34 protein-coding genes, 1 tRNA gene and 18 pseudogenes are annotated in these 49,750 nt (G+C 53.0%); 43 read left to right on the top strand and 10 right to left on the bottom strand.

Going from position 1 to position 49,750, the window contains the following annotated elements; all coding sequences use genetic code 11:
- The 9 genes and pseudogenes from JCM12539_RS14070 to JCM12539_RS14060 form a co-directional block, all read left to right on the top strand.
- On the top strand, positions 1-199 hold a 199-nt coding region (locus JCM12539_RS14070; protein WP_225350282.1), incomplete at its 5' end, for a hypothetical protein.
- A gap of 106 nt (positions 200-305) precedes the next feature.
- Positions 306-1,351 (top strand): annotated as a pseudogene (locus tag JCM12539_RS07015) (phenylalanine--tRNA ligase subunit alpha).
- 3 nt (positions 1,352-1,354) lie between these two features.
- Positions 1,355-3,768 (top strand): annotated as a pseudogene (pheT, locus tag JCM12539_RS07010) (phenylalanine--tRNA ligase subunit beta).
- Between the two features lie 116 nt (positions 3,769-3,884).
- Positions 3,885-4,994, top strand: a complete 1,110-nt coding sequence (gene mltG / locus JCM12539_RS07005; protein ID WP_225350280.1) for an endolytic transglycosylase MltG — start codon at positions 3,885-3,887, stop codon at positions 4,992-4,994.
- A 28-nt stretch (positions 4,995-5,022) separates the two neighbouring features.
- Positions 5,023-5,661, top strand: coding sequence for a uridine kinase (gene udk / locus JCM12539_RS07000; protein ID WP_054650307.1), 639 nt, complete (start codon positions 5,023-5,025; stop codon positions 5,659-5,661).
- 27 nt (positions 5,662-5,688) lie between these two features.
- Positions 5,689-6,162, top strand: a complete 474-nt coding sequence (gene greA / locus JCM12539_RS06995; RefSeq protein WP_054650305.1) for a transcription elongation factor GreA — start codon at positions 5,689-5,691, stop codon at positions 6,160-6,162.
- 150 nt (positions 6,163-6,312) lie between these two features.
- Complete coding sequence (gene liaF / locus JCM12539_RS06990) at positions 6,313-7,017, top strand: cell wall-active antibiotics response protein LiaF (RefSeq protein ID WP_439645127.1); 705 nt, start codon at positions 6,313-6,315, stop codon at positions 7,015-7,017.
- Positions 7,014-8,090, top strand: a complete 1,077-nt coding sequence (locus JCM12539_RS06985; protein ID WP_054650301.1) for a sensor histidine kinase — start codon at positions 7,014-7,016, stop codon at positions 8,088-8,090. The genes liaF and JCM12539_RS06985 overlap by 4 nt, the downstream gene beginning before the upstream one ends.
- A pseudogene (locus JCM12539_RS14060) lies at positions 8,083-8,738 on the top strand (response regulator transcription factor). The gene JCM12539_RS06985 and the pseudogene JCM12539_RS14060 overlap by 8 nt, the downstream one beginning before the upstream one ends.
- Before the next feature lie 98 nt (positions 8,739-8,836).
- On the opposite strand, the gene JCM12539_RS06975 reads toward JCM12539_RS14060, so the two are convergent.
- A complete protein-coding gene (locus JCM12539_RS06975) occupies positions 8,837-11,026 on the bottom strand; it encodes a YfhO family protein (protein ID WP_054650299.1) in 2,190 nt (729 codons plus the stop codon).
- Positions 10,992-11,406, bottom strand: a pseudogene (locus tag JCM12539_RS14700) (YfhO family protein). Before JCM12539_RS14700 ends, JCM12539_RS06975 begins: the two are co-directional and overlap by 35 nt.
- Positions 11,407-11,641: 235 nt before the next feature.
- On the opposite strand from JCM12539_RS14700, the pseudogene JCM12539_RS06965 reads away from it, so the two are divergent.
- The 5 genes and pseudogenes from JCM12539_RS06965 (at position 11,642) to JCM12539_RS06950 (ending at position 17,225) form a co-directional block, all read left to right on the top strand.
- Positions 11,642-13,765: pseudogene (locus JCM12539_RS06965) on the top strand (peptidoglycan D,D-transpeptidase FtsI family protein).
- A gap of 1,115 nt (positions 13,766-14,880) precedes the next feature.
- A complete protein-coding gene (locus tag JCM12539_RS06960) occupies positions 14,881-15,573 on the top strand; it encodes a rhomboid family intramembrane serine protease (protein WP_054650295.1) in 693 nt (230 codons plus the stop codon).
- Positions 15,573-15,740 (top strand): annotated as a pseudogene (locus JCM12539_RS14055) (YqgQ family protein); the annotation flags it as partial. The gene JCM12539_RS06960 and the pseudogene JCM12539_RS14055, both read left to right, overlap by 1 nt.
- Positions 15,741-15,812: 72 nt before the next feature.
- Positions 15,813-16,772 carry an ROK family glucokinase gene (locus JCM12539_RS06955; RefSeq protein WP_054650313.1) on the top strand — a complete coding sequence of 320 codons (960 nt, stop codon included), beginning with the start codon at positions 15,813-15,815 and terminating at the stop codon, positions 16,770-16,772.
- Positions 16,773-16,823: 51 nt separating this feature from the next.
- Positions 16,824-17,225 carry a rhodanese-like domain-containing protein gene (locus JCM12539_RS06950; RefSeq protein WP_054650311.1) on the top strand — a complete coding sequence of 134 codons (402 nt, stop codon included), beginning with the start codon at positions 16,824-16,826 and terminating at the stop codon, positions 17,223-17,225.
- A 188-nt stretch (positions 17,226-17,413) separates the two neighbouring features.
- Here JCM12539_RS06950 and JCM12539_RS06945 read toward each other — a convergent pair whose 3' ends face one another.
- Positions 17,414-17,593 (bottom strand): DUF3042 family protein, encoded by a 180-nt coding sequence (locus tag JCM12539_RS06945; RefSeq protein ID WP_054650293.1) that lies wholly within the window; start codon positions 17,591-17,593, stop codon positions 17,414-17,416.
- A gap of 69 nt (positions 17,594-17,662) precedes the next feature.
- Here JCM12539_RS06945 and miaA point away from each other — a divergent pair.
- From miaA to glnA, 3 genes and pseudogenes are all read left to right on the top strand, one after another.
- A pseudogene (gene miaA, locus JCM12539_RS15155) lies at positions 17,663-18,596 on the top strand (tRNA (adenosine(37)-N6)-dimethylallyltransferase MiaA).
- 104 nt (positions 18,597-18,700) lie between these two features.
- On the top strand, positions 18,701-19,054 hold the full coding sequence (locus tag JCM12539_RS06935) for a MerR family transcriptional regulator (RefSeq protein WP_054650291.1): 354 nt from the start codon (positions 18,701-18,703) through the stop codon (positions 19,052-19,054).
- Between the two features lie 18 nt (positions 19,055-19,072).
- Positions 19,073-20,411 (top strand): annotated as a pseudogene (gene glnA, locus JCM12539_RS06930) (type I glutamate--ammonia ligase).
- 125 nt (positions 20,412-20,536) lie between these two features.
- Here the strand turns inward: glnA and JCM12539_RS14050 are convergent.
- Together JCM12539_RS14050 and JCM12539_RS14045 are read right to left on the bottom strand one after the other, a co-directional pair.
- Positions 20,537-21,325 (bottom strand): CocE/NonD family hydrolase C-terminal non-catalytic domain-containing protein, encoded by a 789-nt coding sequence (locus JCM12539_RS14050; RefSeq protein WP_225350283.1) that lies wholly within the window; start codon positions 21,323-21,325, stop codon positions 20,537-20,539.
- A gap of 96 nt (positions 21,326-21,421) precedes the next feature.
- Positions 21,422-22,946, bottom strand: a pseudogene (locus JCM12539_RS14045) (Xaa-Pro dipeptidyl-peptidase); the annotation flags it as partial.
- A gap of 592 nt (positions 22,947-23,538) precedes the next feature.
- Between JCM12539_RS14045 and JCM12539_RS06920 the strand changes: the two are divergent.
- A tRNA-Arg gene (locus JCM12539_RS06920) sits at positions 23,539-23,612 on the top strand.
- Between the two features lie 274 nt (positions 23,613-23,886).
- On the opposite strand, the gene JCM12539_RS14685 is transcribed toward JCM12539_RS06920, so the two are convergent.
- The gene (locus JCM12539_RS14685) at positions 23,887-24,093 is read right to left on the bottom strand and encodes a DUF3862 domain-containing protein (protein ID WP_054650289.1); all 207 of its coding nucleotides are present in this window, start codon (positions 24,091-24,093) and stop codon (positions 23,887-23,889) included.
- A 113-nt stretch (positions 24,094-24,206) separates the two neighbouring features.
- Positions 24,207-24,488, bottom strand: a complete 282-nt coding sequence (locus JCM12539_RS14680) for a DUF3862 domain-containing protein (RefSeq protein WP_054650287.1) — start codon at positions 24,486-24,488, stop codon at positions 24,207-24,209.
- 400 nt (positions 24,489-24,888) lie between these two features.
- Between JCM12539_RS14680 and rplU the strand changes: the two genes are divergently transcribed.
- The 12 genes and pseudogenes from rplU (at position 24,889) to recN (ending at position 34,428) form a co-directional block, all read left to right on the top strand.
- Positions 24,889-25,200, top strand: a complete 312-nt coding sequence (gene rplU / locus JCM12539_RS06905) for a 50S ribosomal protein L21 (protein WP_054650285.1) — start codon at positions 24,889-24,891, stop codon at positions 25,198-25,200.
- 33 nt (positions 25,201-25,233) lie between these two features.
- Positions 25,234-25,526 (top strand): annotated as a pseudogene (gene rpmA, locus JCM12539_RS06900) (50S ribosomal protein L27).
- A 484-nt stretch (positions 25,527-26,010) separates the two neighbouring features.
- The gene (locus tag JCM12539_RS06895) at positions 26,011-27,084 is read left to right on the top strand and encodes a M24 family metallopeptidase (RefSeq protein ID WP_054650283.1); all 1,074 of its coding nucleotides are present in this window, start codon (positions 26,011-26,013) and stop codon (positions 27,082-27,084) included.
- Between the two features lie 207 nt (positions 27,085-27,291).
- Positions 27,292-27,850 (top strand): annotated as a pseudogene (gene efp / locus JCM12539_RS06890) (elongation factor P).
- Positions 27,851-27,875: 25 nt separating this feature from the next.
- Positions 27,876-28,319: an Asp23/Gls24 family envelope stress response protein gene (locus JCM12539_RS06885; RefSeq protein WP_054650281.1), complete on the top strand. Its 444-nt coding sequence runs from the start codon at positions 27,876-27,878 to the stop codon at positions 28,317-28,319.
- On the top strand, positions 28,319-28,714 hold the full coding sequence (gene nusB, locus JCM12539_RS06880; protein WP_054650279.1) for a transcription antitermination factor NusB: 396 nt from the start codon (positions 28,319-28,321) through the stop codon (positions 28,712-28,714). The genes JCM12539_RS06885 and nusB overlap by 1 nt, the downstream gene beginning before the upstream one ends.
- Before the next feature lie 113 nt (positions 28,715-28,827).
- The gene (gene xseA / locus JCM12539_RS06875) at positions 28,828-30,195 is read left to right on the top strand and encodes an exodeoxyribonuclease VII large subunit (RefSeq protein WP_054650277.1); all 1,368 of its coding nucleotides are present in this window, start codon (positions 28,828-28,830) and stop codon (positions 30,193-30,195) included.
- On the top strand, positions 30,188-30,421 hold the full coding sequence (locus JCM12539_RS06870) for an exodeoxyribonuclease VII small subunit (protein WP_054650275.1): 234 nt from the start codon (positions 30,188-30,190) through the stop codon (positions 30,419-30,421). Before xseA ends, JCM12539_RS06870 begins: the two co-directional genes overlap by 8 nt.
- The gene (locus tag JCM12539_RS06865) at positions 30,399-31,277 is read left to right on the top strand and encodes a polyprenyl synthetase family protein (protein WP_054650273.1); all 879 of its coding nucleotides are present in this window, start codon (positions 30,399-30,401) and stop codon (positions 31,275-31,277) included. Before JCM12539_RS06870 ends, JCM12539_RS06865 begins: the two co-directional genes overlap by 23 nt.
- Before the next feature lie 9 nt (positions 31,278-31,286).
- Positions 31,287-32,105 (top strand): TlyA family RNA methyltransferase, encoded by an 819-nt coding sequence (locus JCM12539_RS06860; protein WP_420835958.1) that lies wholly within the window; start codon positions 31,287-31,289, stop codon positions 32,103-32,105.
- 160 nt (positions 32,106-32,265) lie between these two features.
- Positions 32,266-32,592, top strand: coding sequence for an arginine repressor (locus tag JCM12539_RS06855; RefSeq protein WP_054650269.1), 327 nt, complete (start codon positions 32,266-32,268; stop codon positions 32,590-32,592).
- A 129-nt stretch (positions 32,593-32,721) separates the two neighbouring features.
- A pseudogene (gene recN, locus JCM12539_RS06850) lies at positions 32,722-34,428 on the top strand (DNA repair protein RecN).
- Between the two features lie 135 nt (positions 34,429-34,563).
- Here recN and JCM12539_RS06845 read toward each other — a convergent pair.
- Positions 34,564-34,878 (bottom strand): hypothetical protein, encoded by a 315-nt coding sequence (locus JCM12539_RS06845; protein WP_054650267.1) that lies wholly within the window; start codon positions 34,876-34,878, stop codon positions 34,564-34,566.
- A gap of 804 nt (positions 34,879-35,682) precedes the next feature.
- On the opposite strand from JCM12539_RS06845, the gene gmk reads away from it, so the two are divergent.
- The 8 genes and pseudogenes from gmk to JCM12539_RS15150 all read left to right on the top strand — a co-directional run.
- Positions 35,683-36,309 carry a guanylate kinase gene (gene gmk, locus JCM12539_RS06840; RefSeq protein WP_054650265.1) on the top strand — a complete coding sequence of 209 codons (627 nt, stop codon included), beginning with the start codon at positions 35,683-35,685 and terminating at the stop codon, positions 36,307-36,309.
- Between the two features lie 14 nt (positions 36,310-36,323).
- On the top strand, positions 36,324-36,611 hold the full coding sequence (gene rpoZ, locus JCM12539_RS06835; protein WP_054650263.1) for a DNA-directed RNA polymerase subunit omega: 288 nt from the start codon (positions 36,324-36,326) through the stop codon (positions 36,609-36,611).
- A gap of 236 nt (positions 36,612-36,847) precedes the next feature.
- A pseudogene (gene priA, locus JCM12539_RS06830) lies at positions 36,848-39,098 on the top strand (replication restart helicase PriA).
- A 22-nt stretch (positions 39,099-39,120) separates the two neighbouring features.
- A pseudogene (gene fmt, locus JCM12539_RS06825) lies at positions 39,121-40,078 on the top strand (methionyl-tRNA formyltransferase).
- Positions 40,065-41,403, top strand: a pseudogene (rsmB, locus tag JCM12539_RS06820) (16S rRNA (cytosine(967)-C(5))-methyltransferase RsmB). The pseudogenes fmt and rsmB overlap by 14 nt, the downstream one beginning before the upstream one ends.
- 10 nt (positions 41,404-41,413) lie before the next feature.
- Positions 41,414-42,162 (top strand): annotated as a pseudogene (locus tag JCM12539_RS06815) (Stp1/IreP family PP2C-type Ser/Thr phosphatase).
- Complete coding sequence (gene pknB, locus JCM12539_RS06810) at positions 42,155-43,642, top strand: Stk1 family PASTA domain-containing Ser/Thr kinase (RefSeq protein ID WP_054650261.1); 1,488 nt, start codon at positions 42,155-42,157, stop codon at positions 43,640-43,642. Before JCM12539_RS06815 ends, pknB begins: the two are co-directional and overlap by 8 nt.
- Positions 43,639-43,791, top strand: a pseudogene (locus tag JCM12539_RS15150) (PASTA domain-containing protein); the annotation flags it as partial. The gene pknB and the pseudogene JCM12539_RS15150, both read left to right, overlap by 4 nt.
- 68 nt (positions 43,792-43,859) lie before the next feature.
- Here JCM12539_RS15150 and JCM12539_RS14675 read toward each other — a convergent pair.
- Positions 43,860-43,985 (bottom strand): hypothetical protein, encoded by a 126-nt coding sequence (locus tag JCM12539_RS14675; protein ID WP_263849760.1) that lies wholly within the window; start codon positions 43,983-43,985, stop codon positions 43,860-43,862.
- Positions 43,986-44,084: 99 nt separating this feature from the next.
- Between JCM12539_RS14675 and rsgA the strand changes: the two are divergent.
- The 3 genes and pseudogenes from rsgA to JCM12539_RS06795 all read left to right on the top strand — a co-directional run bounded on the left by rsgA (position 44,085) and on the right by JCM12539_RS06795 (position 46,572).
- A pseudogene (gene rsgA, locus JCM12539_RS06805) lies at positions 44,085-44,985 on the top strand (ribosome small subunit-dependent GTPase A).
- A gap of 256 nt (positions 44,986-45,241) precedes the next feature.
- Complete coding sequence (gene rpe / locus JCM12539_RS06800; protein ID WP_054650259.1) at positions 45,242-45,904, top strand: ribulose-phosphate 3-epimerase; 663 nt, start codon at positions 45,242-45,244, stop codon at positions 45,902-45,904.
- Entirely contained in the window at positions 45,904-46,572 is a 669-nt protein-coding gene (locus JCM12539_RS06795; RefSeq protein WP_054650257.1) for a thiamine diphosphokinase, read from the top strand. Before rpe ends, JCM12539_RS06795 begins: the two co-directional genes overlap by 1 nt.
- A gap of 385 nt (positions 46,573-46,957) precedes the next feature.
- Here the strand turns inward: JCM12539_RS06795 and rpmB are convergent, their stop codons facing one another.
- Positions 46,958-47,143, bottom strand: coding sequence for a 50S ribosomal protein L28 (gene rpmB / locus JCM12539_RS06790; protein ID WP_054650255.1), 186 nt, complete (start codon positions 47,141-47,143; stop codon positions 46,958-46,960).
- A gap of 230 nt (positions 47,144-47,373) precedes the next feature.
- On the opposite strand from rpmB, the gene JCM12539_RS06785 reads away from it, so the two are divergent.
- On the top strand, positions 47,374-47,739 hold the full coding sequence (locus tag JCM12539_RS06785) for an Asp23/Gls24 family envelope stress response protein (RefSeq protein WP_054650253.1): 366 nt from the start codon (positions 47,374-47,376) through the stop codon (positions 47,737-47,739).
- 100 nt (positions 47,740-47,839) lie between these two features.
- Positions 47,840-49,498, top strand: a complete 1,659-nt coding sequence (locus JCM12539_RS06780) for a DAK2 domain-containing protein (protein ID WP_054650251.1) — start codon at positions 47,840-47,842, stop codon at positions 49,496-49,498.
- The last annotated feature ends 252 nt before the right edge of the window (positions 49,499-49,750 follow it).

Genomic DNA, 49,750 nt, shown 5'->3' with positions numbered 1-49,750 from the left:
CCGCGGTGATACCGGTTTTGGCCGTTTAGTCAGAGTTGCTTATACGTCGCTTTCTGGCCTGCGCAGCTCGTCTCAATATGCACGAGTAGCGCGGGAGCATAGTAGCATTCTCGGTCTTAGCCGCGGTGATACCGGTTTTGGCCTTTTGGTCAGAGTTGCTTATGCGGCGTCTTCTGGCCTGCGCAGCTCGTTTCAGTAAGCCGGGATAGTGAGGAATCCATGCAGTCATTCCCCGCCACCACCCCTCCGTCCAATACGGTTCATCGAGTGTCGAAACATTGAGAGTAACAGAAGGGAGCAGCGTCATGAGTTTACGGGATAAGTTAGAGCAGCTGGCTGATGAAAATCGCGGCCGCATTATGAAGACATCCGATTTGGAGGAATTGAACCAAATCAGGGTGAAGTTATTGGGTAAAAAGGGACCGATTACGGAAGTGTTGCGTGGGATGCGGGACCTCGCACCGGAAGAGCGGCCTCAAGTGGGCGAGTTTGCCAACAAGGTGCGTGACGAGTTAAAGACAGCCATTGAAAATCAGCGTCACGACATCGAGCAGGAAATGACTGCTCACAAAATTGCAATGGAAACGGTTGACGTCACTCTGCCTGGCACACCAGTTCGTCGGGGTACGGCCCACGTGATTGAACAGATCATCGACGACCTGGAGGACCTGTTCATGGGGATGGGTTATCAGGTAGTTGACGGTTACGAAGTGGAAGAGGACAAGTACAACTTTGAGAAGTTGAACATTCCGCCCGATCACCCCGCTCGTGACATGCAGGACACTTTCTATTTAGGGCACGACCTACTGATGCGGACACAGACCAGTGCCGTACAGGCCCGGACGCTGGAGAGTCATGATTTCAGCAAAGGCCCGCTCAAGGAAATCAGTCCAGGCCGCGTCTACCGTCGCGACACGGATGACGCTACGCACAGCCACCAGTTCCACCAGATGGAGGGCTGGTAGTCGATAAGCACATCACGATGGCCGACCTCAAAGGCACGCTGCTGGCGATGGCACGCCACGTCTTTGGCGCCGAGCGTGAAATTCGGTTGCGTCCCAGCTACTTCCCGTTTACGGAACCAAGTGTCGAAGTTGATATTTCTTGCTTCCGCTGTGGTGGTAAGGGCTGTGCCGTCTGCAAGTACAGCGGCTGGATCGAAGTGCTAGGCGCTGGTATGGTGCACCCGAACGTGTTGCGGTCAGCGGGTGTTGACAGCGATGTCTACGGCGGCTTTGCCTTTGGTGTGGGCCCAGACCGTTTGGCCATGCTGAAGTACGGTGTTGATGACATTCGTAGCTTCTACACTGATGATTTACGGTTCCTGCACCAGTTCAAGACGGAGGGTTAATTCATGGATGTTTCATACGATTGGTTAACAGAATTAGTTGATGTGCCCGTTGGCCCTGAAGAGTTAGCGGATAAGGTTTCGCGCACGGGTATCGAGGTGCCGAGCGTAACGCGTCGCGACGAGGGTAAGAAGAAGATTGTCATCGGCCACATCGAAAGCATGAAGATGCACCCGAACTCCGATCACATGCACGTTTGCATGGTGGATACTGGCGAAGACGAGTTACGGCAAATTGTCTGTGGTGCACCTAACGTTGCTGCGGGGCAGACCGTCATTGTGGCGTTGCCTGGCGCCCGGATTGCTAACAACGAAAAAAAATTAAGCGTGGCAAGCTCCGTGGCGAGATTAGTGATGGCATGATTTGTGCGCTCCAGGAAATTGGCTTTAGCGATAGCGTCTCCCCTAAGAAGTACGCTGATGGAATCTACGTGTTTAACGAAGCCATCAAGCCGGGCACTGACGCCATGGCGGTGCTGGGCATGCACGATGCCATCCTCGACTTTGACATTACGCCTAACCGTGCGGATGCCTTGGGGATGCGGGGAGTTGCCTGGGAAGTTGGCGCTACCTACGGAAACAAGCCACACTTTGATGATCAGCCCGTTGTTGAGACGGGCAAGCCGGTGGGTGACTTCCTGCAGGTGAGCGTCGACGACCCTGACGATGCGCCGAGTTACAACTTACGGGTAGTAACTGGTGTGCACGTGCAGGAAAGCCCACTGTGGTTGCAGCGGCGCTTGTGGAACGCTGGCATCCGTCCTCTGAACAACATTGTGGACATTACGAACTACATCATGTTGTACTTCGGCCAGCCAATGCACGCCTTTGATTACGACAAAGTCGGTGATGGTACCGTCCACGTACGGCGGGCCGCAGCTGGTGAAGGGCTCACGACCCTCGACGGAACTGAGCGTACCTTAACGACCGACGATATTGTGATTAGTAACGGCACTGTGCCCATTGCGCTCGCAGGTGTGATGGGGGGATTGAACTCGGAGATTACCGATAGCACTACCAGCATCGTTTTCGAATCCGCCGTGTTCAACCGGACCAGCATTCGTAAGACCGCCCAACGTTATGATTTGCGTAGTCAGGCCAGCTCCCGCTTTGAAAAGGGGATTGATGAATCGAACATCATTACCGCCCTTGATACGGCTGCACGCATGGCGGCAGAACTCGGTGGTGGGACGGTTGCTAGCGGAATTGCAACCGCTACTAGCGTGAGTGGCGCGCCAACAGTGATTGACATCACAACTGACCAAATTAACCACGTTCTGGGCACTGACCTAGATGCGGTGACTGTTCGCGGGATTTTTGACCGCCTCGGCTTTGGTGTAACCGGCGATGGCGACCAGATGACGGTCTCGGTTCCGGCGCGACGCTGGGATATCTTCATCGTACCGGACCTCATTGAGGAAGTTGCCCGCATTTACGGCTACGACAACCTGCCAGCAACGCTACCAACTGCCACAATGACGGTTGGCACGCTGACACCAGTGCAGCGGCGGCTCCGGCGTAACCGGACGTTGCTTCAGGGGGCGGGGATGGACCAGGCCATTACGTACTCGTTGCGTGGCGAGGATCAGGCCAACGAATTTGCTTTGGAAAACAACGCAACGACCAAGCTAGCTTGGCCCATGACCGTTGACCACCAGGAATTGCGTGCCAACATGCTGACGGGGCTGCTGGATGCCGTCCGTTATAACGCCGCACGTAAGGAAAATGACATCGCTCTGTATGAACAGGGCCGTGTATTTATCCGTGCCAATGGTCAACACCGTCCCGATGAGCACAATTACGTTGCCGGCGTTCTGTCAGGCAACTTTGCAAACAAAGAGTGGAACCAAAAGGCTCAGCCAGTCGACTTCTATACCACTAAGGGTATTGTTGCCATGCTACTGGATGACTACAACCTTGATACGCCGGTCGAGTACACAACTGATGAACTACCTAGCAGCATGCACCCCGGGCAGTCAGCATACATCATGCTGGCGGACCAGCGTGTTGGTTTACTAGGTCGGCTACACCCGCAGTACGAGGCTGATAACAACCTGCCCGAGACGTTCGTCTTTGAACTTAACCTGGAGCCACTATTGGCAGCCGGTCGCGCAGACAAGATCGTCGCACCCGCTCCAAAGTTCCCATCCATGACGCGGGACGTTGCGCTGCTTGTTGACATCACGACTACTAGTGCCGCGGTGGAAGACGTTATTCGTGCGCATGCGGGTCAGTATTTGCGCGACGTGCACCTGTTCGATGTTTACGCCGGACCCAAGTTGCCACCAGCAACTCGGAGTCTTGCATACACACTGACCTTCCGGCGGGACGATGACACGCTGACCGAGGACACGGTTGAAAAGGCCATGGCCGCGGTGGTCGACGCCCTTGAAACCGAAGTAAACGCTAAAATTCGGTAGTGACTATCGCTTTTTAGGCCCGTTTCTAATATAATGGCCTAGATAATTATCGTTGACGGAGGTTTCATTGTGGCTGGTTCGCAACAAGATCATGAAAAAAAATCCCCGGAACGTCGTTGGATAAACGGTCGTTTCGGGACGCTCAAAACCACCTCGTTCACCATATTGTTTGGTGGGTAATTGGCATTGTAGTGGCTTTGGTTGCCGTTACCGGATTTATGGGCTACCGGTACGTCACGACTTCGCTGGAGGCGGTGGATCCGCATTCAAGTAAAGCGGTGAGCGTCAAAATTAACAGCGGTGCTAGCACCAAACAAATTGGTGAAGCCTTAGCCAACAAGGGTGTTATTAAGAGTGCCACGGTTTTCGCGCTGTACGCCAAGATTAACAGTTACAGCGAGTTTCAGGCCGGGACGTTCCAAGTGGCCAAGTCCATGGACCTGAAGCACGTGGTTACCACCCTCATGGGTAAGGGCAGTAATGACGGTACGCAGGTACTGGTTCGTGAAGGTGAAACTGTCGAGACGATTGCTAGCTCGATGGACAAGTACACCAAGAAGAATGGTAACTTGTCGAAAAAGAGCTTCATGGCCTTAATGAAGGATGATACTTTCTTCAATCAATTGGCAAAGAAGTACCCAGAGCTGCTCGGTTCCGCCGCAAAGTCCAAGAACGTCCGTTACCACCTGGAAGGCTACTTGTTCCCGGCGACGTATTCGGTTAGTTCTGGCGAAACCATGAAAGAGCTGGTCACGCAGATGGTTGCTAAAACCAACTCGGTGCTGCAGCCGTACTACAGTAACATTAAGAAGCAGGACTTGACTGTCCAACACGTGTTGACCCTAGCATCCATTGTTGAGCGGGAGGGTGTGACCGAAGCCAGTCGCCGCAAGATTGCTGGTGTCTTCTTTAACCGGATTGACGCTGACATGCCACTGCAGTCCGACATCACGGTGATGTACGCCCTTAACACGCACAAGACCCACTTAACCAACAAGGATACGGCGGTTAAATCGCCGTACAACTTGTATAAGAACGCGGGCTTTGGCCCTGGACCGTTCAACCAACCGAGTCTACAATCAGTGCAGGCGGTGTTGAATCCGTCCGACCGGAGCGCGGGTTACCTCTACTTTGTGGCTAACCTCAAGACCGGTAAGATTCTGTATGCCCGGACTTTGGCAGAACAGGACGCCAACATTGCGGCCATTGGTAGCGACAACCAGTAGTAGTAACTTTTAGTGGGGATGGAAAGTAATGGAACAACAGAAGCCCATTGTTATTGGCATCACCGGGGGGTCGGCCTCCGGTAAAACAAGTGTTGCCCACGAGATTTTTGATCATTTTGAGGCAACCCGTTCAGTCACGTTAATCGCGCAGGACTCGTACTACAAGCACAGCGATTTACCCTTTGCTCAGCGGAAACTGATTAACTATGATCACCCGCTCGCCTTTGATAACGACCTGCTGGTAGCCGACATTGAGCGGTTGTTGCACCGCCAGGCGATTGAAAAGCCGGTGTACGACTATACTGACCATAACCGCACCAGTGACACGATTCACGTGGAGCCTACGGACGTTATTATTCTGGAGGGAATTCTGATTCTCGCGGAAAAAGAGTTACGCGAGTTGATGGATATTAAAATCTTCGTGGATACGGATGATGATATTCGGGTGTTACGACGGATCAAACGTGATACGGTTGAACGGGGCCGCTCGCTGGATGATATTATCAACCAGTACCAAAGCACGGTGAAGCCAATGTACCATGAATTTGTGGAACCCACTAAGCGGTATGCGGACCTCATTGTGCCTGAGGGTGGGCAAAACAAAGTAGCAATTGATTTACTGGTCACAAAGGTCCAGGCGATACTGGATCAGCGTGGCTTGATTTAAGCGAAAATAAGGAAGAGGTTGTATAGCATGGCAGACAAGACGTACCCGATGACGGCTGACGGTAAGGTTAAGCTGGAAAAGGAATTGGAACAGCTCAAGACGGTTAAGCGCCCAGAGGTAATTGACCGGATTAAGATTGCACGTAGTTTTGGAGATTTATCCGAAAATTCTGAGTATGAAAGTGCCAAGGACGAGCAGTCATCTTTGGAAACGCGCATCGCCCAAGTGGAGCAGATGTTGCGTTACGCCGAAATTATCGATAGCGACTCCGTGGCGAAGGACGAAGTGTCCGTGGGCAAATCAGTCACGTTCGTTGAAGTGGGCGAGACTGATGAGGAAACCTACCAGATTGTGGGTGCTGCTGAAGCGGACCCGATGGCGGGCAAAATCAGTAATGAGTCACCAATTGGCGAATCCCTGATTGGACACAAACTGGGTGAAACCGTAGCGGTACAAACACCTGGTGGCGACATGCAGGTTAAAATTACTGCGGTTGAATAAGTAGCACCGTAGTTAGAACAAAGGCGTACCCGTGTGGGTGCGCCTTTGTTGTTGGCAAATTTTTGGGCACAAAATCGGTCTGTGGACCCACGCAAATATGCCTGGTTACGGTATGATGTATGCAGGAGGTAGCCGCATGTCTTCACGGATATACTTTTTTTTGCAATTGTAGAATTCATATTAGCGCTGTTCCTCGGGTACAGCTTATTTGCCGACCTGCCCACGCTCATTTTCCTGATTGCGGGTGGGGTCTCATTGGCTATGGCCCGGGGGTTGCAAAGTGGTTTCTGGCACACGTTCCTGTTGGTCTTTGGTGCTGTTTCCGTGATCGTGAGTGTGGCCGTTCATGGTGCGTTCTGGTGGATGGTTGCCTTTGGCGGAATCATGCTACTACTGAGCTTACGGCGCCGTGCCCGCAACGGTAAGTGGACACCATGGACCCACAAACAGTTTGTGTCCGTTCACGGCTTTGGTGCTAACGCCGGTCGTCCGCGGCGACAGCCCTGGTTCGGTGATAGTACGATTGGTAGCTCGGTTTTCGAATGGGAGGACACTAACATCACCGTTCTTGCCGGTGACACCATCGTGGACTTAGGTAATACCATTCTGCCGCAACGCGACAACGTTGTGGTTATCCGCAAGGGCTTTGGCCGCACCCGCGTATTGGTGCCGCTGGGGGTGGGCATTGAGCTCAATCACTCGGCGTTAACGGGTAAAGTCAGTTTCGCTGGGGAAGATTTCCACCTTGCCAACGAAACTATTCACTTAGCTACTCCTGGGTATGATGATGCTTCGCGCCGTCTACGCATCGTTACGAGCACACTGATTGGCGACCTGGAGGTGGTGACCGTATGACCAAGAAGGGTTACGCCTGCATTTTAGGCGCTATTACGTTATTAATGTTTCTGCTGGAAGTCATTCTGATCTGGATGGTGGTGGTTGGCCACAAACTGACGTATGTTTGGCGGCTCTTAACCTACTCCATTGGCGGCATACCCGTAGCGGTTTTTGTTGTGCTAGCCGCATTCTCTGTGGGCCTGGTTGTGACCGGTAGCGTTTGGCTGGTGGTCCGATTGACGCAGCGCCGTATGTCGAATGAGCTCGGCCGGTTAGTACGAAACTTTTTGGATCAGGACACCGATCAGGCCCTGACTGTGAACGCGAAGATATTTGGTGCGGATAATGCCCGCCTGCTCCAAGCGCTACAGGAACAAATTGTCCGGTTACAGGGCGAGATTGCCCGGTACAGCAAGAAACCGGACTTGGTTGAGGGTGAAAGCAAAGAGGCCGTGGTGGTGGCCGAGCGTCAGCGCATTGCGCGCGAGTTACATGATTCGGTTTCGCAGCAACTCTTTGCGGCGATGATGCTATTGTCGACGATGCGTGCCGTGGTTGATGGGCAGCCTGAATTGGCGGATAGCGGTTTAACCAAGCAACTGGACACGATTGAACGTGTTATTAACGCCGCCCAATCGGAAATGCGTGCGCTTCTGCTGCACCTGCGTCCGACTTCGCTAGCTGGGAAGCCACTACGTGAAGGTATTATTGGGTTGTTGAAAGAACTACAAACCAAGATTAATATTGACATCAAGTGGGATATTGCCGACGTGCACCTGGCGACGACGACGGAGGACCATTTATTCCGTATTGTGCAGGAGCTACTGAGCAACACGTTACGACACGCTGAGGCCAATCAGCTGGAAGTGTATTTGAATACGGTCGGTAGTAACGTCGTCCTGCGTATGATTGATGATGGCGTCGGCTTTGATACGTCGGCCGCTGAAAATGCCGGTAGCTACGGTTTGAACAACATTGAGGAACGTGCCCGTAGCTTGGGCGGGACGGTGAAGTTAATTAGTTTCCCCGGCCAAGGTACGAGCGTCGAGGTGCGGGTGCCAGTGACTGTTAAGGAGGACAGCAATGATTAAAGTATTGATTGTCGATGATCACGAAATGGTGCGGTTAGGGATTTCGTCCTACCTGGGTATTCAGCAGGATATCGAGGTCATTGGCGAGGCGGAAAACGGTGCGGATGGTCGCGATCAGGCCTTGGCCGACCGACCAGATGTCATTCTCATGGACCTCAAAATGCCCAAAATGGACGGGGTGACGGCCACCAAAGAAATTTTGGCATCCTGGCCGCAAGCTCGTGTCATCATTTTGACTAGTTTTATTGATGATGAGCTAGTTTACCCGGCGATGGCCGCAGGGGCAGCGGGTACATACTCAAGACCAGTACGGCGGCGGAAATTGCGGACGCAATCCGCAACACGATGCGGGGACAGAGCACGATTGCCCCCGAAGTGAACGATAAGTTGCAGAATAAGGACCAGGCGATGGCCGATATGGCGCTCTACGATGATTTAACGAGTCGTGAACGTGAGGTCCTGGACTTAATTGCTCAGGGGAAAAGTAACCAGCAAATCGCTGATGAACTGTTCATCACCCTTAAGACCGTGAAAACGCACGTGTCGAATATTTTGGCCAAGTTGGAGGTGGATGATCGCACCAAAGCGGCCCTGTATGCCGTTAAGCACGGTAAGGTCAGTTCACAGTCCAACGATATCGGTGAATAAATTGTTGGTCACTAAAGCATAATGCGAAGCAACACCCCGCAACTTCGACTCAAACACGGAGTAGAAGTTGTGGGGTGTTGCTTTGTCTATCTGTTTGGTTAGGGCCGCTGACGTAGACGTTTGCTGAAGCGTGGGAGGGCTGCGTGCCGTGGCCGGTTCCGGAAGAACGCGAACCATGTAATTGCCGCTGCGATTTGCGATATGATGATGCCCCAGACGAGGTACGGAGGCACGTAGTACATGCTAATCGTGTGGTGACCCTTAGTTAGAGGAATAGCCATAAATAGGCCGAGTACCTTCTTGGGGGTGACTGTTCGACCGTCGACCCGCACGTGCCACCCGGGTACCTGGGGGATGGTGGTCATCAGCACTTGGTTCTTGCTACGAATGTTGACCGTGCCACGTAGCGAGTTACTACCGTGGTGGGTAACGTGAAGCGGCGATTTCTGTAGTTGGTCAATCGTTTGTTTGAAACCACTTGTATCCAGTTGGTATAACGCAACGTTGCCCAGGAACAGCGATTGTTTGTTGAGCGTAATCGTGATGGTGTTCACTTTATTCACCTGGGCAGGTGTGACGTTGAGCACCGCCGTATTGCGGAAGGAGTCGGCTAGGTGCACCTGCTGGCCGTTCAGGCGGACGGTGGCCGCGTTATCCGTCAGTGAACTGTCAACGGTCAAGTAGTAAGGCTCGGTGGTGTTAGCGATGAACGTGTACGTAATCGTTGCGGCACCACCTTTCTTGACGGTGTAGGTGCTACCGCCAATACCCGCCATGGACTTAATATTGTTGGTCATGGTGATGGATTCAAAGGGGCGTGCGGTAAACATGGTAGTTTTGGCCCCCGTAAGGCCCGTGGCAATACGTTCCTGATTAGTGAGCGGTGATCCCGTTGCTAGTTTAGTCTGGAGGATGTTGGCACTGGCCCCGAAGGCAATGCCTAGGGCGTTATCGTTGCGGTACACGTTCAAGTTTTGTGTGTGCCCGATGCCGGTATAGTTGGCAACGTCCTCGCGGGTACTTTCCGTCGGGAGGAAGGCAGTACTACCAGCACGTTTTGTGAGCCAATACTTGGTATCTAACAGCGCGTCGGTAAATTCGGTACCGTTGGCGTAGGCCACAAAGCCGTCGCCGTCAGCTTGGCCAATCTGTCCGAAAAAGGTGGGTACGTTGGGTTCAAACATAGAGTTGAACTGGTCGGTACCGTTAAACCCTACTTCCATGGCGTCGTTTTTGGTCCGGCCCACCGTTTTACCAATTCGGTACCAGCCGCTGTCACGACTTTGCACGGTATTGACACCGCTGCGCAGGGCCTCAGTGTACGTGTGGTAATCACTGTGGCTGACGTACGCCAACTGGTTCATTGTCAGCGCGGCGTTGCTGGTCATATCGACGATGCTGAGTAATAACATGATAACGTAGGTGCCCCGGTGTGCATTACCGCGGAGGCTCAGAACAATGATGGCCAGGAGGTTAAGGAGGCCAGTTAGCAGTACCTGTTGTTTGGTGAGGTAACTAAAGCTATCGAGGTTAAACCATACATAGAGGTCAGCCCCGACGCACACAAATGCCAGTAGGAGCATCTGTGGCAGGCTAATGCCATCGGGAAGATACTTGAAACCCCGCGCGGCGAGTAATATCAACCAGAAGGTGACTACAAAGGAAAAACGGTAGGGGTACCATACGGGAAATTGCAGGCCGTGCCAAACTAGGTCTAACGGTTCAAACATCATTGAGATGAACAAAAAGACGGTCCATGTTCCCGCAGCCACGCGTTCGCGCCAGTTGATCCGCCGGTTGGTGAAATAGATGATTGCGCCGAGTGTGGCCAGCGACCCCACAAAGATGTTGGGCAACCCGGAAGGCATCTGGTCAAAGTTGAATGAGCCCGCAACCAACTTACTGAGTAGGTGTAGTGGGTTGTACTCAAACTGCCAGTTAACGGTCGTGGCGGTATATGTACCCTTACTTTGCGTTATCTGGAAGAAGGTAGGGACCAACAGACAGGCGGCCAAGGCTGCGCCCAGTAGTCCGGTTAGGGCAAAGCGGCGGCAGGCGCGGATAACTGCCGCTTTGTGCAAACGGTCGCGGACGAGCGCAAACAGGAAGTAACCAATAGTGAATAAGATGACCATGTAGCCAATGTAGTAGTTAACCAGCAACGTGGCCGCCAAGAGCAGGGGAAAGCGGCGGGGCTGACCGGCTACCAATCGGTCTACCGCGTCGGCTACTAGTGGTAACATGATGGCGCCGTCAAACCACATCAGGTTCAGTTGGTTGGCAATCATCCACTGATAGGGCGTATGCCAGGCCGTAAGCTGGTAAAACCCAGCTCCGTAGACCGCGCCGGTGGAGGTAGTATGCCATCGAGAGGCTCGCCGCTCCGTATTTCAGTAGCGTCATGATGAGGATCCCAACATCCAGCATGGACTTAGGCACCAGCACTAACACTAGGTTGAAGGGACTCATTAAGTAGTAAGCCCAGACACCAATCATGTCCCCACCGAGCGCTTTGTTCCAGGCATAAAAAAAATTGTCCGGGGTGACCCAGCAGTGTTTGTCTAAAGTATGCGTAAAAATCAATGTACTGTTGACCCATATCCACGGTTAGTAAGCTACTATTACCAAATGGATACACATGCTGGCACGCACAGAAATAAATACCCATGATAATGATAGGTAGGGCAAAAGCAACTGTTAGTGGGTGCCGTTTAATTGAGTTAATCCAACGCATAGGAACCTCTCCGTTTGCGGTGATGGCATTCGGGTATTTGCCACCCATAATGTGTGGCAGTGACCCAGTTCACCGCGTTTAACCAACAGCATACCAGAAATTGGGCCCGTGGTGTTTGCACGGTTTCTTTGTTACACTAAACTACAGAAAATATGAAGGAGCGCCACTGTTGAAGTACATACGTACACCACGACCAAAACGACCAAAATCACGCATACCGTTTCGCTTGAACCTGCTTTTTTTTCTTTGTGTTTGTCCTCTTTGCCCTCCTAGTGGGTCAATTGGCGTACCTACAAATTATTAACGGCAGTTCCTTTTCCGAAGTGGTTAATAGTAGCAGTAGCACCACGGTTGAGGGTACCGTGCCGCGGGGGATGATTTACGACTCCGAGGGGCGGGTCATGGTCTCCAACAAGGCGAACAAAGCCATTACCTACACGAAGAACGAGTCGGTTACGTCGGCCCAAATGGAGAAGGTTGCCACCGTCCTGGCAACGTACATTAACGCCGACACTAGTTCGTTGACCAAGCGTCAGGAGTTGGACTACTACTTGGCGAACAAGCAGAACCTGAAGCGTGTTAACAAGCAGTTAACCAAAGCCCAGTTGAAATTGGGTGCCACGAAACTGTACAAACTGGAACTGAAGGCCGCCAAGAAAATTATGCCTAGCCTTAGCAGCAAGCAAAAGACGGCCGCCGCAATTTACTACAAAATGAACAGCGCCAGTGAATTCTCAACGGTGTACCTGAAAGAAACCGGAGTAACTTCTACAGAAGTGGCCCAGGTTGGGGAACACCTATCCAGCATGCCGGGCGTTAACTTGGGCACCGACTGGACCAACTCGTACCCGAACGGCAAGAGTATGTTGAGTATCATTGGCTCGGTCAGCACGTCCAAGCAGGGGTTACCAGAAGATTCATTGTCAGCATACCTGACTGAGGGCTACTCCCGAAACGACCGCGTGGGGACGTCTTACCTGCAGAAACAGTATGAGGACGTACTGAAGGGCAGTAAGTCACAGACCAAAGTAACCGTTAATAGTAATAATAGTGTGACGAGCGCGGTTCAGCAGTATGCCGGTTCGGCGGGGGAGAACCTTAACTTGACGCTTGACTCGAAGTTCCAAGGGCAAGTGGCCGACATCGTCAAGAAGTACTACCAGTCAGCCGTTAGTTCTGGTGCTGCGAGTTTGTCTGACGGTGCGTACGCCGTCGTTATGAATCCTAGTACCGGTGCGGTGCTCGCGATGACCGGTTACAAACACAACTTTAAAAAGAACACCATCACCGAAAATGCCCTGGGAACAATTAACCAGACCTTTGTTATGGGGTCGGTAGTGAAGCCCGCGATGGTTCTCGGGGCCTTAGAGGACGGAGTAATCACTACCAGCAACAGTTCACTACCCGATGTGCCAATTTACCTTAAGGGCACACCAGTGAAGAAGTCGTGGTACAACATTGGCGCGTACAGTTCACTAACCGCCGATCACGCCCTCGAAATTTCCAGTAACATCTACATGATGCGGTTGGCGATGCGTGAGGGTAACGCCAAGTACGAGGCTAACAGTTACTTAACGATGGACAACGACATCTTTAGCAAGATGCGCCGCCACTTTGGCGAGTTTGGTCTGGGCATCAAGACGGGGATTGACCTGCCTGGTGAGGTCACTGGCCTTGAGGGTGCCACCCACAACAGTTATGGTGCCCTGGCCGTTGGGTCCGCACTTGACTTGTCCTACGGGAACTACGATGCGTACACAACCATGCAGCTGGCAGATTACGTCAGCACCGTCGCCAATGATGGCTACCGGATGCGTCCGTACCTGGTGCAGTCGATTACTGACAGCAGTAAGAGTAGTAAGAGCAAATCCGTACTGTCCACTACGCAGCCCGAAGTATTGGGCAAAATTGGGGCAACGCAGGCGGACGTTAACCTGGTCAAGCAGGGGATGTGGATGACCGTCCATGGTTCTGATAGCAACCGGACGGTTAGTGCGTTGAACGACCTGAATCCTGGTGTAGCCGCGAAGTCTGGTACTGCACAGACCTTTGCCCACTCAGACCCTACTGATTCGAGTTCACCGCTGGTCGAAACTACTACCATTAGTTTGGTAGCCTTTGCTCCGGCCAAGAACCCACAAATTGCCGTTGCCCTAGTCATACCTAACCTGACCTCACTTCGGGGGCTTGGAACACGTCGATGGCGCACGACATTATTGAGTCGTATTACAAGCTGCACAACGTTAAGGAAGATAGCGGCTATTCGAGCTCACAAGCGACGATTAACGGCTAGACAACTACACAATATCGGTCATGCACGTCAAGACGACGGGTAGGGGCCGATATTTGCGTTTAATCAGGTGACCCTAGTGGCGGTTATGGCCGGTGGGGTGCCGTGGCGTGCTACGACTTTGTGGACTGTTGATATTGGCTGGTCGTACTGGCGTGGTGGCGGAGGTTGAGCGGCTGGTCACCGCGACCGGCTACGTGCCTCACGCTCACGCCCGTTCCGGGCTACCGCGAATTGCCGTAGCCCGAGCAAAACCCGCTCGGTCTAGCCAATTTGATTCTGTAAGTCATAACTGCCAGTAAGTGCTAACGCACCAACTGGCAGTAACTCTAACAGAACTACGGGCCTGCAGCCGTCGCGGGGACCAGCCGCTCAACCTCCGCCACCACGCCAGTACGACCAACGTAGATGTTCACCGTTAAGTTTACGTGCTAGCTCACAGCACCAATTCAAATGGTGGAACAGTAACAAACGCACCCGGAGTGTATATTCGCACTACTAGTTGAGTCTATACCTGTACCAGTTCGGTCGGGTAACTTATCGGCAGTGGATCATAGAATTGGATCATAGTTCTATAAATTAGGTCCACGAAATTTCGCGAACCCGCGGGTGACCTTTGGGACGGAGGCGTCGTGCACGGAGACGTAGTTATCACAGTAGCGTAAGGCCGCGTCGGTCGGACCGATGGGCGTAGGCGTGTGGGGTCGGAATGGTAACCACTGCCAGGGGGCACCGCCGTAGGAACGGAGTGACGTACGGCGCGACGAATTTCGAGACTGACCGGTGGTTTTCCGGGCAGGCTTGAAATCGCGGCGGAAACACGCCCGCACTTGGCGGGTTGGAGCCTTCGCCCTAGCAGTGGCTTACCATGGAGCGCCCCACGAAAGCCGCAGCTCACCGGTTCGGCCAACGCTGCCGTCAGCCACCACCGTAGCAACCTACGGCGTAGGGCACGTAAGCCGGAGCTCACCAACCCGGCCAACGCTGCTGCGACGACCAAATTTTTTTGCGTAAATGCGACGCCATAGATTTTTTTGCCGTGACGTGCTTGGAAAGCGCTCAATAAATTGGTAGAATTGTAAGAGTTGCTTGCACGGCTAGTGCGGAAGGGGGCAGCAATGCGAAATTCCCGTTTTAACGGTGCGTGGCGAAATCAACCGTTCGTAACGTACACCTTATTGGTCATCACGATTGGGATGTTTGTACTGGAGACCACAATGGGTGGCAGCACTTCAACTAAGGTGCTCGTCACTTTGGGTGCCCGGTTCAATCCTTATATCGTCCTCTTTGACCAGTGGTGGCGACTCGTCACCCCTATTTTTCTGCATATCGGCATTGTGCACTTACTGGTGAACATGATGTCGTTATGGTGGCTAGGCCGAATGACGGAAACCGTCTTTGGGCACTGGCGCTTTCTAACAATTTATCTTATTAGTGGCATTGTTGGTAATATTGGTGGCATGATTTTTGATGGGGCCAATACCGTAGGTGCGGGCGCGTCCACATCGCTGTTTGGGTTGTTGGGTGCATTTCTCATGCTGGGAGACAACTTCCGCCACAATCCGGCCATCAACGCGGCCGTGCGGCAGTTTGTCATTATTGTGGTCATTAACTTGGTGTTTGACCTTACCCAACCGACCATTGATATTGCCGGTCACATTGCGGGACTCATTGGTGGTTTCCTGATTGCTGGGGCCGTTGGATCTCCGCGAGTTGGTACGATTGCACCCGCCAAGCGTGTGCTGATGGGCGTACTTTTGGTGGTCGTACCCGTAGCCATGTTCTTAATCGACGGGTCGAGGATATTGTGATGAAGACCTATAATGACGTTCTGAAGTTGCTTAAACAGTTTGGCACCTACATTCACGTCGGCAAGCGCTTGTATGACATGGAGCTGGCGGCAATCGAATTAGACCGGCTGGCAAAGTCGGGGCTGATTGACCGTAAAACCTACGCCACCGCCAAAATAATTTTGAACCACGAGCATGAAGAAGAGCAGCGTCATCCGCTCAAATTACAGCAAAAAAAACACATTCGGAGGAACAAAGTAATGACTGACCAGAAATTGATTGGTGTGGACCTCGGGGGGACCACGACTAAGTTTGCAATCACTACCGCTGACGGTGAGATTCAGCAGCGGTGGAGCATTGACACCAACGTTTTGGACGAAGGGGCCCACATTGTCCCTGACATCATTGACAGTATCAACGAGCACATCTCGCTCTACCAGATGAAGCCTGAAGACTTTGAGGGCATTGGTATGGGTTCACCCGGTTCCGTGGACGTGAAGGCCGGTACCGTTACTGGTGCCTACAACCTCAATTGGAAGACCACGCAGAACGTTAAGGCTGATATTGAAGCGGGCACACACCTGGCCCTCACGATTGATAACGACGCCAATGTCGCTGCTTTGGGCGAACGTTGGCGCGGTGCCGGCGAAAACGAACCGGACGTTGTGTTCGTGACGCTGGGTACCGGTGTCGGTGGTGGTGTGATTGCCGATGGTCGGTTGTTACACGGTGTTGCCGGCTCGGCTGGTGAAATTGGCCACGTTTGTGTCGACCCACATGGGTACCTTTGTACTTGTGGAAACCACGGTTGTCTGGAAACGGTCGCAAGCGCAACTGGTGTCGTACGGGTAGCGCGTGAAATGGCCGAGGAATACTCCGGTAATTCGTCCATCAAGAAGACGTTGGACGATGGCGACGAAATTTCGTCCAAAATCGTCTTTGACGCCGCCAAGAATGGTGACCCGTTGGCAATCAAAGTGGTTGACCGCGTAAGTTACTTCCTGGGCCTAGCGTTGGCTAACGTCGGGAACACGATGAACCCGCGTTACGTTGTCATCGGTGGCGGTGTGAGTGCGGCCGGCGAGTTCCTGCGTAGCCAAGTTGAAAAGTACTTCAAGCAATTTGCGTTCACGAACGTGCGCGAAACGACCGAAGTACGGTTGGCAACGCTTGGCAATGGTGCCGGCGTTCTTGGTGCCGCACGTCTTGCCCTAAATTAACCTCATGGAGTTGTAAAGGAGAGTCTGGCTATGTTTGCCAAAGGATTATCGATTATTAATTCAGTCGTCATTGCTGTTGGAATTGTCCTGATTTTCTGGGCGGCCAACTGGTTTTACAAGTACGTCGTTACGCGGCGCCTACGGAGCGTCGGTGGTGAAATTAACGCCGATGAGTTTGAGCAAAACATGCGTAAGGCACAGATTATTGACCTCCGTGAAACCAACGACTTCAATGGCGGACACATCCTGGGCGCACGTAGCATGCCTCTCACCCAGTTTAAGGACCGGATGACCGGTCTGCGGCAAGACCTACCCGTGTATCTTTACGATACCACCGGGTCCATGTCCATCCGGGCGGCTCAGATGCTTAAGAAGGCCGGCTTTACACAGGTCTACTGGCTGAAGAAGGGTTATGCCGACTGGTCTGGTAAAACTAAAAAGAATAAGTATTAGCAGTTAACGGCGACGGTCAGCGGACCGTTGCGCCATGTGACCGCAAGTAAAAGCACTCACCAAAGATACCGCTAGCGGGTTTGGCGGGTGCTTTTCACGTTGTTGGGTGGTCTGCAGAAAAACGCCGTTGCACCAGCGTGATGGGTTGGTGCAACGGCGTTAGGTTGGTGCGTGATTCATCGCGGCAATTAGCCTTGGTGAGCGCCGCGCGACTTGCGAATTGCACGCCGGCGGTTCGTGTTAATTTCTTCTGCCTTGTCTTCGACAGGGTCAACGTAGGTCTTCTTAAATGCATAGACACTACCGGCAACGGCACCGGCTGCTGCCAGTACCCCAGTCAAGAAGCCTTTTGCGAATTTGTGGGCCATAGTTACTACCTCCTTATAGTGGGGTGCAATATACTTACATTTCTTATTATAATTCATATAGGGGATAATATGAACGCTTTCAAACCAAAAATTATTATGGTGGCTGGTCCAACCGCCGTGGGTAAGACCGCACGGGGATTCGGCTGGCGCAGACACTGGGCGGAGAGATCATCAATGCGGACGCGTTCCAGGTTTACCGGGGGATGGATATCGGTACCGCAAAGCCCACAGCGAAGGAGCTCGCGGCCGTTCCCCACCATTTAATTGATATTCTTGATCCCGGGGAGCCGTATTCCGTGGCACGGTTTATCGAATTAGCGGGAGCGGCTATTCAGGACATTTCGGGGCGTGGATTAGTGCCAATTTTGGTGGGCGGTACCGGCTTTTACCTAAATGCACTGCGATTAGGTCTGCCACTAGGAACTGATGGTGTGAGCCCGGAACGGGTGCGTTGGCAGAAGTTCGCGGACGAATACGGAAATCGTGCCATATGGGACGAGCTGGCAAAGAGGGATTCTGCCGCGGCGGCAAAGATTCCGGTCGCGAACGTGAGACGTACCGTCCGTGCCCTCGAGGTAATTGAACAAACGGGGACCCTTTTTTTTCCGCGCAACCCGCGCCGGTACCGCAGTACGACACCCTGGTTTTGGGGCTAACAACTACCAGGGAGCTGCTCTATCAACGCATTAACGAACGGGTTGAACAGATGGTTGCCTCTGGGCTGGTTGACGAGGTGCAAAGCATTACTAAGCAATTCGGGACACATAATCAGGCCTTGGCGGCGATTGGGTACAAGGAGCTCATACCGTACTTTGCTGGGGAGTACGATTTGTCAACTGCAATCGGACTCATACAACGTAATTCGCGACGGTACGCCAAACGCCAGTTAACGTACTTGCGCAACCAGATGTCACCTTCCTGGTATGACCTGGTCGAACAGCCCGCAACGTACAACCAAATGCTGATGCGCGCACAAAATTTTGTTAATGGTCTGGACCGGTAAAACGTCAATTTGCTAAAAAGCGTTGCATGTTAGGTTTTCTAACAAAAACGGTTGACCCCCGTGGTGAGTGGTTTATACTTAACAACATTGAAGGGGGAATGGTCATGGCCAATTCAGAGATTTTGCGGCGGCGGGCCGTTCTGCCTATTGGTACAGTTATGGATCTAACAACGTTAACCGCACGGCAAATCCGCTATTATGAGACGCAGGGGTTTGTTCATCCGTCTAGAAATGCTGGTAACCACCGGATGTTCTCATTAACGGACGTGGACGTACTGTTGAGTATTGTGCAGCAGCGCAAGTCTGGCTTGAGCCTGGGCGAGATTCGGCGTATGCGTGAAGTGAAGGCCCGGCAGACGAGCGATTCGGACGCGCGGAAGATGTTGCAGGATGACATACTGAACCAATCTGGATTTACGCAGGCGGGCAGGGGCCCGTACGGACAAGGGTTTAACTAGGAAGGAAGAATTTAATCAATGGCACGTAAACAGTACACCGCAGACGAAATTCGCGATATTGTCAAGCAGGAGAACGTTCAATTTTTACGCCTCATGTTTACCGATATTAACGGGATCATCAAGAACGTGGAGGTACCGATTAGCCAGTTAGACAAAGTGTTGAACAACAAGATTACGATGGACGGCTCCAGTATCGATGGGTTTGTGCGGATTGAGGAAAGCGACATGCTGCTGTTCCCCGACCTGGACACCTGGATGATCTTCCCGTGGGGGAGTGAGCATGGCAAAGTCGCGCGGTTAATCTGTTCGGTACATATGACCGACGGGACGCCGTTTGCTGGCGATCCCCGGAATAACCTGGCCCGTGTCATTGAAAAGATGAAGGCGGATGGCTTCAGTTCGTTTAACATTGGACCGGAACCAGAATTCTTCCTGTTTAAACTTGACGACAATGGCCGACCAACGACCACGCTGAACGATAAGGCTCCTACTTTGACCTGGCACCACTCGACCTGGGCGAAAATTGCGTCGGGACATCGTGCTGGAACTCGAAAAGATGGGCTTCGAAGTTGAAGCCTCTCACCACGAGGTCGCACCGGGCCAGCACGAGGTGGACTTTAAGTACGCCAACGCTTTGGAAGCAGCCGACAACATTCAGACCTTTAAGCTGGTTGTGAAGACCATCGCCCGTAAGCACGGGCTGTACGCTACGTTTATGCCTAAGCCACTGCACGGTATTAATGGTAGCGGGATGCACATGAACATGTCGCTATTTAAGGGTAAGGATAATGCCTTCTTTGATGCCGAGGGTGAGGACCAGTTGTCCGCCACGGCTTTGCACTTCCTGGCTGGTCTGCTGGATCACGCCCGCGCATTGACGGCAATTAACAACCCAATCGTTAACTCATACAAGCGTCTGGTGCCTGGCTTCGAGGCCCCCGTATACATTGCGTGGTCCGGTAAGAACCGGTCACCACTCATTCGGGTACCATCTGGTCGCGGCGTTTCAACCCGTCTGGAGATGCGCAGTGTGGACCCATCGGCGAACCCATACCTGTCGATTGCAGCGATGCTGACAGCCGGCCTCGACGGGATCGAGGAAAAGTTACAGCCCGAAGAAGCTGTTGACCGTAACATCTACCGGATGGCTCAATCAGAACGGTTGGCTAACCACATTCAGGATTTGCCCAGCACGTTGCACAACGCGTTGAAGTACCTGGAAACTGACGAAGTGGTTCAAAGTGCCCTGGGTGACCACCTGTACCACAGTTTCCTCGACTCCAAGAACGTTGAGTGGGCCGCTTACCGTCAGCAGGTCAGTGAGTGGGAACGTGAGCAGTACCTAGAATTATACTAAATAGTGCGTTAGTCGGTGGTCACACGTCGCGACTGACCGGCACGTATGCAAAGAAGGCTCCGTGGTTAAGCCCACGGGGCCTTCTTTGCGTAGTTGCTGTAGTTGCTGTAGTTGAATGTCGGTGCTTAGTCCTGATCGTTTCGGAACGGTAGGTCAAGGTGACTAGCCTTGAGGTCCACAGTAATGGTCGGTGTTGCTGTTGGCCGAATCGTCTGGGCCATATCCGCGCCGTGAACAATCAGTACTAGCTGGCGGCCGGCGGGTAGGTGGTACCGCGTTGGCTGCAACGTTAATTGCATGTCCACCCATTCACCGGGGTTCACAGTGACGGCCGTCGCGCCATCAACTGGATTTTGCAGGTTGGCATGGCTAAAGCTGATCAGTTGCGCCGCGTTCGGCTGCTTCTGGGGCGCAAATTCAAGCGTATTTTCATACTGCCAATCGAACCCGAGGGGATAGTTTCCACGGGCGACGATGCTGGCCGTGGGTTGCAGGCGGAACGCACTCCCTATGTCCACCAGCCGTGCGCTAATAATTGCGGTGGGCGCATCAGAACGCACGCGTAAGTGTAGGGTGCCCGTTCCTTCAATCACGACGTCCTGGTCAGCTTGGAGGAGCGGCAACCATAAGCGTGCCGCGGAATAGGGGGAGTCGGGTTGGATAATTTGGCGTTCAAAGCTGTCGCTGGTATCGTGCTCCGCGTTAAAGATAGCGGTGCTCTCGTCTTTGAACTCAGCGGTAGGCTCGTCCGTCCCAAACTGGAATTGCCGGTTAGTGACGCCGGTGCCGTGCCCAAAGTCGGGTGTTGTCACCCACTTGGCGGCCTCGACGTTGTCCTGAATTTCCACATCGGGCAGCGCGTTGACCGCATCATTATCGACGCCAAGTAGTTTATTACTTAGCCATAGATTCATTTGGTCCGCAAAGTCGAGCGACTGGATATTGTTTAGGTACACGTGTTGGCCCTGGTGAAAGAACATCTTGTGGTGAACGGAACTGCCAACGGTCCGCAATGCTTCGTGTAACTTCACCACGTTGCGTGGTTTGACGTTCCAGTCGTTGAGACCGTGAACGCTGACAAAGTCGCACTGGATTTGCGCCACGTTATGCCGATAATTGCGTACGTCCCAAAAAGGGGTGTAGTCGCCGTGTTGCCGGTCCTGGGCCTGACTAATGTCCTTCAGGCGGGACTCCCATTTTGCTTTCACGCGGTTGGCGTCGCCGGGAGCCTGCTGGCGGGAGTAGGTATCAATCGCGAGGACATCGGCGTCCTCGCCCTGAAAGCCACCGGGGGCCACAACCAGCCCCTGCTCGCGGTAATAATCATACCAGCTAGAGATTGCCGCCTCTGAAATGACGGTTTTGAGGGCGGGCACGCCGCTGGTTGCAGCGGCGATGGCAAGCGTCCCGAGGTAAGACTTACCCGTCATTGCAACGTTACCGTTACACCACCAGGCGGTGATGGCCGTGTGCCCGGTACGGGTCGTGAATGCCCGCCTATTGCCGTCTAGCCATTCAATGATGGCGACGGCGCTGGCAGTTTCATCAGGCCGCCGGTTGAGCGTAGGCCATCGCTCCCACGCGTTCCGACTCCGGCTGAGTACACGGTGGCAAAGCCGCGAGCCAGGAAGTAATCGTTCAGTGAGTATATTCCGGGTTCATCGCCGAAAACGCTGGCGGTTTTAGTGGTGTCAGTCACTTCGCGGTGTGGCAGTTGGTCTTGCTCGGGGTGCCAGTCCGCGTCAGTGGCAGCCGGTTGCGTACCCGCAGCTTTGACCTGGAGCGTGGGTTCGGGCACGTGGGTTGCGGCCTCGACGTCCTGGTCGTTAGTCCCGTGAAAGTAAGGGTTAGCGGTAAATAATGCCGGTACCTGCACACCTTTGTCAGTTACGCGGGGCCGAATGATGGTCGCTTCCAACATATCACGCTGGCCGTCACCATCGGTATCAAGGTCAGATTCGATCCAGACGACCTCGCGGATAATTTGGTGGGTATCAAAGGTGGGCAAAGATTTGCCGTTGAAGAAGGTGAACCGTTCTGGCAGTGTGTTCAACAACCCCTTTGCCGCGAGGGCGTCAATGAGCGTGACCACGTTGACCGTCCTGGTGTTCAGCAACAGGTAGACGGCGGACACAAACTTGTCCTGGTTGTTGATGTCAGCGTCTTGGTAAGGCAATCCGGTCTGCTTCATGAACGTGCGCGGGTGCTGCTGATCAAAGTCGACGCGGGGCTGGAAGCTAGATATTGCAGCGCAACGTTGTAGAAATTATCACGCTTGATGACGTCGCGGTCGGTGGCAAGCCAGGTCGCCAAGTCTGTGTCGTCATCGACGGCGCGGTTTGCCCAGGCTTCCCGTGTTGCGGCGTCACCGTGCGCTTGGGGTTCAAAAAGCGCAAACGTGGCTCGGGCCAAGTCACTTAGCGTACGCTCCTTAGTGGGGAACCCTAGTTGGGTTAGTTCATTCTTTTGGGTGCCAGATCGGCTTTGATCCGGCCAAATTGATACAGGTGCATGGCAGATGCCTTCTTTCCTCATTACATTCTCATTGTTAAGCCCAGTTTAATGGTAATTAACGTGGAGAACAAGCGGGTACGCGATATTGTTGCGCACGTGCCATAACGGTAAGAAAAATTGCCGGCCTTAACTGGGGAACAGGGTAGTCCCGCGAGGCGTTGCCGGGTGCAAAACACTAAATTATGTTTTGTCCAAACAGATGTTTTGGGTGCCGGAACGCTTGCCCCGGTTGCCTATGTTTAGCTATACTACTTTCAGGAGGACTGCCATGATTGTCGATATATTGATCTTTTTAATTGTGGGGGGATTGCTGTTCACAGTGACCACCGCACTCCACCAACCTGAACTTAGTTGTGGCGGGGATAGTTAGTTTGGTGATAGCTGGTATTACTTTCGTTCTGTTCAGCTGGAGCTGGTTTTTATTATTATTAGTTTTGTGGATGGTTTTGGTGGTGTTGGGGCTTTACGGTATGCGTGGATACATACGCAGACGGTAAAAAAAGGGCGGTGCCAATCGTCTGATTAGCGCCGCTTGCCCCTGCCAAGGACCTTTATTATACCATTAGTAATTGACATTCACCGGTAGTTCTCCCTATAATATTGTCCGTTATTCGTGCCAATAGCTCAGCTGGATAGAGCAATGGTCTTCTAAACCATTTGTCGCGGGTCCGAATCCCGCTTGGCACATAATATAGTGTTTAAGCGCAAAGTAGCGCAAGGTAAATCCCGGTTTGACGGGCTTTTTGCTTGACCGAAAAGTAGAGAAAAGCAAAAATGTGAAATGGAATGTGAAATGACCGGTTAAAACAGTACATTTCGCGTCCCATTTCACATTTATCGCTTTATCCCTTGGCGTGGTTGGGATAAGAGTGTTTCATCTTGCTACGATAAATTGATGTTGTTTACGAATCGGCGGTCAATTTTACCCGGCGTGGTGAACCGCAATCAGGCCGACAAATAGTTATTTCAGGTTAGTTTCAGTCTTCGAGGATACGGCATTGTTAGTGAATGTGATTGTGGCGAATTGGGTCATATCCTTGTTCATGTAGACCGCAATTAGCGTTGTCGTGCCGCTAAATACGGATTCATTTATGGAGTTTGGCTCGCCTAGCTGCTTATTGACGTCATCATAACTGGTGCTGGTGGTAATCTTATTATACGCATCCAAAGTAATATCGTTTTTTTCGGTCGGTCTTCATCGCGGTTATGTTTTTTTCCAACGGCCTTTTCGTTAACGAACGAAACAATCAGCTTGGCGTCACTTCCACCTTCAACGTTGTTTCATTCGCGTCCGTCCACCTTAATGCCGTTTGTGGTCGCAGTGGTACTACTTTCTGGTTTGCCATATTTGGCGGTGAGGTCCTTGAGCGTGTCCCCGCCATCGCCATTATTACCCATATCACCAAGTTTGATACTCGAGTAGGCAGTCCGGGTGATGAGCTTAGAAGCAGACTTGCTGGACGCTGCAGAGCTGGGGCCACTGCTAGACGAGGTCGTGCTTCCACAGGCTGCTAAGGTGATGGTGGCCAACAATGCGGCCCCCACAGTTATCAACTTCTTCATTGTTTTTTTCCTCCTCAAGCTTTTACCGTCGTTCATGTTTTGGACGCAAAAATTGTTAGCGGCAATAATCAGTGCTTACGGGTGTGGTTAAGCAAGGTCTTTTGGCAAAGAGGTGTCCTAATGTTAATGTTAGCGCTTACCTTGGACGGTTAGAGCTTATCATGAGTCCAAAAACATTACAACGTTTTTGGTCGGGCATCAACACGAAGCAGCATAGGGATAAAATCTTAGCGGGACGTTGCGTTCTGCTTGTGTTTTCAACAACCGCCTGCTATAATCAAAACGTTGTATTTGCACCCTGCGACTGCAACCGCACGGATTTGGGTATCAAAGCATAGCACCCAGTTCGGCGAGTAATCAGGGAAATAGTCCGGATTCCGGACACGTAGGAGGTGTACTCATGTACGCAATTATTAAAACTGGCGGTAAGCAGTACAAGGTAGAGCAGGGCGAACCTGTTTACGTTGAAAAGCTTGACGCTGAAGAAGGCGCCACGGTTACCTTTGACGAAGTTGTCTTCGTTGGTGGTGACAGCACTTTGGTTGGTACTCCATTTGTTGATGGTGCAACCGTTACTGGTAAGGTCGAGAAGCAGGGCCGCCAGAAGAAGGTTGTTACTTACAAGTACAAGCCTAAGAAGCACCAGCACCAGAAGAAGGGCCACCGTCAGCCATACACTAAGGTGACGATTGACGCCATTAACGTTAAGTAATTAACGTACTCTACACACGGAGGTGTAACACTCATGGAAATGCAAAACCTTGAATTCCTCTCCCACCATAAGGGGGGCGGTTCCACATCTAACGGCCGTAACTCAGCTGGTCGGCGTCTTGGCAGCAAGCGTGCCGATGGCCAGTTCGTTAAGGCTGGTAACATCTTGTACCGTCAGCGCGGTACTAAGATTCACCCAGCACTAACGTTAGCCGCGGTGGTGACGACACTTTGTTCGCCACTAGTGATGGCATCGTGAAGTTTGAACGCTTGGGCCGTGACCGCAAGCAGGTTTCCGTTTACCCTGCTGATGCAGCCGCAGACTAATTTGTAGTAAGAGGAGAGTGTCCCGGATGGGGCGCTCTTTTTTAGAGAGCGGAGCAGGCCGTTTAGAAAGCAGAGTACAAGGGACTCCAACCGAAAGGCCCGTTTTTGGCCTTTTGGTTGGAGTCCCTTGTACGTCGCTTTCTGGCCTGCTCCGCTCGTTTCAATAAGCAAAGGTACCGGGAGCGCGTCGTAGCATTCACAGCAATCTGATCGGCCCGTTTTTGGCCTTTTGGTTGGGGTGCCTTATGTGGCGTCTTCTGGCCTGCTCCGCTCGTTTCAATAAGCAAAGGTACCGGGGAACTTCGGAGCATTTCCAACACTGCCAGTCACGTCTTGTGGATGCACGCTCATCTGCACCTTTGCCTCCTAATTCGCGTCCAGCGTAGTCCAACAGTAAATTTGTCCGTCACATTCGTGCCTTTCTGCTACAATGATAGTGTAATTGCTTTCTAATACATAATTAATGTCTGGTGGAGGCCTAAAAATGGCAAAAATTAATGAACTACGAGCAGTAATGGGGAAGCAGGAAATCGCCGCCATCGTACTAACTGATCCGGTGAACGTTTCGTACGTGAGCGATTTTAGCGGTGATGAGAGTGCCCTGCTGGTTACGCCGAAGCAGGCATACTTAGTGACGGATTCCCGGTTTATTGAGGTGGCTCAGCATGAAGTGACTGCGGCCAAAGTCGTGGAGCACCACAACGGGTTGCTGGCCGCTGTCGGCGCGTTGGCTGATCAGGACGGGGTGACTGCTCTCGGGTTTGAGTCCGAGTACATGACGTTCGCGGACTATCAGGTGTTGGCTAAAGCCACAGACGCGCAACTGGTTGGCACCAGGCACGTGGTAGCAACGTTACGCGAGGTGAAGTCCGCCGCGGAGGTGGCATTAATTCAGAAAGCGGTCGATATCGCCGAAGATGGCTACCGACACGTTCTGGACACGATTCGTCCGGGGATGACGGAACGGGCCGTTGCTAACGACCTCGACTTTTATATGCGTGGTCTGGGGGCATCGGGCGTGTCGTTCGATACCATCGTCGCATCCGGGTACCGGTCAGCGTTACCGCACGGCTTTGCTGATGACAAAGTCATTGAGGAGGGTGACGTGGTGACGCTAGATTGGGGCTGTACGTATCACGGCTACATGTCCGACCTGACCCGCACCTTTGCGGTGGGTACGCCCGATCCTAAAATGGACTCAGTTTACAAGCTGGTTTATCAAGCTAACCGTGATGTGGCGGCGATGATGCGCCCTGGCGTGTTGGGCAAAGACATTCAGGCGGCCGCACACCAGGCAATCGACGCCGCTGGCTATCAACAATACTTTGGTCATGGCGCGGGCCATGGTGTCGGTCGTGATATTCATGAAGGCCCCGGAGCGTGGGGCGTGTACATGGACACACCAATCGTGGCCGGTAACGTGCTGACTGATGAACCCGGAGTTTATTTACCCGGAATTGGTGGCGTGCGGATTGAGGACGATTTATTGGTGACAGCGGATGGGGTTGAACAGTTATCAGTTACCGCTCCAGCGGAATTACTCCATTTGGCAGTTTAGTAAGGCCAAAACATTTAAAATCGACCTGAAATAGCTGCGATTGTGCGTTGATGATGTTGGGGTCCGCCAGACGAATTAATTAACCCCAAATGAGTTAAATACTGTCCGATTGCTACCGTTGAAGGCGGGATTAACCCGCGTTGATTCTTGCAACGGCGGCCAGTGATTGGTATCATTGGTTGAGAATAATTTGTTGGAGGACCATTCATGATTTCTGTAAACGATTTTAAAAACGGCTTGACGATCGAGGTCGACCACGACTTGTGGCGCATTGTTGAATTTCAGCACGTTAAGCCGGGTAAGGGTAGCGCCTTTGTGCGTTCGACCCTAAAAAAACCTGCGTACCGGTGCCGTGCAGGAAAAGACGTTCCGTTCGACCGAAAAGGTTGAGCAGGCGCAGATTGATACCAAGTCGATGCAGTACCTGTACGTTGACGGTGACAGCTACTACTTCATGGACAACGACACATACGAACAGTTGAGTCTGACTGCAGACCAGCTAGGTGACGCTCTGAAGTACCTGAAGGAAAACATGATGGTCAGCATCATCATGCACGGTAGCGAAACACTGGGTATCGATATTCCGAAGACGGTTGATCTGGAAGTTAAGGAAACTGAACCTGGTATTCGTGGTAACACCAGTTCGGGTGGTTCGAAGCCAGCAACTTTGGAGACCGGCCTGGTAGTGCAGGTGCCGTTCTTCATTAACGTTGGTGACGTGCTGACCATTAACACGACGGACGGTACGTACATTTCTCGTGCGTAACGCGTAGAAACGGGAGGTAGGCCAAATGGCTGAAAACACAAATATTGTTTTAGCAAGTCGTCCAGATAGTACCGGTACAATTGAGATTGTTCCAGAGGTACTGGAAGTCATTTTGGGCATCGCCGCGGTGAACGTGGACGGTGTTTACCAGATGCGCGGTTCGCTGGCTTCAAGCATCAATGCGTGGTTCGGTCGGGCCAACCGGGGTAAGGGCGTGAACGTCACCGTGGATGGTGACCAAGTGCACGCCGACGTCTACGTATACCTTAACTACGGTGTGAGTGTACCCAAGGTGGCATTGTCCATCCAGGAAACGCTGCGCGAACAGCTACTGTACATGACCGACCTGGAACTCGCAAAGGTGGACGTGCACGTGGTTGGTGTGGTGCCAGAAAAGGCGCCGGCCGTAGACAAAAAGGATTTATTCAAGGACGACGAGGAAAACGAGACAACAGAGGAAGACGATTGATGTTAACGCGTCACGCAATTCGTGAGGCTGCCTTCAAGACCCTATTTGCGCTGGAGTTAAACCCTGACGCAAACCGGGATTTGACTTACAAGGCGGCTTTGCCAGAAAACGAAGTCGCACCGGAATATTTGTTTGATTTGGTTAACGGTGTGCTGGCCAAACAGGACGAACTGGATGCGGCGATTAAGCCGGAATTACGCTCGGGCTGGACCATGGCCCGTCTATCCAAGCCGGACTTGGTATTACTACGGTTGGGCTTGTATGAAATTAAGTTTGAGGACGACGTACCCGCAAAGGTCGCCGTTAACGAAGTGCTGGAGTTGGCAAAGCAGTACAGTGACGACAGTGCGGTTAAATTCATTAATGGTGTGCTGGGTAACTTTGTACAGCAGTAACGATAACGCCGTGACGCTTAGATCGCCGCAATAGGAGCTCGAGACGAATATTTTTTTTGTCCCGAGCCTTTATTACATAGAATGCGAATTCTCTATAGTATGGAGGGATGCAGATGACGACAACTGATACCAGTGAATATTTATCGGTGAGCATGCTTAACCGCTACATTAAGCGGAAGTTTGACTTCGATCCGTATCTCAAGCAGGTATTTGTGGCCGGGGAAGTGTCCAACTTTCGGTTGCGACCGGCGCACCAGTATTTTTCGCTGAAGGATGAACACGCTAAAATTGGCGCGGTCATGTTCAAGTCCGCCTTCCAAAAGCTGAAGTTTAAGTTGGAGGATGGTATGGCCGTCTTGGCCGTGGGGCGGGTTACCGTTTATGAACCCTCCGGTAACTACCAGTTGACGATTGAGCGCTTGGAGCCGGCTGGCCAGGGCGCTTTGGCGTTAGCGTATGCCCAGTTGAACGAACGGTTACGCAAAGAGGGGTTGTACGATATTCACGACCATACCCCACTGGCACGTTACCCCCGCAAAGTGGCGGTGGTGACCAGCCCGAGCGGTGCGGTTATTCACGATATTATTACGACGGTTCGCCGCCGTTATCCACAGCTGGCAATCACCTTGTTTCCTGCCCAGGTACAGGGTGATACTGCCGCGCCTGACATTGTGCGGCAGTTGGAGCGTATCGACCAGTACGGCGGTTTTGATGCCGTTATTATTGGGCGTGGTGGTGGGTCGCTAGAGGATTTGTGGCCGTTTAACGAAGAGGCCGTGGCCCGTGCCATTGTGGCAATGCACATACCGGTTATTTCCTCCGTTGGTCATGAAACCGACGTGACGATTGCTGATTATGCGGCTGATTACCGTGCGGCAACACCGACAGCGGCCGCGGAGTATGTGACCCCGGTTACTGCGGATGAGGCGCATCAAAATATCGTCAAGCTGGCACAGCGGTTAGTGCGGGCACAGGCTGCTCTGCTAGCATCGTTGCGCTACCGGCTGGACCGTGCACGGCAGAGCGTGGTCTTAACGCAACCATCGCGGTTGTACGACGGCCAGATGCAAAAGGTCGACTTGTTACGCTCACGCCTCATGCGGAGCTTTCCGGCGCAGTTGGCACAGTTGCGTAGCCGGTTGGACCTGACCCAAAGCCGACTACAACGGTCGGGATTGTCCGCCCGCATTGCCGGCAATCAGGTAACTATCACTAATTTGGAACGGCGTATGGTGGCCGCTACCAATGCAACTTTGCAAGCTCGACGTCAACGTGTGGGTCAACTAATTGGGTCCCTAGATAGCCTGAGTCCACTACGAACGCTGAGCCGGGGTTACGCGTACGCGACGGACAGTACGGGGCATGTTTTACGCACTGCGGATGAGTACGTTGTTGGTAGCAAAATAAATATTCACGTAGATCGGGGCACGGTGGACGCCACCGTTAACGGTATCCATGTTGAGGAGGAAAACAATGGCTGAAGCAAAAGAACCTAGCTTTGAAGAGCAATTAGCGGAACTCGAACAGATTGTCGGCACGCTGGAAAAGGGTGACGTACCACTGGAAAAGGCCTTGAGCCAGTTTCAGACAGGCGTCGCGTTAGCAAAGCAACTGGATGGTACGCTGAAGGATGCAGAAACCGCAGTGGCCCAAGTGATGACGGATAATGGGGAGCTGAAGGACTTTGAACCAGAGCAAACGGATTAAGGCATTCGCGGACGAACATATTCCGGCGCTCACGGAATTTATGTTGGCTTACGCGCGGCAGGCGCACCAACCGCGCTTGGCGGACGCGATGAGTTACTCGCTCGCGGCTGGGGGGAAGCGACTGCGGCCGTTGCTAGTATACGCAGTTGCGGCCACCATGGGCGCGGACACTACTCAGCTTGACCACGTGGCCGCCGCAATTGAGTACGTCCACACGTACTCGCTCATTCATGATGATTTACCCGCGATGGATGATGCGGATTTACGCCGCGGTCACGCGTCCAATCACGTTCAGTTTGATGAAGCCACCGCGATTTTGGCGGGGGATGCCCTCCTGACGGACGCCTTTGCGTTGGTGAGTGGTGCGCCGCAACCAGCTACAGTGCGTGTGGCTCTGACCTCACAGTTGGCTGTGGGTGCGGGCTCTCGGGGGATGGTTGCCGGTCAAATGATGGACATTGCTGCGACGGGTAGTAGCACACCGCTCACGCGCGGTCAGCTTGTGCGCATGCACGCCCACAAAACGGGGGCGTTGCTCCTGGCCGCCGTACGCATGGGAGCAACGGTAGCGACCGTGAGCGATGCGGATGACGAGGCCCTGGACGACTTTGCAACGGCGTTTGGTCTCGCGTTTCAAATTAGGGATGATATCAATGACGCCACCAAGTCGTCGACTGAGCTGGGCAAGACTGCAGGGCACGACGAGACGGCCGGCAAAAACACTTATGTCAGTTTGTTAGGAATCGATGGTGCAACCAAAGCGCTGGCAAAGCAGATGCGCTCGGCCCACTTGGCCTTGGAGCGTTTATCCGTGCCAGCGCCGTTACTCGAAGATATTGTGGCAATGTTAGGTTAGGTGGATAGTTTGAAGGAACGAGTGGATGTGCTCGCCGTAGCACAAGGATTATTTACGTCGCGTGAGCAGGCCAAACGGGCCATTATGGCCGGTGAAGTTTTCGATCAAAACAACGAGCGCTTAGACAAAGCGGGTACAAAGATTGATGCCGACACGCAACTCCACGCCAAGGGCAAAAAGTTACCTTACGTGAGTCGGGGTGGCTTGAAGTTGGCAAAGGCCCTCAAGGTGTTTGATATTGACGTTCAGGGTACAACCGTCCTCGATATTGGTTCGAGTACGGGTGGGTTCACCGATGTCTGTCTACAAAACGGCGCCAAGCAGGTGTACGCGCTGGATGTGGGCACCAACCAGCTAGTCTGGCAGTTGCGGTCCGACCCGCGCGTGCACGTTATGGAACAAGTCAACTTTCGGTACAGCAAGCCGGAAGATTTTCAGTATGGGGCGGTTGAGTTTGCGGTGACGGACGTCTCGTTTATTTCGTTGCGGCTCATCTTACCACCCTTGCGCCCAATCTTGGTGCCGGGTGGTCACGCTGTGATGCTGATCAAACCGCAATTTGAGGCCGGTCCGCAAAACGTGGGTAAGCACGGGATTGTGCGTGATCGTCAGGTGCACCATGACGTCGTGACCCGGATTGTGGAATTTGCGGCCGACAACGGTTATTCAGTGTTGGGACTAGACTTTTCGCCGATTACTGGTGGCAGTGGGAACATCGAATTCTTGGTGCACTTACGGAACGAAGCGGATGCTAATAACGCCCACATTGATCCGAACGTTGACGTTGACCGGGTGATAGACGCGGCCTATGCGGAGCTACGGTCATAATTCGTCGTCACGCTGTTGTGCAATTTGGGGATGGACCCGCCGATGAATTTCGCTACGTGTTTGGATGCTGGCCAAGGCTAGTTTGGGTTAACGCACAACCTTTTGCACTCTATAAACTGGTATAATATACCTAAACTTTGAATAAATGGGGGACACCGACATGCAGAAGCAAGCACGCCAGGATATCATCAAAACGATATTAAATTCGTACGCGGTTGAAACGCAAGGACAACTGGTTGACTTGCTGGCCGATGTGGGCGTGCAGGTAACGCAGGCGACCGTTTCTCGAGACATCAAGGAAATGCAACTAGTCAAGGTGCCCATCGAGCATGGGCGGTACAGCTACGGTTTACCACCGGCACAGCAAGTGTCGCCGTCAGAAAAATTGCGGCGCACCCTCAGCGGGGTATATGCCAGTATCGATGTCTTGGACAACTTTGTTAACTTACAGCTTGTTCCCGGTTCCGGCCGGCAGTTGCAACTTTAATCGCAGCGCAGAGCGACGGGCGCGTCTTTGCCATGATACCGGCCGATGCTAGCATCCTGATTATCTGCCGGGGCAAAGAGGCTGCGGAGGAATTAGCTGATTCCTTACAGGATATGGTGGGGTGAAACCATGCTACAAGAACTTTCTATCCGCGACTTTGCAATTATTGAGTCGTTGGACCTCAGCTTTGCCACCGGCATGACCGCGCTCACGGGTGAAACCGGTGCGGGTAAATCGATCATTATCGACGCGGTCTCATTGCTTGCAGGCACGCGCGTTCCAGTGAGTTTATTCGTACTGGTGCGGACAAAGCCACGTTGCAGGGGCAATTTTTGGTGGGTGACAATCAGAATACGATTGATGCTCTAGCTGCGCTAGGGTTGGCCCCCGATGACGGACAGGTGCTGTTAGAACGCGACTTGACCCGCACTGGCCGTAGTGTTTGCCGTGTTAACGGTAAGATTGTCACCACCGGTAATCTGCGGTCGGTGGGCGAGACGCTGGTCGACATTCACGGACAGAACGAGCACCAGGAGCTGAGTCACCCGGAAAAGCACCTGAGCATGTTGGATCAGTATGCTGATGGGGCCGTCCACGAGCTTTTGGAGCAGTATCGTCACACTTACCGTGACTATCAACAATCGCTATCGACGCTCCGCAAAAAGCAACAAAACGAACAAGAATGGGCGCAGCGGCTGGACATGTTACGGTTTCAGGTGAAGGAAATCGACGACGCGATTTGCACGCGGGCGAAGAGGACGAGTTGGAGTCCGAACGTGAGCGCCTGGCGAACTTTCAGCGTATTCAGAATGCGCTGGCTTCGGCCTATGACGTCTTTGATAACGCCGAGTACAATCCAGTCGACGCGCTGGGCGAAGTGATGCAGCAATTGGAGAGCATTGCGGATCTAGGTGAGGATTACCGGGCTCTGAGTGAGACCATTAATGACGCCTATTATTCGTTGCAGGATGCCCAAGCTGATTTGTCCAAAGAAATTGACGGCTTGGAATGGGACGAGAACCGCCTGAACGAAATTGAGGAACGGTTAGCGCTGATTCAGCAATTGAAACGCAAGTACGGCGATTCGGTTGACGACATTCTGGCGTACGGGCAGCGTGCCCACAAAGAGTTAGGCACCATGGAGCCACGAGTTCCGATGCGGCCGGGCTTGATGGGCGTGTCCAGCAATTGTACGACCAGTTGGTGGACCTGGGCCAGCAACTCACTGAGGTGCGCAAAGGCGTGGCTCACCGCTTAACGGATGCCGTACATCAGCAGCTGAAGGCGCTCTACATGGCGAAGACTGTGTTTAGCGTCCACTTTGCCGATCACGCCCAAGATGCCTTTACCCCTAATGGCGTGGATGTGGTTGAATTTTACATCCAGACGAACCCGGGGGAACGGGCCCAACCACTAGCACGGATTGCCAGTGGTGGTGAATTGTCCCGAATTATGTTGGCTATCAAGACGATTTTTGCGGAGTCCGATGGCGTCACCAGTATCATCTTTGACGAAGTGGATACTGGTGTATCTGGCCGGGTGGCGCAGGCGATTGCTAACAAAATTAGTAGTATCGCGGGTCACTCACAGGTGTTGTGCATCACCCACCTGCCGCAGGTGGCGGCAATGGCGGACCATGAATTCAAAATTGCGAAGGCAGTGCATCAGGGCCGGACTACGACGATCGTGACGCGTTTGAGCGAGGACGAACGGGTGGACGAGTTGGCGCGGATGTTGGCCGGAACGTCGGTCACGCAACTCACGCGCGAGCACGCTCAGGAATTGTTGCGCCTGGCCGAGCAGACCCGTGCTGAGCTAGACGAGCACCATCAGTGATTTGATTACTGGATAAACAAAGACGACAAAACAGCCCCATACTCAGCGGGTGAACATACGGAATGTGTGTTCACCCGCTGAGTATGGGGCTGTTAATTTTGCGGTTGGTTGTGGTTGCCGGGGTACTAAAAAAAATTAGCGCACGCGTTGGACGTAAGTGCAATCGCGGTCATCGACAATTCTAAAAACGTTGCTGTTAAATTCCGTCATGAGGAGGCGGTGGTCGTCTAGCCGACGCTGTAGGTGGCCCACAACGGGGCGCTCGACGGCCCGCAGCCGCAGCGCAACGAGTAGGTGCTTCCGGAGTGACTGTTCCGTGAATAGTTGTACCTGAGCTGCTGGCATGGTTGGTAATGGTTGATCAAAATCGAGGTCAAATAGTTGCCGGTACGTGTCCGCGATGTTGTGTCCTAACCGTTCAATCGTACCCATTGGTTTCATCATGTCCATAATTTTCCGCCTCCGAACATTTGTTTGCACCTTGTATTATACGAACACGCGTTTGCATTTGCAACCCCTAATTTCGAAAAAAATTGCGGCGACTCGGCCATGGGCTACTCCACGTTGACCGCTGTTAGGGTTCAGGATGGGTGGGCACGAACGCGCGGGTGGGCTTTGGGACTACGGCTTACGTGCCCTCCGTCGTAGGTTGCTACACCCGCACGCTCCGGCCGTGCCGGCCTCCCGCGGATTCTGTAGACAAAGAAAAACCGCTTTTTCTACAGAATCTGCCGCTGTAATTCGCTACGCTTCTAGGGCTGGCTCCGCCAGACCGTCGAATTAACTCCCAGTAAGGTGCTAAAGCACCAACTGGAAGTAAACAAACAGCGCTCCGGGGTCGCGGCAACTACGTCTCCGGGCACGACGCCTCCATCCCAAAGCCCACCCGCGGGTTTCCCGATAGTTTGGTGTCTCTGATCTAGGCCGCATTGCTTCAAAACGCGTGCGTTCCGCGGTCTTAATTTGAAGAAATACCATTACTTAGGACTGTAGTTGACAAAATCGTTCATAAATTCATCCATAATTGTAGTTTTAGCCGTTCAACCGGAACCGCCACGCCAGTACGACCAGCCACCGCAGCGATCACCGTGGAGTAGTCCACAAAGTCGCAACACCCCAGGCTACCCGCACTGGCCTAAACCGCCACCCGGCAGACAAAATATGGTCACCAATCGCTAGAATGCTTGATTTATCAAGCTAAAAGCGGCACAATAGATGCTATATTATTTGAACAGTTATTTGGGAGGAAAAGGCATGAGCGAACGTGGTATGCTCATCGTACTGTCAGGCCCGTCCGGGGTCGGCAAAGGGACTGTACGTCAGGCAATGTTAAAATCGGGGTACCGTGATTTCCACTATTCTGTGTCAATGACGACACGGAAGATGCGTCCCGGTGAGGTTGATGGTGTCGACTACTATTTCCGGACTAAGGACCAGTTTGAGGATGAAATTGCTAACGGGGGAATGCTGGAGTACGCCCAGTATGTTGACAATTATTACGGCACACCTTTGCACTACGTCAATGAGCAGCTGGAGGCCGGTCAGGACGTTTTGTTGGAGATTGAAGTTAAGGGTGCCATGCAGGTACGCGCCAAATGTCCCGACGCAGTCTTCATCTTTCTCACTCCACCCGATCTCAATGAACTGCGGCACCGCCTAGAGGGCCGCGGTACGGATGATGCCGAGACCATCAAGAAACGTGTCGGCAAAGCCGTTGATGAATTAAAGATGATGCAAAACTATGACTACGCCGTTGTGAACGATGAAGTTGCGCTCGCCGTCGATCGCATTGAGCACATTATTCAAAGCGAGCACTTGCGGGTACAGCGCGTGGCCGAAAAGTATGCTAATATGATAAAGAAAGCTACCTCTGGCGACTAAAGGAGAACGAAGATATGATTGTTTACCCATCAATTGATAAACTATTAGCCAACGTACCGTCACGGTACTCATTAGCAGTCCTGGCATCGAAGCGGGCACACGAACTGGAGACTGGTTCGTTGCGGATGCTGCCAGAATACCAATCACCGCGGACTGTGGGCCAGGCCCTCGAAGAAATCGCGGCGGGTGATGTGGTGATTGATCCTGATTCCAAGTTGCTCGAACGCGACGCCGAACGGTTGGAGCACCAGGAAGAACTACGTGACGATGCTAGCGATGATGCTGGCAACGACGCCAATTAATCTGACTAAATAAACGCCGTATGTTGATAGTTGGCAAACGGTTGGGGATGTGACGTTGGTTACGTCCTTTTTTTTATTGGTTGCTAATGGTGCGTTATCGGTCGCCGCTTTGAATCACAATACGGGCATCCGGGGCGGCATAATTAACGTTGAGTTTTGGTATAATGTGGACATGACATTAACGAGGGGGGATTTGTGTGTCGACAGTGGCAAAAGTCGTGGTGGATGTACCCACGATGCAAACTAACCAACCGTACGACTATGCCATCCCCGCACCTTTGGCTGACAACGTCGTTCCCGGTGTTCGGGTGGTGGTTGGTTTCGGCAAGGGTGACCGCGAAGTAATGGGCGTGGTAGTGGATACTACCGACCAGCAAGATTTTGACGGTAAGCTGAAGCCCATTATGCGCGTTTTGGATGACCACCCCATTTTGGACAAAGAATTACTGGCGTTGTCCCGCTGGATGGCTGATGACACCTTTGCATTTTGGATTACCTGTCTTCAGGCCATGCTACCGAGCGCGCTCCACGCGGATACCAAGTGGTTGGCTAACGGTGCTAAAACCGTTGTGAACCGGGGGCGGGTGGCCACGGAGGACTTTATCGTGCCGTTGTTAAAGCACGACGAGTACCTCACCCTGGTTGATCAACAACGAACCAACGCAAAACGGCGCATTACGCTCCTACAGGCGTTGGCACAGTGGTCTACGGACGGTGCTGAGCCCCGGCTACTATCCGTCGCTGGCCCAGATAGCTTTGACCGCACTACCGTTAAGGCGGGCCAGTCCCAGGGGTGGTTGCGTATTGAGCCGCGGGAATTTTACCGGCGGCCATACGCAAACCTGGACGCTCAGGCGCGTACGCACGCACTCACACCCACGGCTCAGCAACAGCGCGCCTTGGACGCCCTGTTGCCCGCGATTGACGGGCACAAAGACCAAACATTTCTACTCGAAGGCGTCACGGGCTCCGGTAAAACGGAAGTGTACCTGCAGGCCATCGCCGCCACTTTGGCGCAGGGGCGTAATGCCCTAATGTTGATACCCGAAATAGCGCTGACACCGCAAATGGTGCGTAACGTGAAGGGGCGGTTTGGCGCGGATGTCGCGGTCTTACACTCTGCCCTTTCGGATGGCGAACGGTTTGATGAGTGGCGCCGAATCGAGCGCGGTGAGGCCCGGGTCGTGGTGGGGGCGCGTTCAGCCGCCTTTGCACCGCTGACCAATATTGGTTTGTTTATCATGGATGAGGAGCACGAAACGAGCTACAAACAGGACGACTCTCCCCGGTATCATGCCCGCGACGTGTTGCAGTGGCGTGGGGCGTACCACCATGCCCCGGTGTTGCTGGGTTCAGCGACGCCGAGCCTCGAGTCGCGCGCCCGTGCGGCCAAAGGTGTGTACACACACCTGCTCATGCCGGAACGTGCCAACCAAAAACCGTTACCACCGGTACAAATCGTTGATATGCGTGCGGCACAGCTGGACAGCGTTTCGGGTGACTTTTCCAATGAGCTACTGAACGCATTACAGGAGCGGCTGGACCGCGGCGAGCAAAGCGTGCTGATGCTTAATCGTCGGGGGTTCTCGTCCTTTGTTATGTGCCGCGAGTGTGGTTACGTGGCCAAGTGCCCTAACTGTGATATCTCGTTAACGTTGCACATGGACTCGCACACGCTACGTTGCCACTATTGTGGTCATGAGGAGCCGGTGCCCACGGTCTGCCCTAGTTGCGGTTCAAAGCGGATTCGCTACTACGTACCGGTACGAGAAGGTCGAGCAGTCATTGCACAAACTGCTGCCCAACGCGCGCGTTTTACGCATGGACGTGGATACTACCCGGCGCAAAGGTGGCCACGCCAAGATTCTGAAGGCGTTCGGTCAGCACGAGGCCGATATCTTACTCGGTACCCAAATGATTGCCAAGGGGCTGGATTTCCCGGACGTGACTTTGGTGGGCGTTATTAACGCTGATACTGCGTTGGGACTTCCGGACTTCCGGGCTAGTGAGCGCACCTTCCAGTTGTTGACGCAGGTGAGTGGTCGGGCTGGTCGAGCTGACAAAGCCGGTGCCGTGGTCGTACAGACATATAACCCCGACCACTACGCCATTCAGTTGGCCCAGCACCATGACTACGAGCACTTCTTTGTGACCGAAATGGGCATTAGGCACCAGTCGGGTTACCCGCCGTATTACTTCACGTTCAAGTTAACCGTGAGTCATCCGGAGGACCGCCAGGCAGCTAAGGCTATCTACCACTTGGCGGACGAACTGAAACATTCGTTGTCGGATCAGGCCGTCATGCTGGGGCCGACCAGGGGCGCAATTGCGCGTCTGAAGCGCCGTTACTATTATCAAATTGTGATTAAATACAAAAATGAACCGCAACTACATGCCACGCTAGAACGGCTACTGACGGAGACGCAGGTGGGCAGTCGGAATGGCTTTCAGGTTGCCTTTGACCGGGAACCATTGAGCTTTGTGTAGGGACATATCAGGGGGTAAGTGAATGACATCAATTATTTTTATGGGAACGCCGCAGTTTGCCGTGCCGATTTTGAACGCGCTAGCCGAGAATGGCTACGATATTTTGGCGGCGGTCACGCAACCAGACAAGCCAGTTGGCCGCAAGCACACCTTGCACGCATCGCCAGTCAAAGTGGCAGCGCAAGCACTAGGCGTACCGGTGTTTCAGCCAGTCAAGCTGGGCAAGAGCCCGGAGTTGGATGAACTGATTGCGATGCAACCAGACTTGATCGTCACGGCGGCGTACGGGCAGTTTTTGCCCACCCGGTTCTTGGACGCGGCCCGAATCACGGCCGTCAACGTTCATGGTAGCTTGTTGCCAAAGTACCGTGGCGGAGCGCCAATTCAGTATTCCATCATTAACGGGGATGCTGAAACGGGCGTCACAATTATCCAAATGGTTAAGCAAATGGACGCTGGCGGGATGTACGCGCAAGCCGCAATTCCGTTGACCCGCGCTGATGATACCGGCACGGCCTTTGACCGGTTAAGCATACTCGGACGTGACCTGTTACTGCAGACGTTACCAGGTATCATTGACGGAACGGCAACCATGACGCCGCAGGATCCGGAGCGGGTGACCTTCTCGCCCAACATTAGTAAGGACCAGGAACGCCTGGACTTCACTTTAACGGCGACCGAAATCGATCAGTGGGTGCGTGGATTACGGCCCCACGTGGGCGGTTGGGTTATGCTCAACGGTCAGCGGGTGAAGCTGTGGGCGGTTACGCCGCTCGACACGGCCACTGAAGCTGCCCCCGGGACGGTCGTGTCCGTAGGCAAAAAAAGAATTGGTGCTGGCCGCGGGTCAGGGCACCACTTTGCAACTGGACGAATTACAACCAGCTGGGAAGGCGCGCCAACCAATAAGCGCGTACATGAATGGCGCCGGACGGCAATTAAAGGTAGGACAACAGGTGATTATTGATGGACAAGAATAACGTGCGTTTGCTCGCGGTTAACGTGTTAGCCCGCGTTGGTGGTCGTGGTGGGTACTCGAACTTAACTGTGGATAGTACAATTCGCCAGGCACACCTGTCCGCACGTGATGCTGCGTTACTGACCAACATCGTCTATGGCGTAATTCAGCACCAGTTGACCCTGGACTACTACCTGGCACCGTTTGTTGGGCGCCGAGAACTGGAGCCGTGGGTGCGACAACTGCTACGGACGGCTATTTACCAAATGCATTATCTGGACAAAATACCTGAACGGGCGATTTTCTTTGATAGCACTGAAATCGCTAAGCAAAAGGGTCACGCTGGCCTCGCGAAGTTTGTCACGGCCATTCTGCGTAACGTGCAGCGGAAAGGCTTACGGGATGTGAGTGCTATCCAGGATCCAGTTAAACGTCTATCGATTGCGACCTCAGTTCCCGAATGGATCGTCAACAAACTGTTTGACCAGTGGGGGGAGCTTGAGGCTACGGCCTTACTGAACAGCATCAATTCAGCACCGCGGGCCTCGGCTCGAGTTAACCGCACCATGATTCAACGGGATGATTTGGTATTCCGCCTACAGGACGAATTTCCTGAAGTTCGGAATAGCGTGCTTGCGACCAGCGGAGTGGTGGCACCAGGCGGACATCTGGCCGGTACCCCGGAGTTTGCGGATGGCTTGCTGACCATGCAGGACGAGAGTTCCCAGTTGGTGGCCCCAAGTCTGGATATTCAGCCGGGTGACCAAGTGCTGGACGCGTGTGCTGCACCGGGTGGTAAGACGACGCACATTGCGGAGTGGCTGGATCCACAAGCTGGTGGGCACGTTACCGCACTGGATTTACACGCCCACAAGGTCAACTTGATTCAGCAAAATGCGGACCGTATGCATCTAGCTGACCGGGTAACGGCGCAAACGTTGGATGCACGCAAGGCCGTCGAGACTTTTGGTGAACAGAAGTTTGATAAAGTTTTGGTGGACGCTCCTTGTTCAGGCTTGGGCTGATGCGGCGCAAGCCAGAAATTAAGTATGATAAAACGGCAGACGACGTAGCAACTTGACCCGCGTACAGTCTGAAATTTTGGATGCCGTGGCCCCCACGGTCAAAGTTGGCGGGCGCTTGACCTACAGTACGTGTACAATTACCCATGAAGAGAACCAGGATGTGGTCGCAGCATTTTTGCAGCGGCACCCGGATTTTCGGCAGGTAACGGTACCCACATTGGCGCCGGTAACGCACAATCACGCGGCACCGGCACTACAGATTTTGCCGCACGACTACGGTAGCGATGGTTTCTTTATCGCTAGCTTGGAGCGTGTGCAGTAAGGAGTTTGTAATGGAATTTGCCTACCAGACGGATGTCGGTCGGGTTAGACCGAACAACCAGGACTATGTTGGCCTCTTTCGCAACCACAGCCACGCGACGTTAGCCATTGTCGCGGACGGTATGGGGGGACACCAGGGGGGCGATGTCGCTAGCGAAATGGCGGTATCGCACATTGGTTATGCCTTTGAAAAGACGCAAAGTAGTGACGCGGAAACCGTCGTTAAGTGGTTGATGTACGAGCTGCAAAAGGAAAACGAGCAGATTCTCGCTCGTGGTCAGCAGTTTAAGGACCTCACCGGCATGGGGACGACCATCGTGGCGGCTTTAATGATCGGTCACCGCTTTGTGATTGCCAACATTGGTGATTCCCGTGCATATTTGTACCGCCATGGCCGCCTGATGCAAATCACGGAGGACCATAGTCTGGTCAATGAACTGGTGAAGAGTGGCGACCTGACTCCCGAAGAGGCCAAAAACTTTCCGCGTAAGAACGTGATTACGCGTTCTTTGGGTATCGCTCCGGACGTGGATGCGGACGTCACGATTTACGATATGGAAGCCAACGACATGTTGTTACTGTGCTCTGACGGGCTCACCAAGCCGTGGAGGATGAAGACCTGGCCCAAATCATGGCTGCTCCAGAGACGCTGGCCACGAAGGCGAAGCTGATGGTGCAGGCTGCTAACGAAGCGGGTGGTCCGGATAACGTAACGGCACTACTAATCCATAATAACCAGGTAGGTGATGACAATGATTGAGCCGGGGATGACGCTGGACGGACGCTATAAGCTGTTTAAAACCCTTGGTGAGGGTGGCATGGCCAACGTTTATTTGGCGCACGATTTAATTTTGGATCGGGACGTGGCAGTCAAGGTGCTCCGCCTCGATCTCCAAAGTGATCCCGATGCGGCACGGCGGTTTCGCCGCGAAGCCATGGCGACTTTGGAATTGTCCCACCCGAACATTGTCAGCATCTACGACGTGGGCGAATTCGAGGGCCAACAATACTTGGTCATGGAGTACGTCGACGGTAAAAACCTGAAGCAGTACATTGTGGAACACTTCCCGATCCCGTATGCCAAAGTCGTTGCGATGATGACGCAGGTGTTGGGTGCCATCGAAACTGCGCATGAGCACAACATTATTCACCGCGACCTGAAACCGCAAAACATCATGGTGGACCGTGACGGCAACGTGAAGATTGCGGACTTTGGAATTGCGGTAGCGCTATCCGAGACCGCAGTAACGCAAACTAACTCACTGCTCGGTTCTGTGCACTACATGTCACCAGAGCAGGCTCGTGGCTCGCTGCCGACCAAGCAGAGTGATATCTACTCGCTGGGCGTGATTTTGTACGAAATGCTGACCGGTTCGGTGCCCTTTGAGGGAGATTCTGCCGTCACCATCGCGTTGAAACACTTCCAGGAGGACATTCCTTACGTCCGTGACTTTGACCCGCGCATTCCTCAAGCGTTGGAGAATGTGGTGTTGAAGTCTACGGCTAAGGATCCGCAGCAGCGGTACCCGAGCGCGGCGGCAATGGCGAGCGACTTAGCGACCTCACTGGATGCGAGCCGGTCGAACGAACCGCGGTTTATTCCTGAAGGTAGTAGCGACAGTATGGCTGCCACTAAGCGGATTGACCCGGCCGTCAAGGCGGCTACGATTGCGGCTGCGGCGAGTGCTTTAGGCAAAGACGGACAGGACGTCAAGGCGGACGCTGACAAGGATGCAAAGAAGCAACCGGGTAAAAAGGCGCACCCTAAACGCAAACGCGCGTTGATTATTGGCGGCTTGGCCATTGTGCTGATTTTACTGATTTCGGGGATGGTGGCCGTCTTTGGTAAGGGCGACGTGACCGTACCGGATGTGACCGGTGATACCGTGGCCGTGGCGACCACGAAGTTGAAGAGCGCACACTTGAAGGTGGGCGATACCACGTACAAGTCTTCCGGTTCGGTGACGAAGGACCATATCATTTTGACCGACCCAACCAAGGGCGATAGCGTGAAGGAAAACTCAGCCGTTAACTTGGTGATTAGTAAGGGGAAGTCGAAGTACACGGTTGGTAAATATGTGGGTAAAAACTACTCACAGGTCAGTGATGATTTGAAACGGGCCGGGTTTAATGTGGTTAAGTTAACACAATCAAGTTCAAAACCCTCTGGTACCATTCTGGCTCAAAGCATTGACCCCGGAAAAAAAAGGTTGTTGCTAAGGGTACTCGGATTGAATTGACGGTAGCAAAAAGTAGCAGAATTACCGTTCCAGATTTTACTAACGTTTCGTTAAGTAGTGCGGAAACATGGGCGACAAAAAACGGTATACTGATAGCTTCTAATTCTCAAGAAAGCGACCGTGTGGAAGTCGGAAATATTATTTCACAAAACCTGCCTAAGGGTACAAAAGTTAAGAAGGGTTCTACTCTTACTGTGACGGTTAGTTCGGGAGAAAGTTACACAAACAGTGGTTCCGAAGATGAGACCAGCAGCAGTTCCAGTAGCGAATCAGAAAAGTCCAGTAGTTCGACGAGTTCTAAACCCTCGAGCTCCTCTTCATCATCTTCCTCGTCTAGTAGCACACCTTCCGCTCCATCTTCCTCAGGTGCTAGTGACCAGCAGGATAACGCCAGTGACGCAAAATAAACGTTTATGTTTTGATTCAGTAATGGAGGTAGTTCTTGCAGGGACAAATCATTCAGCTGCTCAGCGGCTATTATGACATTGCGGTTGACGGCCAGGTCATCCGTACGCGGGCCGCGGGCAACTTACGCAACAAGCACGTTTCGCCGATCGTGGGTGACTTTGTGGAATTTACTCCGGCACCCGATAACGGTGAACTGGGGTATTTAACGAGTGTGCTACCGCGGCGTAACGCGTTGGTGCGGCCGCCAGTTGCCAATGTTGATCAGGCTATGGTGGTGACAGCTGCGGCCGAACCCGACTTTGCGACTAATCTATTGGACCGATTTTTGGTGTACCTGGAGGGGCAACATCTGGACGTCATTATCACCATGACGAAGACAGATTTGCTGGATGAATCCCGGTTTGATCAATTGCGCGTCACGATGGACGGTTACGAACGGATTGGGTATCGCATCCACATGCCCCGGCAGCCGTTTTTGGCGGGAGATTTAACCCGTTTGAGTGGCATGCTGGCGGACAAGCTGACTATTTTTACGGGCCAAACGGGAGCGGGCAAGTCGACGTTGTTGAACACCTAGTGCCTGAACTGGAGTTGGATACCGCTGCCATCTCGAAGAGCCTCAATCGCGGGAAGCATACCACCCGCAAAACCACGTTATATCCTGCCCACGGCGGATTGGTGGCGGATACGCTGGATTTTCCTCGCTAGAGTTACTGGACGTGGAGACCGAGGAGTTGCGCGATCGTTTCCCGGAGTTTGTGTCTGTGGCGGGTAACTGTAAATTTCGCGGTTGTCAGCATTTACGCGAGCCGCAGTGTGCGGTCAAAGCCGGCGTAGCGGACGGTACTATCATGCAAAGTCGGTACGATAACTACCAACAGTTTCATGAGGAGTTAGCTGCACGCAAGCCGGTCTACGATAAAAAGAAGCGTTAATATTAATGTTCGCAAGAAACGAAAATGCCATCCAGCTAATGGGTGGCATTTTTGTGTTCATAAGCCCAACTCTGGGTTTCAGTAATCGGCAAATGAGTAGTCAATTGGCTTCAGTCCAGGATTTTTTTTGTGTTTCTTGTCGATCACGGACTTACCAACAAATTGTTGTGTTAAAACGTTTGCAGTAAAGCACTTTCATCTACGTGGGGAGTTGTGTATGATTGATATAATTGATTAAGAACGGGAGTTGATCGTAATGCAAATTGCACCATCAATTTTGAGCGCGGATTTTGGACATCTAGCGCGGGCAGTCGACGCGGTTGAGAAAGCCGGTGCGGACCGTATTCACATTGACGTTATGGACGGGTTGTTTGTACCGAACTTGAGCTTTGGACCGCAGATTGTCTCGGTTTTGCGGCAGGAAACCACTTTGCCATTGGAAGTTCACCTCATGGTGCAGCATCCTGAGGAGTGGGTTAAAACCTTTGCGGATGCTGGTGCGGATATGTTGTTGGTCCACCTCGAAGCGACACCGCACATTCACCGGGCGCTGTCACTCATTAAGCAGACGGGGATGGAGCCGGGGGTGGTAATTAACCCGGGAACCTCGGTCGACGCGATTGATATGGTCCTGCCGATTGTGAAGCAGGTGTTGGTCATGACCGTGGATCCCGGCTTTGGCGGTCAGGAATTCATTCCGGAAATGCTGGAGAAGACCGACGAATTAGCGACCATTCATGATCGGGACGAATCATTGGACTTTAAGATTGAAATTGATGGCGGGGTCAACCCTGGTACCATCAAGTTAGCCGCCAAGCACGGTGTGGATATCGCTGTGGCCGGTTCTGCGGTTTACGATGGCGGCAACCCAGCCGACAACCTACACCACTTACAAAAGTTGGCCGCGGAGGCAGAATAATGCGTTTAAACTTGATGGCTGGTGGGCCGCGCGGGTTGCTACCTAATGACTGGCGTCAGGCCCCTGGCGAGTGGGCCGCCATTGATCGCGGCACGCTGACCCTGCTGGATGCCGGTATTCAGCCCGTCTACGTTGTGGGGGACTTTGATTCGTTAACAACCGCCGAATTTGAGCGAGTCACTGCTGCTATTGGCACGGTTGAACGCCATAAGGCCGAGAAGGATGACACCGATACACAACTCGCCCTTTTTCGGGGGCTGACCGTGCTCGGGGCGGACGAGGTGTATCTGTACGGCGCCACTGGTGGCCGTCTGGACCACGCGCTGGCAAACTACTGGCTACCAACGGAGCAAAGGTTTAAACCATACGTGCGGCAAATCCACTTGGTTGACCGTGATAATTATGTTCGTTACATGGACGCGGGTAAGCCCCTAACGGTTCAGCCGCTTGCTGGGTACCGTTACGTCGGCGTCGCCAACATGACGTCGGTGCGTGACCTGAATATCACAGGCGCTAAGTACGAACTGGCTCACTACGACGATGATAGTCCGGTCAGCTTTGCTTCCAATGAGTTCGTTGGCGATCACGCCATGACGGTTCAATGTCGACAGGGAATCGTGGCGATTATTTATAGTCGGGATAATCGCGGCCAACAGGTGGATAACTAATCCCTGACGTCTGGTTGCTCTTGAAGTCTAAACACCATTAAAAGTAAATATGAGGTGCGTGATGAAATACGCAATTTTTGCGGGTGAGATTCTGCTGCTCATACTGTGGTTGGTTTTTGGACCCCACAATTTATGGCTAAAGGTTGTGGGGGTGATTGCAATTATTGCTCTGTCACAACTTTTACACGTGGTTTTCAAGGCCCGATAGTCATGCAGAAAATAAAGCAGCGCTTTACACGATGCACTAAAAATGAGCCCTGACGCGATGTCAGGGCTCATTTGCGTGTTGATATTTAAGTTTATGCTGATGGGTGATTTTGCATTCCAACTGTTTTGAGCCAACAAAAAAAAGCACCACCATGCGGTAGCACCTTCATCGTTGGTTTTATACGCGAGTCACTTTTCCAGACTTCAGGGCGCGAGCAGAAACCCACACACGCTTTGGCTTGCCGTCAACTAGAATGCGTACCTTCTGCAGGTTTGCCTTCCAGGAGCGACGAGAACTGTTCAGCGCGTGTGAGCGCTTGTTGCCGAACTGGGTGTGACGGCCGGTAATTACATCAACTGCCAAAGTATGACCTCCTTGCTTCACCGGGTGTGTACCCGATTTATTCACAAAAATTAGGTTATCATAGGAACGGCGGCTTTGCAAGGGTTTTGTAAAGTAATAATCATTGACACCTGCAAACTTTCCATAGTTACCGGCCTATGCTAAAATCTATGCAACGGACTAAAGGTCCTGGTGCGCGTTCCGTTGGGTTGGCGCACCAACTATGAACCAGCTGATTGAGGAGGCAAATCATGGCGGTTAAGATTAAGACCAAGTACGGCGTTATCGATATTGATAATGCCGTTATCGCGACGGTTGTCGGCGGTGCAGCTACCGAGATTTTTGGGGTGGTGGGCATGGCCAGCAAGAACCAAATTCGGGACAACCTCAACGAGATTCTCAACCGGGAGAACTTTTCTCGCGGTGTGGTCGTTCGCCAGGAAGACAATGGGGTGACCATCGAGGTCAACATTGTCGTTGGTTATGGCACCAAGATTTCCGAAGTGTGCCGCAACGTTCAGGACAAGGTCAAGTATAACCTTGAAAGTATGCTGGGCCTCACCGCCCACGCGGTCACCGTCATCGTTCAGGGTGTACGGGTGATTGGCGAAGATTAACACCACCAACGCGGGCCGTCAACGCCCTTTTTGTGTTGGCGCCAAGTTGAGTGTGAGATGAGCCCCAACTTCTGGGGGCCCTTTTAGGGAGGAACTATTTGTGACAGTCACGGAAATTTCTGCAACCGAATTTCAAAATATGATTCGGGCAGCAGCGCACCGTATTAATAAGAATGCCGAGTTTGTTAACTCACTAAACGTTTTCCCGGTTCCCGATGGGGATACCGGTACTAACATGAACCTCACCTTCCAAAGTGGCGCTAAGGCCGTGCTGGAGAGCGACGATGAGTCTGTGGGCGATTTGGCGCAGCACCTGGGCAAAGGGTTGCTGATGGGCGCGCGGGGCAACTCTGGGGTGATTAGCTCCCAGCTGTTCCGCGGCTTTGCCAAGAGTGTTGCGGGCAAGCGGGTGCTTAACGCGCAGGACTTAGCGGACGCGTTCGCCGGTGGGGTAGAAACTGCCTACAATGCGGTGATGAAACCCGTTGAGGGGACCATTTTAACCGTGGCGCGTGAAGCCGCTAAGGCGGGCCTCAAGGCTGCAAAGTCGACTACGGATACGGTTGAGGTGATGACTAGTGTGGTTGATGCAGCCAAAGCCGCGTTAAAAACCACGCCGGACCTCTTACCCGTGCTTAAGCAGGTGGGCGTCGTGGACTCCGGTGGTCAGGGACTGACTTTCTTGTACGAAGGGTTCCAGTCCGGATTGTCCGGTGAACAAATTGATGAAAACTACGTGCCGGATGACGCCGAAATGACCGAAATGGTCAACGCGGTGGACGCGCAGACACAGTTAAACCCAGACGATATCGTGTACGGGTACTGTACCGAAATGATGGTTGGTCTGGGTAATGATGGTGCAACGAACAAGTTCGATTACGACGAGTTCCGCAACTATCTGGCCGATTATGGCGATTCCTTGTTGGTAATTGCTGATGACGAGGTAGTGAAGGTACACGTGCACACGGAGCATCCTGGGGCCGTTTTCCGGTACGGTAAGCGGTTTGGTAGTCTGGATAAAATCAAGATTGACAACATGCGGTTGCAGCACGAGAGTATCATTGAACGCGACAACGCTGAGGCGGAGGCTGCAAAGCCGTTGGCAGAGTTTGGTGTCGTGGCGATTGCTTCGGGTGCGGGTCTCTCCGAGCTGTTCAAGAGTTTGGGTGTGACGTACGTGCTGTCTGGCGGTCAGACCATGAACCCAAGCACCAACGACATTTTGGATGCAATCAAGCAGGCGCACGCTAAACGTGTGATTGTTCTGCCAAACAACGGTAATATCTTCATGGCGGCGGATGCGGCGGCGAAGGAAGCCAGCGTAGACGTGGCAATCGTGAAGAGTAAGACGGTCAACCAGGGTTTGACCTCCCTATTGGAATACAATCCGGAGCAAAGTCTGGCTGACAATGCGGCGGCGATGACTGAGGCGTTAGGCAACGTGGTTAGCGGTGAAATTACGCAGTCGATTCGTGACAGTAATATCGGTGGGTTGGAGATACACAACGGCGACTGGATCGGTTTAATTGATGGGGACATCAAGGTGGACGGTCAGGAACGGTTGCAGACCACGATTGACACGATTGAAGCTATGCTGGATGAGGACTCGGAGATTATCACGCTCATTGTGGGTACTGAGGGCTCAGAGGCCGAGGCAGAAAAGATTGAGGCTGCAATTATGGATGCTCACGACGATTTGGAAGTTGAAATTCACGATGGTGGGCAGCCGTTGTACCCGTATTTGATTTCGGTGGAGTAGAGAGAGCGGAGCAGGCCGTTTAGAAGGCAGAGCATAAGTAACTCTAACCGAAAGGCCCGGTTTTGGCCTTTTGGTTAGAGTTGCTTATGCGGCGTCTTCTGGCCTGCGCAGCTCGTTTTAAAACGCACGAGTAAATCGGGCCCGCTGCAGCATTCTCTAGGACAGTAACCAGCCCGCACTTGGCTTCACTGTCGTAGCGGGTTACACGCAAGTTTCTGCGGGGCGCAGCTCGTTTTAAACGCCCGGGTAAAT

Origin of the sequence: Lacticaseibacillus pantheris DSM 15945 = JCM 12539 = NBRC 106106 (genome assembly GCF_001311175.1) — a bacterium.
GTDB classification, from domain to species: domain Bacteria; phylum Bacillota; class Bacilli; order Lactobacillales; family Lactobacillaceae; genus Lacticaseibacillus; species Lacticaseibacillus pantheris.
The sequence above is the reverse complement of the archived record's forward strand: the minus strand, read 5'-3'. Positions and strand labels throughout refer to the sequence as shown.

What these genes read in the sequence shown, in the direction of transcription:
- JCM12539_RS06885 (WP_054650281.1), top strand. Translation starts at nt 27,876, where the DNA reads ATGGCTGAAAACACAAATATTGTTTTAGCAAGTCGTCCAGATAGTACC.
- rpoZ (WP_054650263.1), top strand. Translation starts at nt 36,324, where the DNA reads ATGATTGTTTACCCATCAATTGATAAACTATTAGCCAACGTACCGTCA.
- JCM12539_RS06795 (WP_054650257.1), top strand. Translation starts at nt 45,904, where the DNA reads ATGCGTTTAAACTTGATGGCTGGTGGGCCGCGCGGGTTGCTACCTAAT.
- rplU (WP_054650285.1), top strand. Translation starts at nt 24,889, where the DNA reads ATGTACGCAATTATTAAAACTGGCGGTAAGCAGTACAAGGTAGAGCAG.
- JCM12539_RS06935 (WP_054650291.1), top strand. Translation starts at nt 18,701, where the DNA reads ATGGCCAATTCAGAGATTTTGCGGCGGCGGGCCGTTCTGCCTATTGGT.
- JCM12539_RS06895 (WP_054650283.1), top strand. Translation starts at nt 26,011, where the DNA reads ATGGCAAAAATTAATGAACTACGAGCAGTAATGGGGAAGCAGGAAATC.
- greA (WP_054650305.1), top strand. Translation starts at nt 5,689, where the DNA reads ATGGCAGACAAGACGTACCCGATGACGGCTGACGGTAAGGTTAAGCTG.
- JCM12539_RS14680 (WP_054650287.1), bottom strand. Translation starts at nt 24,488, where the DNA reads ATGAAGAAGTTGATAACTGTGGGGGCCGCATTGTTGGCCACCATCACC.
- xseA (WP_054650277.1), top strand. Translation starts at nt 28,828, where the DNA reads ATGACGACAACTGATACCAGTGAATATTTATCGGTGAGCATGCTTAAC.
- pknB (WP_054650261.1), top strand. Translation starts at nt 42,155, where the DNA reads ATGATTGAGCCGGGGATGACGCTGGACGGACGCTATAAGCTGTTTAAA.
- JCM12539_RS14050 (WP_225350283.1), bottom strand. Translation starts at nt 21,325, where the DNA reads ATGAATCTATGGCTAAGTAATAAACTACTTGGCGTCGATAATGATGCG.
- JCM12539_RS06855 (WP_054650269.1), top strand. Translation starts at nt 32,266, where the DNA reads ATGCAGAAGCAAGCACGCCAGGATATCATCAAAACGATATTAAATTCG.
- JCM12539_RS06960 (WP_054650295.1), top strand. Translation starts at nt 14,881, where the DNA reads ATGCGAAATTCCCGTTTTAACGGTGCGTGGCGAAATCAACCGTTCGTA.
- JCM12539_RS06945 (WP_054650293.1), bottom strand. Translation starts at nt 17,593, where the DNA reads ATGGCCCACAAATTCGCAAAAGGCTTCTTGACTGGGGTACTGGCAGCA.
- udk (WP_054650307.1), top strand. Translation starts at nt 5,023, where the DNA reads ATGGAACAACAGAAGCCCATTGTTATTGGCATCACCGGGGGGTCGGCC.
- nusB (WP_054650279.1), top strand. Translation starts at nt 28,319, where the DNA reads ATGTTAACGCGTCACGCAATTCGTGAGGCTGCCTTCAAGACCCTATTT.
- JCM12539_RS06870 (WP_054650275.1), top strand. Translation starts at nt 30,188, where the DNA reads ATGGCTGAAGCAAAAGAACCTAGCTTTGAAGAGCAATTAGCGGAACTC.
- JCM12539_RS06975 (WP_054650299.1), bottom strand. Translation starts at nt 11,026, where the DNA reads ATGATTGCCAACCAACTGAACCTGATGTGGTTTGACGGCGCCATCATG.
- gmk (WP_054650265.1), top strand. Translation starts at nt 35,683, where the DNA reads ATGAGCGAACGTGGTATGCTCATCGTACTGTCAGGCCCGTCCGGGGTC.
- JCM12539_RS06845 (WP_054650267.1), bottom strand. Translation starts at nt 34,878, where the DNA reads ATGGACATGATGAAACCAATGGGTACGATTGAACGGTTAGGACACAAC.
- JCM12539_RS06985 (WP_054650301.1), top strand. Translation starts at nt 7,014, where the DNA reads ATGACCAAGAAGGGTTACGCCTGCATTTTAGGCGCTATTACGTTATTA.
- rpe (WP_054650259.1), top strand. Translation starts at nt 45,242, where the DNA reads ATGCAAATTGCACCATCAATTTTGAGCGCGGATTTTGGACATCTAGCG.
- JCM12539_RS06785 (WP_054650253.1), top strand. Translation starts at nt 47,374, where the DNA reads ATGGCGGTTAAGATTAAGACCAAGTACGGCGTTATCGATATTGATAAT.
- JCM12539_RS06955 (WP_054650313.1), top strand. Translation starts at nt 15,813, where the DNA reads ATGACTGACCAGAAATTGATTGGTGTGGACCTCGGGGGGACCACGACT.